The sequence below is a fragment of the Alteromonas sp. ABH4_454 genome, assembly GCF_056311775.1.
Map to the genome: position 1 here is coordinate 1,557,128 of NZ_CM149972.1, position 57,671 is coordinate 1,614,798.

Sequence of the window (57,671 nt, forward strand, 5' to 3'; positions counted from 1 at the left end):
ATTCTTTACCTAGAGCGTCCTGGATGTAACCTATGTATGGGTAACCAAGAAAAAGCTGAGCCGGGCGATACCGTAATTGCTACCTCTACACGTCTTTTCCAAGGTCGTGTTGTAGCTGACTCTGCTGAGAAGAAAGGTGAATCACTACTAGGCTCTACGCCGCTAGTAGTACTTTCAACGGTTCTTGGTCGTTTCCCAACGACAGAAGAGTACAAGCAAGCAGTTGCAGGCATTGACCTAACTAAGTTTGCTCCACCTTCTGAAGACTTGGCAGTTAAGCCTAAGTTCGAAGCAGATGTAGCCGTTAAGCGCGTATAAGCACTTACCGCTAAACAAGACATTAAAAAGCCCCAACCATGGTTGGGGCTTTTTTATACCCGAAATAATGGGGTCAAAGTACAAAATAATGGGGTCAGAGTACATAAACTAAGAAGATTGGGGTCAGAGTACATTTCTTTGAAACCTACTCTGCTTAAATGCCGAAAAATGTACTCTGACCCCATTTATTTGTTATTTGGGGTCGGTTGCTACGAGTTCGTCAAGTATGCCAAGTAGTAGTTTGGTGCCGGTACCAGAGGCTATTGCGTCAAATACATTCTCAACATTTTTACCGTGCTGACCGCCCGCTAAGTCGCTAATTGATCGGATAATTAACCAGTCTACGTCGTTAACAAAGCTCACCTGTGCGACGGTCGCTGATTCCATTTCCGCAACATCAGCCGTGTAAACGTCACGCAGCCACTCACGGTATTTAGCGTTGTCTACGAATACTGAACCTGTTACTCCATTTCCACCTATATCAACCAGTATTTCCTTACCTGATGGCATAGTGATAGGCGGGATCTTTGTGAGCGCGCGTTTTGCCATTTCCAATAACGTTTTGTCGGCAGTAAAATAGGGCATTCTTTGGCGGGTGTCCCATCCTTCTTTAACTACAGCCACTTCAGTAGGATGAATAAAGCCTAAGTTTTTATAGTTTGGCGAGTGTTTATCTGTCTCCCGCCGCGCTTTGTAATGTTCGAGTTGTTTAGCGTAATAGTCTGGTAGCTCATAGGTGTTAGCGTCACCTTTCTTTGGGTTGATATAGACAGATTCGTCGTGAAAATACCAACGTTCAGGTACTGCGATATCGCCAGGCGTGTATTTGGGGTTTATGGCCCCTGCAATACCCATCATAACCAGCTTATCAATAGGGAAGTAATCCAACGCCATCTGCACAGTCATTGCTGCGTTGGTAATACTGACACCCGTACTAAATACAACAATGGGCTCACCTTTGTAGGTGCCTAGCTGGTACTTAACCCCTTTAATATAAAGAGTTTGAGTGATCTGTGCGTCGTCCATGGTTGCAAATGCGGCGTCAATGGCTTCAATTTCTGGCTCGTAAGCAGCAACCACGGCTGTCCATTTGTTTGTAACATTGGAAAAATCTTTTGGACCGTACTGGCTAGTATCGTCATTTGCTAAAGACGATAGCGATATACACACGAATAAAACAAAACTACTTAAGCGCATAGTGACCTTATTTAATCTATTTATGCACCAAACAGGTGCGGACAATGAAAAAAGAACGAGTCTAAAAGCCTTGGAGTGCTATAGGCAAGGCTCAAGACCACAATATTAAATATGTTGGCAAGGTTCGGGCCAATAATAGGGTCAGAGTCGCGACTCTGACCCTATTATTGTTATGCAAAATCGCTGTTTAGTACTTATACTGTCTTATCAACTGTTTACTTATCTTTAGAACGCTAATGTCGCAGCAGTACACCACAGCAACTGAATCTTTTGGCGAAGTCACCATGACCTTGCGAAGCGCAGGGTTTAAAATTTTGCTGGTTTTTTCTCTACTGATACTCGTGGTTATTGCTATTAAACAACCCGATAACCTTTATGTGGCGTCGTTTTTTGGTCTCTCGTGGTGTGTCATATCTGTAGTAGGTCTCACCTTTCCTAAAAAACAGGAGCTATTAGCAAAGTTATGGGCCTTACTCACGATTCCAGTGGCCCCTTATTTGGTCATAAGCAATGGACTTATGCCCGCAGCCCTTGCACCTATTGCCACCATATTTCCTATTTTGTTGCTTTCAAATAGCTGGAGAGGTGTTGCCATGGTGGTGCTCGCAAGCTGCACTTTTCTGGTCCCTTTCTACGATAAACCCTACGATGAAGGTCTTTGGTTTAGGTTATGTCTAACAAACGTGATTGTTTCCCTAATCATCTATGTTTTAGCGAGCCAATTGGAGAAAGCTTTACTAGAAAGTAAAAAGAAAACCCTCGAGTTAAACCGAGCGCTCGAGAACGAAAAGCAAGCGTCGGCTGCACAATCACGATTTCTTGCCACCATGTCACACGAGATTCGCACGCCATTAAACGGTATTTTGGGATTAACCGATGTAGTGCTATCTCATGAGGTATCGGAAAGTGCACGGCCTAATCTGGAGAAGATTCAGCGTTCAGGGTTATCGCTTAACCGTATTTTGAACGACATATTAGATCTCTCTAAACTGAACGCAGGTAAGCTCGCGCTGGAGAACATTCCTTTTAATCTAAAAAGTACTGCGAAAGATTGTGTGGCGTTTTATGCGCAATTGGCGCAGAACAAAGGAATTTCATTGCGAATAAATGTAGACAAGGCATTGAATACCAATGTGGTGGGTGATGCTACTCGCCTCTCACAAGTGTTAAACAACTTAGTGAGTAACGCGATCAAGTTTACACATAAGGGCAGTGTAACCCTTGGCCTATCGAAAGGTGAAGCTTCGAAGACCCACCAATTTATAAGATTTTCGGTAAAAGACACGGGAGAGGGGATTGACGTTGATGAACAAGAGCGCGTATTCGACGCATTTACCCAAGCGAACAGCAGCATAAATCGGGTACACGGAGGTACTGGACTTGGATTACAGATAGTAAAAAGTTTAGTTGAAGCAATGGGCGGCACCGTGTATCTAAAAAGCGCTGTTGGCCAGGGGAGTGAGTTCTACTTCGAATTACCGTTTGAGATTACAGATAGTGTAATTGGCACTAAAGAACAGAACAGTAAACCGTCGTTTTCAAACCTTACTGTTTTGGTTGCAGAAGATAATGACATTAACCAGGTTGTCGCAAAATCCTTGTTAGAAGACACAGGATTAAAAGTCGTGATAGCAGATAACGGCAAAGAGGCAGTGGAAGTCGCACAAAAGCAGCATGTCGACCTGATTTTAATGGACCTACACATGCCTGAAATGAACGGCTCTGAAGCCGCTCTAGCGTTGCGACAAGCAAACATTACTATTCCTATTATAGCGTTCACTGCCGCGGTAGTTGCCGAAGAAATAGATAAAGCACTAGCATACGGGATGAATGGATATCTCACAAAACCCGTCAATAAAACGGAACTACACGCTGTACTGACAAAATATTTGGGCGGAGAAATGTCTACAGAAAGTTCCTATATTGCTAAAGAGGCTTATACAGAGTAACGTGTAGTTAAGGTGTCGATAATCCAAATAACCCCCTGTTTTAGAAAAATTAAAATTAAAACGCGCTTGATCCTATTAAGTGAATAGTATTACGTTGAAAAGAAAAACGTCTTATAAAAGGATTTAAGTTTGAACTCACAAATAGCGACTGTTATAGCCCTACTGCTTTTTGCTTTCTCGAGCGGATGCAGTACGGTTTCGACAGCGCAAACTGAACACTGTATTGAGCAAGCTAATCGCGCAGAAGTTTATGAAGTTAATACTGCTGATGAGCGGCTAAACGCATGTTTGGAGACCTACCAAAAGAGACGTGACGAAGAAAGAACGTTTGGTGAGGCATTAGCCGAGGATGTGCTTATCTCTGTTCTAGATATCATCACTGACTAAATTTTTTCAGCCAAGTAAAAACCTTCTTACGTACAGTTAAAAAAAGTCCAAAGGCAGAGTAGTTTACTCTGCCTTTGTCGTTTTAGTCTCTTTCTAATGGCTTTAACGGGCTCCGTTTAATAACTTTTGGAAAGAGCCAATGCGTTATGTTCTGACATCTGTCTGTATGTTTTTATTTACTGCACTTACTCACGTTTGTGCACAGAGCAAGCTTGATATTGTGAACGGTTTGCAGCTTGCCAAGCAGTATGAACACAGCCGCCAAGATATAAACATCACCGATTACTGGGTGAGCGAAAAGTTAGACGGTATTCGGGCACGATGGGATGGCACTGAACTTAGGACCCGAAACAAAAACAAAATATTTGCGCCAGCTTGGTTTACCGCCAATTGGCCTAAAGCGACTATCGACGGTGAACTTTGGATAGAAAGAGGGCAATTTGAACTTACTGCTTCCATCGTGCTTTCTAAGTTAACGGAAGGGAAGTCGCACCTTGTCGCTAATTTTTTGTCTGGGGTAGAAACTAGCGCCGAAAACAGCGCCGAAACTACATCCGACGACGTTGCAGCCGCGTCTATATCAGACACACGCTGGGCTAAGGTTAGGTTTATGGCCTTCGACATGCCTGTAGCAGGCCAGCGTTTTGACAGCCGACTGAACAAGCTTAATAGTCTTAGAAAGGCCACACCCAATCCTACATTTGCCGTGATCCCTCAGTTTAAGCTTTCGTCTCTAACCGCGCTAAAGGAAGAACTTAAACAAGTAACTAAAGACGGTGGTGAAGGGCTGATGCTTCATCACGGGAAGGCGTTTTACCAGACAGGGCGTAGTGACAACCTACTAAAGGTAAAACATTTTGAAGATGCTGAAGCGAAAGTATTGGCGCAACTTCCAGGGAAAGGAAAATTTAAAGGCATGATGGGTTCACTGCTGGTAGAAACATCTGCCGGCATTCGATTTAAATTGGGAACGGGATTTTCTAACAAAGACCGGCAAGCGCCTCCGGCGGTAGGTAGCTGGGTAACTTTCAAGTTTTACGGTGTAACGAAAAACGGCAAGCCAAAATTTGCCAGCTACCTTCGCACTAGACCCGGCTTTGACTTATCAAAATAGCTCGACTTATCAAAATAGTACGGTTATTAATAAGCGAAATAGCCTCAATATCGAACTTTTAATTAACTGTTATCTATCCTTTACGATGCGCTTCAGTTGAGCAAATCTCACATAAAGCTAAACCCTTGTCTTCACAATATTAAACCCTATAACTTAATTAACCAGTAATTGTTTTTGTCATTTTATAAGTTGTCTTATAATCGCTTTTAGCGTTCAAAAGTAATGTTATGAATAGTGATTATAAGCGGATTATAGAGGCTAAAAATTTCAAAATTTAGCCCGTGAAGTTATACTGTTGATGATTAATTAAACACTCCTTGCGTCAAGTGCGTACAAGACCGTTTACTCCCATTGCGCAAGCTAACTTAGAGGAAGAGACTGTGTTACAAGACTATCGCAATCACGTTGAAGAGCGTGCAGCCCAAAATATCCCCCCAAAACCTCTTAATGCAGAACAGGTAGCAGCCCTTGTCGATTTGTTAAAAAGCCCGCCAGCAGGTGAAGAAGAATTCTTACTAGAGTTGCTTTCAGAGCGTGTACCACCGGGGGTTGATGAAGCGGCGTACGTCAAAGCTGGTTTTTTAAGTGCTATTGCAAAAGGCGAAGACAGTTGTGAACTTATCTCAAAAGAGAAAGCTGTTGAATTGCTGGGAAATATGCATGGCGGTTATAACATTGCAACGTTAGTAGAGCTACTTGACGATGAAAACCTCGCGCCATTGGCTGCCAAGGAATTAAAACATACGTTGCTGATGTTTGATGCCTATCACGATGTGGAAGAGAAGCACAAAGCGGGTAATGAATACGCCACTGATATTATTAAATCTTGGGCTGAAGGCGAGTGGTTTACATCGCGCAAGCTAATGGACGATAAAATTACTTACACGGTGTTTAAGGTTACAGGTGAAACCAATACCGATGATTTGTCTCCCGCTCCAGATGCATGGTCTCGTCCAGATATACCGTTACACGCTCTTGCAGCTTACAAAATGCCTCGCGAAGGACTAGAGCCAGAAGAGCCAGGCGTTAAAGGTCCAATGGCGCAAATAGAAGAAGTCAAAAGCAAGGGCTACCCCGTTGCTTTTGTTGGTGATGTAGTAGGTACAGGCTCATCGCGTAAGTCGGCGACTAACTCTGTCTTGTGGTTCTTTGGTGAGGACTTGCCGGGTGTGCCTAACAAACGGGGTGGTGGCGTATGTATCGGTTCCAAAGTCGCACCTATTTTCTTTAACACTATGGAAGACGCTGGCGCATTAGTATTTGAAGCCGACGTTGAAAAAATGAATATGGGAGATGTGATTGATATCTACCCATTTGAAGGAAAAATTACTAATCACGAGACTGGTGAGTTACTTGCAGAATACAGCTATAAATCGAAAGTTATTTTAGATGAGGTTCGTGCCGGCGGACGTATTAACCTGATCATCGGGCGCGGTCTTACCGAGAAAGCGCGTGAGACACTAGGCTTAGGCCCAACGGATTTATTCCGTACGCCTGAGCAGCCAAAAGACAGCGGCGCGGGATTCTCGCTAGCGCAAAAAATGGTGGGCAAAGCGTGTGGCGTTGAAGGTATTCGCCCAGGCACCTACTGCGAACCTAAAATGACAACCGTGGGCTCGCAAGATACCACGGGGCCAATGACCCGCGATGAGCTTAAAGACTTAGCTTGCTTAGGTTTTACTGCCGATTTAACTATGCAGTCCTTCTGTCACACTGCTGCTTATCCAAAGCCGGTGGATATTGAAACCCAGCACACGCTACCTGATTTTATTAGGAATCGAGGTGGGGTATCGCTTCGTCCCGGAGACGGCATTATCCATAGCTGGTTAAACCGCATGCTGCTGCCTGACACAGTAGGGACTGGTGGTGATTCGCATACTCGTTTCCCATTAGGTATTTCGTTCCCTGCCGGCTCTGGCTTGGTGGCGTTTGCAGCAGCAACGGGCGTTATGCCACTGGATATGCCTGAGTCTATATTGGTGCGCTTTAAAGGCGAGATGCAGCCGGGCATTACCTTACGTGACCTTGTACATGCCATTCCGCTATATGGCATTAAACAAGGGCTATTAACGGTAGAGAAAAAAGGCAAAATCAATGCGTTCTCTGGCCGTATTTTAGAAATTGAAGGATTGGAAAACCTGACTGTAGAGCAGGCGTTTGAGTTATCGGATGCGTCGGCAGAACGTTCAGCTGCAGGTTGTACTATTAACCTTTCTGAAGAGTCGATAGCTGAATACCTGCGTTCAAATATTACCATGCTTCGCTGGATGATTAATGAAGGTTATGGCGACCCTCGTACGCTAGAGCGCCGCGCGCAGAAAATGGAAGAGTGGCTAGCTAACCCGGAATTAATGCGCGCCGATGCGGATGCTGAATATGCCGAGGTTATCGAAATTGACCTTAACGACATTAAAGAGCCTATCGTGTGCTGCCCGAATGATCCTGACGATGCGAAAACCCTATCAGACGTTGCAGGTGATAAGGTAGATGAAGTCTTTATTGGCTCGTGTATGACAAACATTGGCCACTTCCGTGCAGCCGGCAAATTGCTTGAGCAATACAATAAAACACTTCCAACCCGTTTATGGATGTCGCCACCAACTAAAATGGACAAAGCTCAGCTAATGGAGGAGGGGTATTACAACATATACGGTCGGGTGGGCGTACGTACAGAAATGCCCGGTTGCTCACTATGTATGGGTAACCAAGCAAGAGTTGATGCAGGCGCTACTGTGCTTTCAACGTCTACTCGTAACTTCCCTAACCGCTTGGGCGATGGGGCGAATGTTTATTTGACCTCAGCAGAGCTTGCCGCGGTGGGGGCTATTGTTGGGCGCATTCCAACTGCCGAAGAATACATGGAGTACGCCAGCAAAATTAACGCGATGTCGGGTGAAGTATTCCGCTACTTAAACTTCGACAAAATGCCTAGCTTTAAAAAGGCGGAAGAAGAAGCTAAGGCGCGCATTATTCCGACGTTGAATGTTGCTTAAAATAGTGTATAAACTACAAAGCCGGTTGCCTTAGTGGTGACCGGCTTTTTTTATGGCGAAAAGGAATGTCTAATGGGAAAATCTTTCTTTATTGTTGCTGCACTTGTATTAACCTTAGGGTGTGCAAAAGCGCAGGTTGACCCTGTATCGTCGCTGAATTCAGTGGACTTCGAATCCATTACACTGGAGATTGGCGGCAAGCACTATGAAGTTGAGTATGCCAAAACCTTTGAACAACGCGCGCAGGGCCTTATGTTTCGCAAAGCTTTGTGCGAAGACTGCGGTATGTTTTTTAAGTTTTCTAGCCCCAAATTTGCGGGCATGTGGATGAAAAACACCTTTGTACCCTTAGACGTAGCATTTATCGACAGAAATGGCGTAATAACGGATATAAAACCTCTCACTCCTCATAGTTTGGAGTCGGTCGGATCATCGAAAGAGGTACTTTACGCGTTGGAAATGAACCAAGGGTGGTTTGCCAAGAATAATATAAAAGTAGGCGACCAAATAACGATTGATTAACTGCGTACAGCGCGGTTGCTGCTAGCGAAAAGCTAGTTTTATTCTGGAGTTAAATATAGTGACAAATGCCTTATCGATAGCTAAGTTCGGTGGAACTAGCGTAGCGAATTACGAAGTAATGCAAAACTGCGCCCGAATTGTTGCCGGTAATGAAAAAACACGCATTGTGGTAGTGAGCGCTTCAGCTGGGGTAACAAATCACCTTGTTAGCCTAGCGCATACGCCAATGACGCAACAGCAAATTGAAGAAACCTGCAAAGCCATTGTGGATATAGAACAGGCTATTCTGAATAAGCTTGATGACAAAGATGCAGTAGAGCCTAAACTTAACGATTTGCTAGAAGAAATGCGCAGCTTAGCGTTTCACGAAGAAATACTTCACCGCGATGATTTAAAAGATCAGCTGCTATCTATGGGTGAGCGAATGTCATCATTGATGTTCTCATCAGTGCTTGCAGAGCAAGGCGTGAAAACCATGAACTTTGATGTTCGCAAAGTACTTCGTACTGACAGCGAATTCGGTGAAGGCGCGCCTCAAATAGAAGAAATTGAAAAACTTGCCAAACAGCTGCTCGCGCCAGAAATCAAAGACGCGATTGTAGTTACACAAGGTTTTGTTGGTGCAGATGAAGAAGGCCGCACTACAACGTTAGGTCGTGGTGGTTCTGATTTTACGGCTGCACTACTTGCAGAAGCGCTTGATGCCGAATCGTGCGAGATTTGGACTGATGTAACGGGTGTGTACACAACTGATCCGCGCATTACTCCTGCTGCCCATCCGCTGCCTGAACTGAGCTTTGAAGAAGCGGCGGAAATGGCCACCTTTGGTGCCAAGGTACTACACCCTGCTACTATGGAGCCTGCCCTGCGTAAAGACATTAAAGTGTTTGTAGGGTCAAGCAAAGAGCCTGAAAAGGGTGGTACATGGATTGTGCGTGATTGTGAGCACGAACCACCATACCGTGCTATTACTCGCCGTAAAGAGCAAGTAATGGTGACAGTGAAAACACCGAAAATGATGTACGCGCAAGGCTTCCTACAGCAGGTATTTGCTATCATCGCTAAGCATAAGCTGAGTGTTGATTTGGTAACAACATCGGAAATCTCGGTATCTTTTACTCTTGATAACCCCGCGAATTCTGTAGCCCAGCGTTTGAATAAAGAGACTATTGCCGAGCTTGAAACTATCTGTGACGTTAAAGTAGAAAAAGGTTATGACCTTGTCACCGTTGTAGGTAACAACATGCAAACGGCTATTGGAGTTTCAAGTAAGATTCTATCTGCGGTTTCTGATTTTAACCTGCGCATGATTTGCTTTGGAGCTAACCCACACAACCTATCGTTCTTGGTTAACGAGACCGACAGTGATGATGTGGTTCGCAAGCTGCATTCGGCATTGTTTGAATAAGTATTAGGTTTACGTAAAGCATAAGAAAACGGTCGCCCCAGGGCGGCCGTTTTTGTTTTGAGATAAGTACAAGTAGCTAGGGAGCTTCTACCGGAATAATAATTTCATGGCGCTTATTCCAAGGCAGGGTGAATGGAGAGTCGTAACCCATGTAGCTAGGTGAACCCGCCGTTTCGATATTGTTTTCTTCCAATACTTTGCGCAGTCTACGGGTATATTCCTCTTTATCACTATCGCTACTAAAGCCTGAATAGCGGATAGCCGCCACGGTTCTCTCAGGTACGGCAACAAGAGATACATTTTCGTTAGTGGGGGTAGGTGCACTTCGCATGTCATATTTACTGGGTAAGAAAAACATCATAGTTTCTGATGACGACACTTCAACAGGCGAAGTCATCGCAATTTCTTGTGAACCCTTACCAACTTCCACTGGGGAAGTCATAGAGATATCGCTATTCGTTTTGTTCTCACCAGAGATATAGTTAAAAAGTAGGTTGAATGCCCCTGTATCTTCGTTTCCCTTAGACATAACGCCAACAGCTTGGTTGTAATGTCTGATTTCTATATCATCAGCCAGTGTTTTGGTAACTGTATAGGGCAGTGTTTCTGTATCTTTGTAATATGTTGGTTCAGACTGGCTCATGGTGGATATCAGTATCGTAGCAATAAAAAGTGACAGACGGTAAAAGTTAGTAAGCATAGGGTTTTTAAAGTGTGTTATTTGTAAAGTTTCTACGTTGAAAAGCCTATTAATGCTCAGTTTAGTGTTGCTAAGTGTTTTCGGAACAGGCACAAAAAAAGGGGCGTGAGCCCCTTTCATAAATAGTGTGTAAGCAGTGTTTAAACTTTAAACTGCCTGATAGACTGCTGTAGCTCTTCGGCAAGACGTGCCACTTCATGGCTAGATTCAGACGTTTGCTGTGCACCCGCTGTCGTCTCTTCAGCAATGCCTACAATGGTTTCAAGCTTTTCACTAATTTCTTGCGATACGGTATTTTGTTCACGTGCTGACTGCTCAATTTGAGAGCTAACATCATGGGCTTTGTGAACCGCATCGGTAATGATATCTAGTGCATGCGTGGCTTTTTCGGTTTGTGCAACACAAGCCGCGGTCTGCTCTTTACCTTGGTCCATGACAGACACCGCTTTTTCAGCCCCAGCTTGAAGCACTTCAATCATGGCGTTGATTTCTTGCGTCGATTCTTGCGTACGGCTAGCAAGGGTTCTTACTTCATCTGCAACTACCGCAAAGCCTCGCCCTTGTTCACCGGCACGGGCAGCTTCAATAGCAGCATTTAATGCAAGTAAGTTAGTTTGGTCGGCAACACCGCGAATAACGTCAAGAATACCACCAATGCTTGCACTATCTTGGTGAAGCTTGTTAATCACGTCGGCTGCTTCCTGAACATCGCGAGACAAGATTTCAATAGTGTTTTTGTTCTCCAGCGATATCTGGCGAACATTTTCAGCTTCGGCATCTGCATGACGAATTTGGCTAAGCGTATCTTCGGCATTTTGCACAACAAGTTGCGACGTTGAGTGCATTTCTGTTGTCGCCGTTGCAACTTGGCCAATTTGTGATTTCTGATCCTGAATAGAGTGGGTGGTTTGTGCCGTCACTGCCGACGTTTGTTCCGACGCTGCAGCTAGCTGCTCTGCGCGAACGTTAATAGCAGTAATCAGCTCTTTCAGGTTGCCAATTAGCGTATTACAGTTTCTTGCTAGTAGCCCAAACTCGTCTTGCGCTGAATCGTCTAGGCGATGAGTAAGGTCACCTGATGACGCAACAGTAAGTAGTTCGTTTACGCGATAAAGCGGGCGTGTAATAGCGCGAACTGTGACGTAGCCAATAAAGGCTGCTACGGCAATAGAGATGAGAACAACAACAATAACAAAGGTGTTACCCGTTGTAATAGCACCGTTCACCTGATTTTCTATATGAGATGCTTTCTTATCAGCAAGATTCAGCAGGTTTTCAAGTGCGACAACACCCTGCGTAATATTTGAATCTGATGCGTTAAGTGCTTGTTCAGCGTCATTTCTGCGCTCTAGTCGGTCGACATGAAGCTGCACAACGCCGTCGTTAGCTTTTATGGCGTTGATGGCGTCATTAACTAAGTCGTTAATATCATCAAGTGTACCTGAGTCATCACGACCCCCCGCAGCTTCAACCATTTCGCTTAGCTGGGTAACTACTTTTTCAACTACAAGGTCGACCTCGTTACCGAGCGTCTGTGAACGCACCAGTGTTTCGGTTTTAATGTACTCGTATGAAACAGTAAGAAGAGAGAGAAGCGAAGTTTCAAGTTGACCACCGATCTCAGCAGCACGTCTGAGGTTGGGATCGCGTTGAACCGCGTCTAGGTCTGAAAAATCCAGAAGGTAAGTAGAGGCATCGTCTGCGTTATCTTCAGCATCACCTAGTTTGTCTTGTATATTGTTTCGCAAGTCGAGGTACATTTGGTGATTTTTGTACATAGCCTCAACATTGGTAATATACGCATCATAAGATTCACGAACACTGTTTAGCGTGTTTCTAAGCTCTGGCTCGTTACTAACGGCTTGTGCTAGCTTATTGTACTCATTTTCAAAGGTATCTTTGGCAGTGCTAAATGACGCTCTCTTGTCCTTAAGATCACTTAAATCTTCTTCGATATAGCTTTCGAAGGTAAGCCGACCCATATTTAGGAAGCTTGCTTTGAGTGCATTACTGCCTGCTACCGTGGGCAAGGCAACGTCGTTTACTTCTTCTGTTGCAGAGCCTATAGAATTGAGGTTATAAAGTGACACAACACTTATAACGATTAGAAGTGCGCTAATCGCTACAAACCCCCCGATTACGCGTGTGGCTACCGTTATTTTCATCGGAACTCCTGGATGAGTGTTTTTTATTTTTATCCCCAACGATATTACCCGCCTCAGCTAACAAAATATAGCACTTATAAAGTGATGCATGCTTGAATGCTGAGCAGGTAACGAAACATCATCGTTACTTTCACAAGTAAGTGTATCGGCTACAGTGACTTAATGTTTATTTTATTTAGCACTTAAGTCTAATTGTTATTACTGGTACAACCAGTAAGAGCAGGAAAAGCTGGCTCTTATTCGGACAAGTTTCATATCTGAAGACGTGAATACAACAATGATTCTACGCTGGTACGCTAACCAAAGTTGAGGTATCTAAATTCAATAGCGTCATACTTTGCCCCCATACATAGCCAGTATCTAACCCAACAAACTGCGAGTTGTTTGTCTGGCCTGAAAGGGCGGCCCAGTGTCCGAAAATAACTCGCTGGCTAGCTGTAAGCTTTGTATTGTCTACTTCAAACCAAGGCCTTAGGGTGCTAATAGCAGAATCAGAAACGGTACTGGGATGAGACTTGTTATCAAAGTCGAGGGTGCCATCGGTATGAACAAACCGCATGCGCGTACACGCATTCACAATAAAGCGCAGTCGCTCGTCATCCTCGAGTTTACCTGACCAGTTGTCAGGTGTATTACCGTACATCTTTGAAAGAAAAGTGGCGTAATCAGCGGACTTAAGGATGTTGCTAACTTCATCACTAAGTGAAACGCACTCATCAATAGACCATTTAGGATAAAGTCCCGCGTGGACCATCACAGAGTTTTCATCTAATTTCATCGCTAGAGGAAACTGCCGCAACCAATCAACCAGTTCGTTTAAATCCGAAGCGTTAAGAAGCGGGTCTAACTTATCTGACTTTTTGGCTTTGCGAATATCGTTTACAACGGCAAGTAAGTGCAGGTCGTGGTTACCTAAAACACTATTAAACTGGCTGCCAAGAGATTTCAGAAAGCGCAATGTGCTAAGCGAATCTTCTCCTCTTGCAACCAAGTCACCGACAGCAAACAGCTTGTCGTTTGTCTCGTCAAATTCTACTTTATCCAATACGCGACGAAGACCGTCATAACAGCCCTGAATATCGCCAATGACGTAGGTGTTACCTTTAGACATAGAAACCTTAATGAAGAATGCTTGGAATGGCTAGGCGAAATACGTTTATAGGAACGCGAAAACGCTCACCGCTTTCTAGTTCCATTACATAGTAGCCTTCCATATTGCCAACCGGTGTGTCAATGACTGCTCCACTGGTATAGTCAAAATGTTCACCAGCTTTCATTATAGGCTGTTTTCCTACCACTCCATCACCTTCTACTTCTGACGTTTTACCGTTAGCGTCGGTTATCTTCCAATAGCGACTAAGCAGCTGTACGGTATGTTCACTATTGTTTTCAATAGTAATGTGGTAGGCAAACGCGAACTGCTTGGAATCTGAGGGCAGGTGGTCAGGAAGGTGACGGGTTTTCACCCGCACCTTTATATCAAGTACATCCATAGAGGAACTTATTGCTCTTGTTGGTGCTCTTTCGCCGACACAGCATTAGCTATAGTGGCAAAGTCGTTAAGCGATAGCACTTCTGCGCGAGAAGTTGGGTCTATCCCTAACTCACGGATTTCTTCCTCACTTAAGCTGTCTTTCAGTGAGTTACGAATAGTTTTTCGGCGCTGATTAAAAGCCTGTGCGCAAACGCGCTCAAGGGTGTTTACCGATTCGACATCAACGGGTGGAGCTTGATGCGGAACTAGTTTTACAACGGCCGAATCTACCTTCGGAGGTGGCTTGAAGGCACCTGGCGGAACATTCAAAACAGGGATCACATGGCAATAGTACTGGGCCATTACTGAAAGTCTGCCGTAGTTCTTAGAGCCCGGTCCCGCAGCTAGTCGGTTCACCACCTCTTTTTGAAGCATAAAATGCATGTCTTCGATGCAATGAGCATGATCAAAAAGGTGGAACATTAGCGGCGTTGAAATGTTGTAAGGCAAGTTACCAAATACACGAAGCTTCTTGTCTTTTATTGGCATTTCTTTGCATAGTGCCCCGAAATCCATCGTCATCGCGTCTTGTTCAATAACGGTTAGTTTTTCGCCGTTAAATGGGTGATGTCGCAGACGTTTGGCAAGGTCGCGGTCGAGTTCAATAACCGTTAGTGCGTCAACTTCTTCACAAACAGGGTCTGTTAATGCGCCTAAACCGGGTCCAATTTCTACCAGGTTTTGTTCGTTTTTTGGCGCGATGGCTGCAACAATTTTACCTATCACGTAGTCATCGTGTAGGAAATTCTGCCCGAATCGCTTTCTGGCCGTATGGCCTAAATGTGTTTTACTCATTGTTGATGATGTGCAAGCTCAATGGCTTTTTCCAATGCTTTTCTGAAACTACCGGCGTCGGCTTCACCTGTACCTGCTAAATCTAATGCAGTACCGTGGTCGACTGAAGTGCGAACAAATGGTAATCCTAATGTGATATTCACTGACGCCCCAAAACCCTTGTATTTTAGCACGGGTAAGCCCTGGTCGTGATACATAGCTAGCACAACGTCGGCATTTTCTAGGTATTTAGGCTGAAATATGGTGTCAGCGGGCAGGGGGCCGGTGATCTTAAGGCCTTCGTCTCTTAGTTCATTCAGCGCTGGGATGATAGTGTGGATCTCTTCAGTACCAATATGGCCATCTTCACCCGCATGCGGGTTTAATCCGCATACATAAATGTGGGGCTCATTAATGCCAAACTTAAGTTTCAGGTCAGTATTAATAATATTAATAACTTTGTGTAGGCGCTCGCGGGTTATCGCTTTTGCAACATATTCAAGAGGAATGTGAGTCGTAGCTAGCGCTACATTTAAACCTTCTGTAGCCAACAGCATAACCACGTCAATGGTATTAGACTGGTAGGCGAAAAACTCAGTATGTCCGCTGAAGGACACCCCTGCTTTGTTAATAATACCTTTGTGTACCGGGCCAGTTACAACAGCATCAAAATCGCCGTCCATATTGGCCTGGCACGCTTGGCGTAAGGTTTCGACTACATAAAGCCCGTTCTCACTATCAAGGGTTCCGGGAATAACATCAGCGGTTTTGTCTATCTGCTTTATAAACAACGAACCCGCATCTTGTATCTGCGGGTTATTTGCATCGTAATCGATTAGTGTTAACGGAAGCCCTAAGGCGCTTGCTCGTGCTTTTAGCATGTCGCCATCGGCAAACACGACAAGCTGGGCTTGCCATGTTTCCTGGGCCAGTTTAATGATCAAATCTGGCCCGATACCGGCCGGTTCTCCCGGCGTTATTGCTATTTTAATTGGTGTGCTCATGAATAACTTATTATTAAGATTCGACAACTTCGACGTAAGCGGCATCACGCATCTCACGTAACCAGTTTTCGGTTTCTTCTGAAAATTTACGGTTAAAGATAAGCTGATATGCTTTATCTTCTTTACGTTTATCCGTTGCGTCATCCATGCGACGGTCGTTAAGTTGAATTAAGTGCCAGCCATGAACTGTGCGCACTGGGTCGCTGTATTCGCCAGGTTCAAGCTGTGATAATGCTTCTTTAAACTCAGGTACATAATTACCTGGGTCAGACCAACCTAGTTCGCCACCGCGAAGGGCCGAGCCAGGGTCTTCTGAATATTCTTTAGCTAACTCTGCAAAGTCCGCTTCACCGTTTTTCAATTCTTCTTTGAAGCGCACTAGCATCTCTTTTGCTTTTTCTTCGCTCAAAATAATTGATGGCTTAACCAAGATATGACGTGAGTTCACTTCTTCAACGGTAACTTTCTCAATACCGCGAGTATCTAGCACTTTAAGTATGTGAAAGCCTGCGCCGCTTCGGATAGGACCAACAAGCGCATCCTTATCCTTGTCCTGAATTGCTTCTGCGAAAAGCGTTGGCATAGCGTTAATATTAAGCCAGCCCATATCACCACCTTCTAACGCTTCGTTACCCGATGATGAGGCAATGGCGATTTTAGCAAAATCAGAGCCTGATTCTAACAAGGCTATTACTTTGTCCGCGCGCTCACGTGCTGCCTGAATGTCCTCGTCTGTTGGTTCAGGTGGGAAGCCAATAAGTATATGACCTAAACGGTATTCGGCCTGCGTTGCACCCTGTTGCTCCATAAGATCAATCAGCGTATCTATTTCTTGAGGCGTGATATAAACGCGGCGGCGTACGTTCGCGCGGCGCACTTCACCCATGATAACTTCTTCACGTATATCTTCGCGATAGTCATCATAAGCAATGCCTTCAGCGGCCAATTGAGCGCGAAGTTGTTCTACGGTCGCATTTTGATTGGCCGCGATATTACCAATGGTTTGCTCAAGTTGAGGGTCACTGATACGAATACCCATACGCTCAGCCATTTGTAGCTGAAGGCTCTTCGTAATTAAACGCTCAATAGCCTGTGTACGAAGCGCGCGGTCTGAAGGTAGCTGTTGGTTGTTAGCTTCAGCGTTGCGCTTAACGTCTTGTACAAGGGCTTTAATTTCACTCTCAAGTATAACGCCTTGATCAACAATCACAGCTACGCGGTCTAGCATCACTTCTTGTGCTAGACTGTTAAACGAGAGTAGGGCACCTAACATCAATGCACGGATAATGAACTTCATACACACTCTTTTATTATTGGTTAATGCTTTTAAGCGCTGCTAGGCGCTCAATTGCGGGTTAATTTAAACTATAAGGCTGGCGATAGCCAAACATACCGTCTTCAAGCATGCTTCTTTGGGTTCCAGATGAACCTATACCTTTGAAAATAAACTGTAGCGACACACCAGAGTCGAAATCATCCGTTGTCTGAACGCCACTGTCGTTGTAGCGGTTGTTCAAACTGCGCTGGGCGACAAGTCGAACTGCCCAGCAACAAGACTCATATTGAATACCTGCGTAGGTTTCTACACTTCGATGGCGCTCTAAATCACGGTAAGTACGGCCAACCCATTGCCAATTTTCAGAAATTGGCCAGCTTGCTGAAATACCTATTTGATTAATGGTTTCACCACTCAGATCGCGAACGTAGCGATGACTTAATTGAATAAAGCGCGCGTTATCTTTACGGTATTCAATACCCACGCTGCTTAGGTCAACTTTATCTGTGTCAGTGGTGACCTGCACATCAGAATGGAAAAACCAATTTTGGTTAAAGCGCCAATCTACCTCAGCGGCAAGGGCTGATCGATCTTGGTTTTTAGTTGCCGCGACCACTTTATTATCTTCAAGATAGAATATCTGACCCACACTAAGAACGAATTGTTCCCGATTGTTTTTATCTAACATGCGAGTGGTGGCACCAAGGGTAATCTGGTTGTTGTCGCTAATTCTATCAAGGCCAGTAAACTCTTGGCCTCGAAACAAGCCTTCAACATCGGTCAAAAGCGGTGTTGAGTCATAAAAGCCGATGGCAGTTTGATCTTCATAAGACGTGTAAAGATACTGAATTTTAGGTTCAAGGGTCATCGACATATCGTCACTAAACCAAGATGTATCTCTTTCGAAGTATAGAGCACCGTAAAGACGAGCCTGGCCGAGGGTACGCTCTACATCTTCTTCTAAATCGGTCCCTTCCACGTTGTCTTGCTGATATACAGTTTGAAAAACAGTGGTTTCGGCGACGACTTCACCCCATGCCGCGCGAAGCGGTACAGCAAGCGTTGGCGCAATGTGGAATCGCGTTGCGGTTGGCGCAGTATCTAACGTGTTGTCGAAATGAGCGACTTCTGAGTCAAGGTTAAACTCAAAGTATTCGCCTAGTGCTTTGTTGTAGTTAACTTTAATTTCTGGAACAGCGCGATAGCTGTCAGCAGTATCACCTAATACTTCGAAATCTTTAACCTGCATACTGACGGAAAGGTTCTGAGAGTAGTAACTCAACCCAATATTTCGGTATAGATGGGTATCAGAGCGGCTGTAGTAGTCTGACCCAAGGTCTACTATGTAGTTGTCGTCACTTAGGCCATTAAAATCAATATTGAGCAACCAGTTGTCGGCAATTAACCCTTGGTGTTCAAGGCGGTAAAAATATCGGTCTGGGTTACCTGAAATATCCGAATCGCTAGGTAAATATTCAACGTAGGCGGTCCCTTGACTGCGGTCTGTTAGATAACGAAACTCGGTATTTAGCTGAAGACCGCGCAATGACATCAACCGTGGGGAAATGGTCATGTCGTAGTTAGGCGCAATATTCCAGTAAAAAGGCTGAGTGTAGTCTACGCCAGTTCGACTAGAGCTTGTCAGCTCGGGAAATAATAAGCCGGTTTGTCGTTCATTGCTTACTGGAAACGCAAAATAAGGCAAATAAAATACTGGAACATCGGCAATATAGAAGCGGGTGTGTTTTGCTTGCCCCCATACTGTCCCTTTTTCTAAGCTGATTTCGCTCGCGCGAATCATCCAGTCTTCATCACCTTCAGGGCAAGTAGAGAAACTTACCTCTTTAAGTACTATGCCGGTATCGGTATCTAATACAATATCTTCGGCGGCGCCTTGCCCTACAAAACCAGTCAGCTTATAGCGGGTATTTTGCATCTCCAAGCGCTCTTCTTCAGAACGCAAGGTTACCGCATCGCTTTCCACTTTCAGCTGCGCATCTTGGTAGGTTACATCGCCTTTTGCTATAAGGTCGCGGCCACTACCGGTTCCATTAACTTGTGCCTGAGAGGCACTAATTATTGCGGTGTCTGACGTTATGTCTACATTGCCAGAAAACAAGGCTACAGTGTCTTGAATGATTTCTGTACGATTAGCTTCAACTTTAACATGGCCTTTAGGCATTAACGCCTGGCTACTAAAAGTAACAGGTTCGACTGAGCAAAATGCGAGAGGGGCTGCATCTGAGATTGATTGAGAATTTGAAGCTGTCGTTTCCTGTGCAAACGCGACCGTAGGCAAAAGAGTCGCGGAAACAAGCATGGCGCAGGTGTTTTTCATGCGTAAATGGGTGGCCTGTTTTGTTGTATGTTGCTTTTAAACCCAAGTAAGACGACGTGCGTCTCGGTTAGTTCGACATAACGATTAAAAAAACCAGTGATCGCGCCCTTTATTTCTTTCACTGTAATAAAGCGTCGAGCTCACTAGCTATTACTATTTTATTCAAGCGCTCAATTCTAAGCGCTTCTGTCGCAATTACCAACCATTCAGGTAAAAAAATGCACTTTTATATGGTCAACACATCAAAGACAGCGGCAGTAAGCTTGATTTCGTTCTGCTTAAGCCCTAGTTAATTAACTTATGTATTTGATATGATGATGTACTTAACGCGCAGTGCACGGCGTGAACTAACGACAGTAACATCAACTTTCTAAACAGTGCACCAACGGAGAATGACGCGATGTCAATTTGGGGAAAAGTCCTCGGCGCCTTGTTCGGCTTTATGTTTTTAAAAATACCAGGAGCGATCCTAGGGCTGATAGTCGGACACTTTTTTGATAAAGCCTACCGCCAAGACTTTAATCAGCTAGGTGGCTTTGGGCGCTTTTTTACTGATCAGGACAATTTGAAGCAGCAAGCCATTTTCTTCCATAGCTTGTTTAGCGCATTAGGTCATCTTGCTAAGTCTGACGGTAAAGTGACTGATAAAGAAATTCAAATTGCTACAGCGTTAATGGACGAAATGCGCCTTACAGGCGATGCCCGCCGCGAAGCGCAAGATGCATTCAGAGAGGGTAAAGCACGAGACTTCCCTTTAGTGGATACGTTAAAAGGCTTCTATGATGCCAGCCACGGTCGTCGGGATATTCTGCAAGTGTTCTTGGAAATTCTTATTCAAGCCGCGTTTGCCGACGGTCAGCTTTCTCAAGAAGAATACAATGTACTGGAAAAAGTGGCGAAACCATTGGGTTTCAGGCGTCGTGATTTAGATTATCTTATTTCAATGTATGAAGCTGAAATTCGATTCAGGCAGCGGGCAAACTCAGGTGCGGGGCAACGTGCTCACTCGGGATCAGGACAGCGGCACCGTGGACAGCAATCGGCCTACTCAGAACAGCAAAGCTTAGATGATGCCTATCGCATTCTGGGCGTAGCTGCATCTGACGATGAGAAAATAATAAAGCGTGCTTACAGAAAACGCATGGCTGAACATCATCCAGACAAACTGGTATCTAAAGGTCTACCAGAACAGGCGATGGAGATTGCCAAAAAGAAAGCGCAAGATATTCAGTCAGCTTACGAGTTGATTAAGCAAAAGCGTGGCTTCTAAATGGCAAAAAGTGAACGTGAGTTAACCTATGTGCCTGCGGCGAGTCAGGCACATATTGATGGTTTTATTGAAATGTTGTGGCTCGAAAAAGGGCTGTCAGAACATACTCAGCAAAGCTATCGCACCGACCTCACTAAGCTTGCCATTTACAGCAACAATCAAGGTGTTAAGGATATTGCTGTGCTGACTACTGAACAGCTCCAAGATTACCTTGCCTATCGCCATGATAAAGGCCTGTCTACTCGCAGTACGCAACGCGCGCTTAGCGCCATTCGCGCCTTTTTTGTGTTTCTTATAAGTAAACAAATTCGCGTAGATAGTCCTGTTTCTGCGTTGTCCAACCCCAAAACACCAAAGGCCTTACCCTCTTCTTTAAGCGAGCAGCAGGTTGAAGATTTACTTAATGCCCCTTTAACTGACGACCCAATTGAATGCCGAGACAAAAGCATGCTTGAAGTGCTTTATGCAACGGGCCTGCGTGTGAGTGAGTTAATAGGGTTAACGATGGACCAAGTTAGCCTTCAACAAGGCGTGGTAAGAGTGGTAGGTAAAGGAAACAAAGAGCGTTTAGTCCCTCTTGGGGAAGATGCAATTGAATGGTTATTAACTTATATAAAAACCGCGCGACCTATTCTTGCCACAAAAACCTCTGACGTGGTTTTTCTAAGCAAGCGCGGGCAAAAAATGACACGCCAAACATTTTGGCATCGCATTAAATACTATGCAGTGAAAGCAGGTATTGAACAGCATTTATCCCCTCACACACTGCGCCATGCATTTGCTACCCATCTGTTAAACCACGGAGCAGATTTACGTGTAGTACAAATGTTGCTAGGTCATAGCGATTTATCAACAACCCAAATTTACACCCATGTAGCGACAGAGCGGCTGCAGACGCTTATTCATAGTCATCACCCCCGAGGCTAACGAGTCAAAAAACACATTGAGTGAGAATGCTACAAACTGAGCCTTGTGTACGACGAGCCTCTGCTTATACATATATGAAATGAAAAGGGGTGTGATAGGATATAGCCGAAGAATTACTTTAGATTAGGCGTGGTAGGCTAGTACTAGGGGTGTTGTAGTTTATTAACCTCACGGTTACCTCGATGGCATTCTGTTACAGCGTAAAGTACAGATAAACAAAAAAATTAGCGTGAAAAGTGCAATTTTTTGCTAAGTTCGTCGGTCATGAAAGTAATGAGTATCAAAATGTTTAGTGGTTGCCTTAAGATGAAAGCACATATTTAGGCAGCTGCAATTTAGGCCAAGTGAGTACAAACAAGCTTAAATGGCAAAATGGAGAGTATTTAGTGAAAGCAGTAAAGAAAATTTTGTTAGCCAGCGTAGTAGCGGCAGGTTCTCTTTTAGGGTTGAGTGCGCAAGCTGCTGACGAAGCCGCTATCCGCGATAAGTTAACGTCAATGCTTGGGCTAGATGTAGAAACCATTGCCGATTCTCCAGTATCTGGCTTGGTTCAGGTATCTACAAACCGCGGCTTGTTTTATGTAAGTGAAAACGGACAATATTTGCTTCAGGCTCGCGTTTTTAACATTGATGAAGAAATGCGCAACGAAACAGAGTTGGCCCTTTCAGGCTTGCGTAAAGAGGGCGTAGCATCAATGGAATCGTCGTCTATCACGTTTAAAGCGGAAAACGAAAAGCACGAAATTAGCGTGTTTACAGACATCACCTGCGGATATTGCCGTAAATTCCATAACGAAATTGACGAGCTTAACGATGCCGGTATTACGGTTCATTACCTTGCGTTTCCACGTTCAGGTTTAAACAGTGAAAACTACAACGATATGGTGTCAGTATGGTGCGCTGAAAACCCGCAAAAAGCGTTAACTAAAGCGAAGGCAGGCAGTGATGTGGCAAGCGCAAGCTGCAAAAACAAAGTGGCAGAGCAATATATGCTAGGTCAAAAGCTAGGGGTGAACGGCACACCTAATATCGTTTTGCCCGACGGCTCATTGATTCCTGGTTACCAGCCAGCCGCATTGCTCGCAAAAGCGCTGGAAGGCGAAGAGTAGTCATTTAAACTTCCTAGTTTCTGACATGAAAAAAACGCACGCACTGTGCGTTTTTTTGTTTTCTGCGGTATGATTCATCGCGTTATTTTCTTACGTTCTTTCGTATGGTTTCACTTTGCAGTTAGCGCAGAACTTCTATTTGAAAATTTTCATTCTTTATCGAATATGTTCAATTTAAGTTCGCCTAAACTTGATTCGTATTAACTGTTTAAGACAACTGCAATCACAGTATTGGTTTAGTGGTATTTCATGATTTTGCCTATTGTTCGCCGTGAGGTCTCCGGCGCCTCGTTAAGTTCCGACTTACACCCTGTTATCGACAGAATTTATCGCGGTCGCAATATTGCGAATATGGATGACTTGGAGAATGGCCTTAAAGGGCTTACGCATTTCAACGTATTAAAAGGGATGCCTCAAGCCGCGCAAATCCTTGCTAATGCCGTTGTGCAAAATAAGCGCGTTATCATAGTGGGCGATTTTGATGCCGATGGCGCTACCAGTACGTCGGTATGTATACTGGCGCTTCGAGCCATGGGTTATCATAACGTTGATTTCCTGGTACCTAACCGCTTTGATTTTGGTTATGGGCTTAGTGTACCTATTGTCGATGAGGCAGCTAAACAAGGCGCAGACATTATAGTAACCGTGGATAACGGCATATCCTGTATTGACGGTGTGACCCATGCAAAATCCTTAGGAATGCAGGTTGTTGTAACCGATCACCACTTGCCGGGTAATACATTACCGCCAGCTGATGCGATAGTGAACCCTAACCAACCTGGCTGTGAATTCCCTTCTAAAAATTTAGCTGGCGTGGGTGTGGCATTTTATATCATGCTCGCGCTCAAAGCTGAGCTACAGCAACAAGGGTATTTTGAGAAAGTAGGTATTGCACCACCTAACTTAGCGTCTCTGTTAGATATTGTTGCTGTTGGCACCGTGGCCGATGTGGTGGTTTTAGATAAAAATAACCGAATTCTAGTTCATCAAGGGCTTCAACGTATTCGGGCTGGTAAGTGTCGACCTGGTATCAAGGCACTAGTTGAAGTGGCAAACCGCGATTGCGCCCATCTAACTTCGACCGACTTGGGTTTTGTAGTAGGCCCAAGACTTAATGCCGCTGGTCGCTTAGACGATATGTCGCAAGGCATTGCTTGTTTATTAGAAGATGAAACCATTCAAGCGCGAATGATAGCGGCAGAGCTCGACGCACTTAACAAGGAGCGCCGTGAAATTGAAACCGGCATGAAAGCGCAAGCCGAAACTGTACTAGAGCAAATGGCGCTGGATGAAGGCGATATGCCAAGCGCGCTGGTGGTTTATCGCGAAGACTTTCACCAAGGCGTGATTGGGATTGTGGCAGGGCGTTTAAAAGAGAAGTATCTTAAACCTGTTATCGCTTTCGCTCATCAAGACGATATTGTTATTAAAGGCTCAGCGCGCTCCATTCCTGGTGTGCACATCCGCGATGTACTTGATGAAGTAAACACACGCTATCCCGGCGTTATCGAGAAATTTGGTGGTCACGCCATGGCCGCTGGATTGAGTTTGCCTGTCGCAAAGCTTCCAGATTTTGAACGAGCTTTTGTTGATGTTGCTCGTACCCATATGGAAAAGCTTGATGGCAATCATGCATTGCTCTCTGATGGTGATTTATCTTCAGAAGAATTGTGTTTGCCTTTTGCGCATTTATTGCGCCAGGCCGGTCCGTTTGGGCAGGGCTTTGAATCACCGTTATTTGATGGAGAATTTACGCTTCTCGATCAGCGCCTAGTGGGACAAAAGCACCTTAAGATGGTGTTGAAAAGTGACGGCGCCAATGAAGTAGACGCTATTGCGTTTAACGTTGATTTAAAAGCATGGCCTAATGCCATGGTAAAGCGTGTACATATCGCTTACCGCCTGGATATCAATGTTTTCAGAGGGCAAGAAACTGTACAGCTTATTATTGAGCAAATAGAAGCGGTTTAAGCGAAGTTGATTTAGGTACAACATTGAGTCTCAGAAAACCTAGCTAGTCAAAAAGCGATACGTGCTAAAGAACTAAAAAATAAGAAAAAAGAGGCAAGGGTGAAAAGCGAACGACAGAAGCTGGTGGAAAAGCATAGTCAGCTTAATCAAACCGATAACGTTAAAGTAATTTCTCACGTTCAGCGTGAAGAAAAAGACAGCGATTGGATACGCCATACCATTATGCTTGAAGGCATTGATGTCCCTTTTATTTACCGGCGAAAGCAGCAATATCAAAGCTTAAAAGGGGCAAGAGTAAACGTAACCTATTATCGCCATGTAGAAGAAGTGGCCGGCATTGAATTTGAAACCATGAAAGTGGTAAGAATTAAACGCAGCTAATAAGTCACTGCCCTTGACGCTAAAATAAACTTTTTTTGACTTACACCTTTTAACTTGCACCTAAATAGCTACCGATTCGGTGCTAAACCATAGTGAACAACAATGAATAATGAATGGTTAAATGCCTATGTACTGCATAGACGCCCTTACAGGGAGACCAGCTATATTGTTGACTTTTTCACCCTGGAAGAGGGGCGTGTTAGCGCGGTAGCTAAAGGCGTGAAAAACAGTAAGTCAGATAAAAAGAGCCTGCTTCAACCTTTCCAGCATCTTCGCCTACAGTTAAGTGGAAAGTCAGAGTTAAAAAACCTACGTCACGTTGAAAGCGTCGCCCCGTCCATCAATCTTGTAGGCACAGCGTTGTTTTGTGCCATGTATGTAAACGAGCTAACCAACCGCGTTATGCCCGCCGGCCTTGCCAGCGATGGCGTACACAACGCTTATGAAAATGCATTACTGTCCCTTCGTGATAATAGCGACATAGAAGTGACCTTGCGACAGTTCGAATTTGCACTACTTGATGAAATGGGGTTACTTCCCGATTTCACTACTGACGTAGAATACGAAATGCCAATAGAAGAAACAGGTAGCTATAACTTTCAAATAGATGCGGGCTTTGTGCCTATTCCCGAAGATATGGCTGGCACGAGGGGTATGCGAGGCTTTCCCGGGCGAGCATTGCTTAGTTTGTCACAGGGAGAATTTACCCCGCTTAGCAAGAAGGTTGCTAAAGTGCTTTGTCGCGACTTGCTTAAACCACTCATTGGCGACAAGCCGCTTAAAAGCCGCGAACTATTTATGCCGAAGCCCCGCTAGGGCATAAAAAAGTTAAAATCGCTAACACCCTAACGCATTTGAGCACTTACCCCTAAACACTTTATTTTATGAGAACTTATGTGATTGAGTAAACCTGCTGTCACTGTCAGTTTCTTTAAATTATTTTCTCTTAACTCAAATGCTTAAACAGCACCTTCTATAAAAAAATTTGCTACAATCTCCACTTTCTAAAGAAGGGTGTTTGCGCCCTTTAAATAATGTATTAAACATGAAGAGCAGGCATCTTCTTTCGCTCTTACAGGTTAGGTGGTGAAATGAGCACGATTCTATTAGGCGTTAACATCGACCATATCGCAACGCTTCGCAATGCGCGCGGTACACATTATCCAGATCCAGTGCACGCTGCGGACATTGCTGAGCGTGCAGGTGCAGACGGCATTACCGTTCACTTACGTGAAGATCGCCGTCATATCAAAGATCGCGACGTACGTATTTTAGCGCAAACCATTAACACCCGACTTAATCTGGAAATGGCAGTAACCGATGAAATGCTGGCCATTGCAGAAGAAGTAAAACCTGTTTTTTGCTGTCTAGTACCAGAAAAGCGCGAAGAGCTGACTACCGAAGGTGGACTCGATGTAGCGGGCAATTTCGAGAATATTAAAGCAGCGTGCGAGCGTCTTGCGAATGCAAACATCCTAGTGTCTTTGTTTATCGACGCAGATAAAGCGCAAATTGATGCAGCGGCAGCATGTAACGCGCCTTATATTGAAATTCACACCGGACAATACGCAGAAGCTACCAGTGAAGATGAGCAGCAAAAAGAGCTGGCTCGCTTAGTTGAAGGTATTGAGTATGCTGACAGTTTAGGGCTTAAAGTGAATGCGGGTCACGGCTTGCACTATCACAACGTTAAACCAATTGCCGCTATTCCTCAGCTAATCGAACTTAATATTGGTCATGCTATCATCGCTCGCGCTGCTTTCGACGGACTTCACACAGCAGTGGCTGATATGCGTAAGCTGATGCTTGAAGCTCGCGCGGGCATTTAAGCTTAGATTCAAAAGGGTGTAGATAACGTGGCGATTGCAGGGCTAGGTACTGACATTGTAGAAATTGCTCGCCTTGGTAAAGGCGAGAGCGCTAACGAACGTTTGGCCAAGCGTGTACTTACGCCTGCCGAGTGGCAGACGTTTAGTGAGCACGCTACACCAGTACGCTTTTTAGCAAAACGTTTTGCCGCTAAAGAGGCCGCGGTGAAAGCCCTCGGTACGGGTATTGGAAATGGAATAAGTTGGCAACACATAGAAGTGCGTAACAACGACCTAGGGGCGCCCGAACTTTATTTTTCTGGTGAATTTGCTGCTATGTGTGAGGCACGGGGCATTACTCGAAGCGTGATCAGTATTTCAGACGAGCAGCATTATGCCGTCGCCACCGTTATACTAGAGTCCTAATCGTTTACTAAAGCGGGCGTTAACTAAAACGCGCACTACGAAAACGCAGACTCAATGAAGCCCAGGTAGATGACATCTATCTGGTCTGCGTTTGCAAGAAACGCAACAAATATCAAACTACGCAAAGCAAGTTACCGGAGTCACACTTGGCAAACCTTTTTAAACAATCACGCAGCAAGCAAAAAGACACAGCGTCTTCCCGCCTAAGGGGCAATGCAAAGAAAGGTAATGCTAGCGCCAACGCGCAAGTCGCAGGACTTCGATTTGGAAAAGCTAATAAAGCCTCACAAGGCAATAAAAGCCAAAGGTCCAATACAGTTACCATCGAAGATATCGACTGGATGGGCCATGGGGTAGTGCGCGGCAACCCTATGATGTTTGTTGAAGGTGCCCTTGTTGGGGAAACCTGTGACATAGAGGTGCTATCTAGCAAAAAGAAAGTGATTAACGCGAAGGCGACAAATATTCAATTACCAAGTGAGGCAAGACAAGCACCTTTCTGCCCTGTGTTTGATGCGTGTGGTGGGTGTCAGCTACAGCACATAAAGCCAGATGCTGCCCTTAAGCAAAGAGACAACGCCATTAAAGTAATGATGGAACGTCAATTGGCAATGAAGCCAAATGTTTGGCAAGCACCGTTAGTGGGGCCTCGACCTCAATATCGCCGAAAAGCAAGGCTGGCTATCGATGCCCGCAACCCGAATCAAATTAAACTAGGCTTTCGTGAAGCGAATAGCAACAACGTCGTTAATATAGAAAGTTGCCCAATACTGGTCGACCATTTATCTAATATCATTGGCCCTTTACAAAACGTGCTTACAGGCTTCGAGTCAGCTCGACACATTGGGCATATCAGCCTTATCGCCGGTGATAATATCTCGCACCTTGTTATTAAACACACCAAAGCCCTTGAAGCTGAGCTTATTGATGCAGTGAGCGAATTGGTGAACGCGAGTTCATCGGTTGGCGACCACGGTATTGAGTTAAAGCTTGAAAATAAGCAAGGGAAAATAAGCAGTGTGGGGCGTGGTAATGATTTGGTTATGTCTACGATAAATGACTGTTCTATTTCCCCCAGTGCTAATGACTTTATTCAAATAAATAAAGTGGTTAACGAAAAAATGATTAACCAAGCAATGGACTGGCTAAACCCACAGCCCAACGAACGTATTGCCGATTGGTTTAGCGGGCTGGGCAATTTTACCTTACCTATTGCTAAGTCAGGTGCACGGGTACAAGCGGTAGAGGGTGTGGCAGAAATGGTGCGCCGCGCAAAAGACAATGCACAGCGACAGGGCATTAAAAATGTCGAGTGGCTGCATTTAGATTTGGCAGATAAGACCAACGTCGAGGCTTCATTACAGCAGGGTTTTGATAAGGTACTGCTTGACCCTTCAAGAGAAGGGGCATTGACCGTTTGTCATGCGCTTGTAAAAGCACTACCAAAAACGATAGTGTATGTTTCTTGCAATCCAAGTACGTTTTCTAGAGACGCAAAAGTGTTGATAGACGGAGGTTATGAAATGGAAAAAGCGGGCATAGCAGAAATGTTCCCCTTCACCCATCACATGGAAATGATGGCCTTGTTTACGCGAAAGCAGCAGTAACGAGTAAAGGATATGGTATCAACAAGAAAGGTCCACGAAGCAGACCGGCCCCCCTTTGAAGCCTGGCTAGACAGTCTTGAGCTGAGTGCAGAAACAAAAGATAAGCTAAGTGCTGTGTCCTCCATTCCTGAGCGACTATTGGTGGGTCAGGAAATGGTTGAGATTTTGTGTCAGCTTAATATGGATGATGCAACGCTTCAGGCAGCCCTGGTGTTTCCTTATTGCGAACAGCACGCTTTAAGTGAAGAAGATATTGTTGATGAATTTGGTGGGGAGATTCGAGACCTTATCGTTGGCGTGCGTCGAATGGATGCCATCAAGTCGTTACATGCCCGCAAAGTGAACGGCTCTGGCTTTGCTGAAAGATCAGACGAGCAGCACATAGACAGCATTCGTCGTATGCTCCTAGCGATGGTAGAAGACGTACGTGCCGTTGTTATTAAGATGGCTGAGCGTATTTGTGCACTACAACAGGTTAAAAAAGCTGACGAAGAAACCCGTGTTATGGTGGCACGAGAGTGCGCCAGTATCTATGCGCCACTGGCAAACCGCTTAGGTATCGGACAGTTAAAGTGGGAACTTGAAGATCTCGCGTTTCGTTATTTACACCCCATTACCTACAAACAAATTGCTAAACAGTTAGATGGTAAGCGCAGAGAACGTGCCGAGTATATAGAAACTATTGTAGGCGACTTGCAAGGCTTACTTGATGGTGAAGAGATCCGCGCTGAAGTTTATGGCCGTCCTAAACATATTTTCAGCATTTGGAAAAAAATGCAGAAAAAGCGCCTTACGTTTGAGCAGCTTTTTGATATTCGTGCAGTGCGTATTATTGCCGAGCGACTACAAGATTGCTACGCAGCGCTAGGTACCGTTCACGCAAGCTATAAGCATTTACCTAACGAATTCGACGATTATATCGCAACCCCTAAACCCAATGGATATCAGTCAATTCATACGGTTATTGTGGGGCCTGAAGGGAAGTCGGTTGAGATTCAAATTCGTACCCAGAAAATGCATCAAGACGCCGAACTTGGTGTGGCTGCGCACTGGAAATATAAAGAGGGTAGTACGGGTAAACAGTCTGGCTATGACGAGCGTATAAACTGGCTTCGCCGCATACTTGCATGGCAAGAAGAAGTGGCAGAATCGGGCGATTTGGTTGAAGAGCTTCGTAGCCAAGTGTTTGACGATAGAGTGTACGTGTTCACCCCGAAAGGCGACGTTATTGACCTTCCCCAAGGCGCTACGCCACTTGATTTTGCCTACTACATTCACAGCAACGTAGGCCATCGCTGTATTGGCGCAAAAGTGAATGGACGAATAGTGCCTTTCACTTATTTACTGCAAAGTGGCGATCAGATAGAAGTACTCACCGGAAAAGAGCCAAATCCGAGTCGGGACTGGATGCATCCGGGCCTTGGCTATGTGCATTCATCGCGGGCCCGTGCCACTATCCATTCTTTCTTTAAAAAGCAGGACAGAGACAAAAACCTTGCTGCCGGTAAAGAGCTGCTAGAACGTGAACTTCAGCGTGCTCATTTGCCCGCCAAAGTGCCTAACGAGGCGTTTGAGAAGTTTAACTTACAAACCCTTGATGACTTGTACACTGCGGTAGGTGCCGGTGATGTGCGCGTTATGCAGGTGATTAACTTTATTCATCACTTGCAAGAACCGCCAGCCCCTGAGCCTGAAATTAGTCCTAAGGTGAAAACACGCAAGACTGCGGCAGGCACGGGCAAAAAAGATGCAGTAGTCGTGCAGGGCGTGGGGCACTTAATGAGTCAGCTGGCTAACTGCTGTAAGCCAGTTCCCGGCGAAGCTATTTTAGGCTATATCACACAAGGCCGTGGCGTAAGCGTTCACAAAGAAAGTTGCAGTCAGCTGCAGCACTTGTTGTCACAGCACCCTGAGCGTCAGATCGAAGTGAATTGGTCACATGAGCTTAAAGTGGGTTTTGAGACGGGCATTGATATATTTTGCCACGATAGAAATGGCCTGTTGCGCGACATTACTACTGTGTTGGCAAATGAAAACGTACCGCTTTTAGGCGTAAACAGCTTAAGTGATAAAAACAGGCAGACGGCACTAATTACCATATCTATCGAAGTTAATGACCTTGAAAGAGTGTCAAAAGTGTTAACCCAATTGCGACAGCTAAAGGGCGTGACAGATGCAAAACGCAAGCAAAGCTAGCCTTGGCGAAATGCAGCGGCTGCTCGAAATTATGACGCAGCTGCGCGACCCGCAATCTGGATGTCCGTGGGATGTGAAACAAACCATGGAAAGCCTAACTCGCTACACCATAGAAGAAGCCTATGAAGTGGCAGATGCTATCGCCACTGGTGATATGCACGATATCAAAGATGAGCTCGGTGATTTGCTGTTTCAAGTGGTGTTTTACGCGCAAATCGCCAATGAATCGAGTGCATTTTCTTTTGACGATGTGGCACAAAGCATTAGCGAAAAACTCGTGCGTCGTCATCCTCATGTGTTTGCTAATCAGCTTGCATCTGAGAGCGCTTGCGATACAACTGAAAACGTCACGGGCGAACGTACCCAGTTGAACGACAGCGCTTTAAACGCGCAGTGGGATGCAATTAAAGCTCAAGAAAAGCGGCTTAAAAAGCAGCGCTTAAAGCAAGACGGCGAAGCAGTAGAAACCAGTATTTTAGATAGCGTACCCAAAGGTATGCCGGCACTTATGTACGCGCAAAAGCTGCAGAAAGCCTGTGCAAAGGTAGGTTTTGATTGGCCTGATGCCGCACCTGTCATAGATAAAGTGCGTGAGGAAGTAGAAGAGATTCAGCAAGAGCTTGATACGAAGCAACGCCTTCTATCTGCAAACAGTGTAGTCGAAAAGCCTTCAAGCAATGGTATGCCTGATAACCAGCAGGCTATCGAAGAAGAAATTGGCGATGCACTTTTTGCCATGGTTAACTTGGCAAGACATTGCAAGGTAGATGCTGATACCGCACTTAGAAACGCCAGTAACAAGTTCGCTAACCGTTTTAAAGGCGTAGAGCGCTTAGCGGCTGAACAGGGCGACAAGCTCGACGCATTGACGCTTGGTGAAATGGAAGCACTGTGGCAGCAGGTTAAACAATCTTCTAATGCTAAGTGAATTGCTTTAGTTACGCTCTAAAAACACAGTAACAGGTTATTCAACGTCTAGTTTGTCTCAAAGATGTTGGGCTACTTGTGTATAAATACATCACGCATAAAGGCCAAAAAATTAGACCAATGTAGATGGAAACTTTGCCATTGTGTTATATGTTTAATAAGTAGGTTTGATTTACGACAAGGGCATATAGATCCATTTTGTCTAAAATCTGTGTACTAAACTAGCACGTTGGAATGGTGCTTAGCCGGTGTTAACAGACAACACTGACCAAGGAGTTGGACTGAATTGGGCGTAACCGTTTTATGAAAAAAGTACTGTATTTATCGTTAGGGTTGTTTTTAACGTGTTTGGGTATTATTGGTGCCTTCTTACCCGTAATGCCGACAACGGTATTTTTGATAGGCGCGCTTTTCTGTTTCACTAAATCTTCACCGCGCCTTGAAAGTTGGCTTATTCAGCATCCCAAATACGGCCCAAGTCTGGTTGCCTGGCGTAAACACGGTGCAATATCTAAAAAGGTAAAATGCATAGCGTGTTGCAGTATGCTGATAAGTTTTATTCTTATTTGTCTATTTGCATCAATGCCGATCCCCGCTTACATAGGCATCGCAATGTTTATGGGAATAGGCGCATATTTCGTAGTTACGCGCCCTAGTATCCCAGCGATCTAGAGCTGTACCGAAGCTCAATAAACCTTCACAAGTTAGTTTCCCGTCATTGGTGAAATCGAATTGTGACAACCCGTTAGCTCTAACGGTTCCTACCTAGTCTCTCGTGACTGCTCACCCATTCATCCGCTACCACAGCAGAACCCAGAGACAGATCTCCACATAGCACGGTCGCCGCAACAATTTCCGCAAACTTGTTAACGCTACCTCTTTCTGTACAGCCAAGTACGCTTAAACATTCGTTTTGTGTAGCTAAGCCGGTTCCACCACCGTACGTAGCAACAATTAACGATGGAATCGTAACAGAGAAGTAGTAATCTCCATTTGGCGTAATCTCAGCGTAGGTAAACCCGGCCGACGATTCAGCTACATTAGCCACATCTTGCCCGCAAGCGATGAACATAGCGGTGATGCCGTTGGCGAAGTGGGCACCATTGTTAACGCTACCGGCCATCAACGCCCCCATATTTGAATATTGACGCTGTTTAAACAAAGCCTCAGGCGGGCAATGCATAATATCCGTCATAAGTTGCTTTGGTAGGGTGACTTCTGCGACAACGCGCTTACCGCGGGTATGCAGCGAGTTTAAGTGCGAGTGCTTTTTATCAGTATCAAGGTTTGCTGCCAGCACAAAGTGCTCAATGGGCCCCGAATAGTTTGCCTGTATCCACTCGCAGCCTGCCTTAGTGGCTTTGCTTACCATGTTTTGCCCAGCAGCATCGCCACAGGTAAAGTTGAACCTAAGCCAGCGAAGCTTAGAGGCGGCATATTGCTCGATATCCCTCAGTTTACCTACGCTGGTGGTGTCATCACAGGCGCGTTTGATGTCTTCAAAGTTTTGCTCGACCCACTTGCCAAATTCGAGGGCTTCTCTTGCGTTAGAAAACGCAAACATGGGCGCTCGCTGCATAGCGTCATCTATAACTGTGGTGGTTATGCCGCCTGCTTCTCTCGTTAAGCGCATACCTCTGCTGTAGCTGGCTGTTAGCGTACCTTCTGTTGTGGCCATTGGAACGTAGAACTCGCCTTTGGCATGCTCTCCATTGACTAGCATTGGCCCTGCAAAGCCGATAGGCACCTGTGCAACACCTGCAAAATTTTCAATGTTTCCCGACAAGGTTTCGGGGGGGATTGAATAGTGTCCTAAGTGGTTTAACTCAGTGCCAGTTTCGCGAGCAATAAATTCGCGGCGGGTCTGGCTCATATCATGGGTATAGTCGTTATCTGATGAACGCGGGATCTTAGGCATACGGGCACTCCTTTTTCTTCATAATAGGAGTGCTGATGTCAGAAAAATACTGTTTACGATTTATACATGTAAATAAGCGTAGCCTATGAAGAATAGCTCACAAATTCCACGGTATGTAAATTTTGATTGAGCGCCGTCTATGTTCACTATACATGCTTTGAACGTATGATTTCACAAGGCGGAATGGTGTGAGCCTGACAACCGATTATGATGTAATGCGCGCTCTGTATAATGGACTTATGGATAATCATGCCAAAGACACTTTTTAAGCCATCACTTTTCATCATGGCATTGTCAGCATTCAATTTACCTATACTTGCGCCTAACGCTTATGCTCATGAAGATGAACACGATGAGCACCATGAAGAAAAAGTCGAAAAAATAGTGGTTCAAGCAACGCGCTCAGGTCGTATAGCCGATGATCAGCCTGTTCGGGTTGAATTGATTAACCGAGAAGAAATTCAGGAAAAGGCAGCCATGCGACCGGGTAACATTTCTATGTTGGTCGCCGAAACCGGTGGTGTGAGAATGCAAACCACATCTCCAGCTATTGGCAGTGCTAATATTCGCCTTCAAGGTCTGTATGGCCGTTATACCCAGCTTTTATCTGACGGACTGCCGCTTTACGGTAACCAATCAGCGTCCATTGGCTTACTTCAAATTCCTCCTACAGACTTAGGGCGTGTTGAAATTATCAAAGGTTCAGCATCATCGCTGTATGGTGGCTCAGCGCTAGGTGGTGTTATCAACCTTGTCTCTCGTCGCCCAAAAGATGAGTTTGAAGGGGAGGCTTTGATGAATTTTACAACCCGTGACGGCCAAGATTTTACAACCTACATGGCAACGCCTTTCAGCGACAGCCTAAGTGGCTCTGTGACTGCCGGCGCGCATCATCAAAGTGAGAAAGATCTTGATAACGATGGCTGGGCCGACTTGGCCGGCTATGAACGCTACACGGTAAGACCGCGTATTTTCTGGGAAGGAGATGAGGGCGAGCGCCTTTATTTTACAACCGGATATATGACGGAAAACCGACAAGGCGGGACTGTAGGAGATGCGACTGTAGGCATTGGAGAAACGGCTGTTCCTTTTATTCGTGGGCTTGAGTCAGAGCGCATTGACAGTGGTCTTGTGTTTGAAAAGCCTCTTGGCGATACACTTACCCTTAATTCACGCTTTTCAGCGATGTCACAAGAACATACGCATCAATTCGGCAATGAGTTATCAGGCTTAGAAAGTGATCAGCACGAAAGTTACCTCGCTGAAACTAGTTTGGCTGGGTACACGGAAAAGAGTGATTGGTTGGTGGGAGTTGCCTATCAATCTAATACTTACGATTCGGATACCTTTGGGTCTTTTGATTACAGCTACGAGGTTCCGGGTATCTTCACCCAGGTGGACTATCAAATAAGCGATGAATTCACTACATCAGCGAGTGCGAGGCTAGACGATCACAGTGAATATGGTACTCAATTTAGCCCACGAGTATCGTTTTTATATCGCCCCGGCGACGTCACGATAAGAGGTTCTTATGGAGAGGGCTATTTTGCCCCCACGCCTTTTGTTGAAGAAATCGAAGCTGCCGGACTGTCGCGCTTATTACCAATAGATGGCCTTCAAGAAGAGCAAGCGCAGACCGCGTCTTTAGATGTTACCTATCGTTTTGACGATATTGAAACCAGTCTTACCCTATTCGGCTCTAACGTTGATAACGTGACTCGCTTAGAAACTGTAGAAACAAGTGATGGGACACCACCCACAAACGTACGCTTGGTAAACGCAGAAGGTGAATCAAAAATTAGGGGTTCTGAAGTCTTACTTCGCTACTATTGGAAAGACCTAAAGTTAACCGCAAGCTATCTTTACTTAGACGCGACAGAAGAGGTTCCCAATGCTAGCGGCAGGAGAGAGCTCGCGCTAACACCTCAGCATTCGGCTGGCTTTGTAGCGATGTGGGAGCAACACGGCAAGTTTATGCTAGGGTTCGAGGCGTACTATACCGGTGTTCAGCGAGTAGACGACAACCCTTACATTACTGAAACTAAACCTTATTGGCATCTAGGTTTACTCGGACAAATAACCACAGGCCGCTACAGCTGGTTCTTAAACCTAGAAAACTTACTTGATGTTCAGCAAACCGATGAGCACCCGTTATTATTGCAGTCACAGGCACCAAGTGGACGTTGGACAACCGACATCTGGTCACGCAATGATGGCTTTATTGCCAATGCTGGTGTACGCATTAAGTTTGGTGGATAGGAAGTAAACAAGACACTGGCAGTCGGTGATGATTGCAGAAAAAGCGACTAAGCCTAGGCTGTAAAGCGGTATTGAATAAACAGCATTGATTAAGAGGCGTTGATAGAGCGAAGGTGGAAAGTTAGTGAAACGTCCACCTTTACTTATCAAGCCACTATGTGAACTAAGCTTTAGTATCTAATTTTGCTTGAAGTGCAGCAATCTCTTCTCTACGCTTTTTATCAGCCAAAGGTCGGTTTGCCTTTTCCGGTGCATTGTTAGCGCGGGTTAAAAAGGTTTGGGCTTCTTTGTATTCTCCTTCGTCGAACAGATACTCGGCATAAAAGAAGTTTTGGTCCATCCCTTGAGGATTGATTTCCAGTGCACGCTTAAATAGCTTTTCAGCTTTTTTGTCACTACCAAAGCTCACAGGCCAGCCCGGCACTTTGTGATAAAGCGCGGCTAATACGGTTAATGCCGTTCCGTCTAGAACTGATTCTTCTTTTTCAATGGCGCGCTCTAAATTTTCTTTCGCACTTTTAGCAAAGTCTAAGGCGCCCAATCCTCCTTTGGCACTTGCTGTGCTGGATTGAGTAATAGCCAGCCAAGTAAGTGACTCTGCACTATTCTCAGATTGCTCTACGAATTTTGTAGCTTGTTCGATAAGTTCTGAAAAGGCGCTAACTTGCGCGTCGCCCTCTAATTTATAGTTCACGGATGCCCACTGTTGTTGAAGCTTAAGCAGTTCGTCGGCTGACGCCGCTACCGGAGTGATAAGTGCCGCTGATGCTAATCCTGCGATAACAAGTGAGGAAAGTCGTTTTTTTATTGTCATGAAAATACCAGATAAAAGAGTTTAATTAGATAAATAATATGGCCATTAGTGCGTGGCCACTAAAGGTGAAGAAAGGCTGCATTTAATACTGAAGTTGGTTCAACCCATTGTTAACAATATCGGTTTGCTTGTCCCGTTTTCTAGAGGGGAGGGAATAACTGATCGATAGGTTCGTTAGTGTGAGCAGCATAAAAACTGAAGCTACAAAGTGGGGTCTTTTCATTAGAGTTATTAGAAGAATTGAATGCAACGGGCGTACAGTACATTAACTCAGTTTCTGTGTCATCGGCTGATGATGGAATTTTATCCATGTTTTTTGTTGTTGGGGGTTCGCATTTCCTTCAATTCCTGTATAATTCGCGCCCTGCCCAGTTACGCCCACCTTTGGGAAGGTGGAAGAATCAGCCGGCTCGAAGGGGTCTTTGTGTTGATTTTAAGGTGATTTCTGGTGTTCAGAAATCAGTAACGACGATATTATTCGGGTGAATTTGAAAATGAAAACTTTTGTTGCTAAGCCAGAAACGGTACAACGTGACTGGTATGTGGTAGACGCCACAGACAAAACTCTAGGCCGTTTGGCTTCTGAAATCGCACTACGCCTTCGTGGTAAGCATAAGCCAGAGTACACTCCTCACGTGGACACTGGTGATTACATCATCGTAATCAACGCTGAAAAAGTTGCGGTTACAGGCCGTAAAGCGCAAGACAAAATGTACTATGCGCACTCTGGTTACCCAGGTGGTCTTAAAGAGACAAACTTTGAAAAACTAATTGCTCACAAGCCAGAAATGGTTCTTGAAAAAGCAGTTAAAGGCATGTTGCCAAAAGGCCCTCTAGGCCGCGCAATGTTCCGTAAAATGAAAGTTTACGCTGGTGCAGAACACTCTCACGCAGCACAGCAACCACAAGTTTTGGACATTTAAGGAGCTATTAACATGGCAGATACTCAATACTACGGCACAGGCCGCCGCAAAAGTTCTACTGCTCGTGTGTTCCTACGTCCAGGCACAGGTAGCATTAAAGTAAACCAACGCGCTCTTGACGAGTACTTTGGTCGTGAAACAGAGTGCATGGTTGTTCGTCAGCCACTTGAACTTGTTGAAATGACTGAAAAGTTTGACGTATACATCACTGTTAAAGGTGGTGGTTCTAACGGTCAAGCGGGTGCAATCCGTCACGGTCTTACTCGTGCTCTTATGGAGTATGATGAAGCACTACGTCCAGCACTTCGTAAATCTGGCTTCGTTACTCGTGACGCACGTCGCGTTGAACGTAAGAAAGTTGGTCTACACAAAGCGCGTAAGCGTCCACAATTCTCAAAGCGTTAATTTTTACGTTTTTTGTATTGCAAAAACCCGGCTTATGCCGGGTTTTTTATTTTCTGGCTAGAAATAAAATGAAAAAAGGTGGAGGGATTTATGCTTCACTGCGTATTAATAAGTAGGCCAGAAATGAATGAAGAATCAGTGTGAAAGTTGTTTATTTAAATACTCAATCAGCTATAGCGCAATCTCAAAGCGACAACGCTACGCTCTACCACCTCATTTCTGAGCATGAACCGGCACTTCGTCGGTTTATTCGAGTAAGGGCACGAGCTAATTCCTCGGAAGTGGAAGATATTCTTCAAGAAATGTACGCCAAACTGTTTTCACTAGATGGAATGGCTCAAAAGATTGAAGCGCGCCAAGATACGTTTAGAAGTTTTTTGTTTACCGTTGTCACCAATTTAATCATCGATAGAGAACGGCGAGCAAAGGTACGTGCTCATGAAGCGCATGAACCATTTTCTGATACCCTATACTCTACGTGGAGCAATGAACCCGAGAAGCACGCAGGGATAGCTGAGAAACTCATTGAAATTGAAAGTGTGCTTGAAAATATTAATCCTCATCACAAATCTGCGTTTGTACTTTGCCGTGTTGAAGGTAAAGCTTATCGGGAAATCAGCGATATATTAGGCGTTTCTGTTAGTACAGTAGAAAAATACATTTCGGCCGCATTGACGGCTATTCGAAATAAGGTGCAAGATTAATGGCTACGGCTTTGAACCAGCATTCAATCAATAAACGTGCAAGTGATTACGTTGTGCGTCTTTACTCTGGTGAACTGACAGCTAAAGAAGAAAGTGAGATCCTTGCATGGTGCGATGCAAAAGCCGCCCATCAAGCAGCTTTTGACGATGCGCTTTTAGTATGGGAGAGCTCTGCTCACATTGCGCCTCATATAGGGTGGCGCCAAAAGTTGGAAAAACGTTTCTATCGCATGCGCTATCTAGCCGCATCTATTGTTGTAGCATCATTCTGCTTTTTACTCATCACGCATTATGATGCGCCTGACCAACGTATTGCTAACAGTGACCTTGCCAATAGTTATTCCACTGCCATAGGCGAGGTGAGCAATGTTGGATTACCAGATGGCTCTACCATTACGTTAAATACAGATACCCGCATTAATATAAAGTTTAGCGAAGCGCACAGAGAGCTCTGGCTAGAACACGGTGAGGCATTTTTTGATATTGCTAAAGATCGCTCCCGTCCATTTTTAATTCATACCGTAAATAAAACAGTGAGAGTCGTAGGGACGAAGTTTAATATTAAGCTGTCACAGTCTGGGTTTGATATAGCCGTAGAAGAAGGTATCGTCGCCATTGAAGAAAAGGCAGAGTCGAACACCGACAAACCAGCTAAAGGTGATACCCAAGTGTTATTGGAAGCCGGCGCAGTTGCATCATTCAATGATACCAGTGCACTTATCGCAAAAGAAAATGTGGACAGTGTAGTAAAAGCGCAAAGTTGGCGTACGGGTTACTTACGTTTTGATGAAGAACGGTTAGATAAAGTTATTGCCAGTTTTAACCGCTATAGAAGCAAAAAAATAGTGATTAGTCAGGATGTAGCCGATTTGCGTATTAGTGGCGTTTTTAAGCTGTCAGATGGCGATGCGATTTTAACGGCACTTGAAGCAACCTTGCCGATAGAAGCGAAAAGAGATGAAGAAAATATAAAACTAGTGAAGAAATAGCGGAGGGTTTTGTTTTTGGCTGCGTATTAACTAAAAGGGAACACATTAAAATACTATAGGAGCAGCCATGAAGTTGCCAAAAACCACAACAAGTACGTTAGCCCTGTGTGTCGCATTATCACTAAGCTCAGGCTTAAAAGCACAGCAAATAGATAACCTTTCAATTCAAGCTACTACACTTGATAACGCATTACTCTCACTGGCACAGCACAGTGAAATTCAAATCTTGTTTTCAGACGCTAGAATAAAGCAAAAACTAGCCCCTAAGCTAGAAGGTAGTATGGATGTGCAAGATGCACTTTCTACCTTGCTTGAAGGCACTGGCTTCACCTACAAGCAAACCTCTAAAAGTATCTATATTGTTACACCGATTGGTAGCGAAGAGAAAAACCAACCACAAAACCCTTCTGCCATTCCCGTTACTGCTGACGTTCAGAAACAAGAAGCAAGTGTAGAGCGTATTCAGGTTACTGGCTCAAACATCCGTGGGATGCAAGATACTGGCGCATTGCCCGTCACCATGATGTCATCTGAAGATATTGACGGTTTAGGCTTAAGCAGTGGCGCTGAAATTTTAGCGGAGTTACCGCAACAAGGTGCTGTAAATTTTAATAGCGAGCGTGTAGTTGGTGGTGTTAACGACGCACGTGGCGATGTCTCATCAGTAAACCTACGTGGTATAGGCACAGGTTATACGCTTACGCTGTTGAACGGTCGCCGATTAGTGCTACACCCAGGTACGCAAGCCGAAAACTTAGTACCTGTTACTACCGTGAATTCAAATACGCTTCCAGTTAAAGGACTAAAACGCGTTGAAGTGTTACGCGATGGCGCTGCGGCTATTTACGGTACTGATGCCATATCAGGTGTAGTAAATTATGTTTTAGACGACAAGTATACGGGCGGTGAGCTTCAAGCCCACTATGGCAGTAGTCAGGGTACAGGTCGTGACCAAATCAATTTATCAGGCGCTGGTGGTTGGTTATTTAACAATGATAAAACCCACGTTACTTTTAGTGGTGGGTACTATCATCGCGATATGGTTATGGCGAGTGAGCGGGATTATTCTGCCAGTTCTGACTTACGTAACTACAGCGAAGTGCCTGCTGATTTTGTTGGCGATACACAACTAGATAATCGCTCAACGGTAACGCCATGGGGTGAATTTTCCTCAGACAGTCTAGGCACCTTTCACCTTGAGCCAGCGTCATACGACGATTGTGTTGCGGAAGTTAATGGCGATGTGTGCGCGTCTTCTGGATCAACGCCTCGAGATATGCGCTTCGACTCAAACTCACAGCGTAGCTTGAGCTCGGAAGTCGATAGGCTCAATCTATACACCTTGGTGAATCACCAAATTAATGATGATGTTGAGATATACGGTGAAGCCCTTTACTACTCAGCAACAGCAAAACGTATTCGTGAACAATCGGGCAATTTAACAGCACAGCGTTTTACAGTTTCTGCTGATGCATTTTACAACCCTTTTGGTGAAGACGTGACTGTTCGTCGCTATCGTCCCATTGATACAGGCCCTCGAAATATCGAAGTCGATGATTACAGCTATCGTTTATTAGCAGGCTCTCGTGGTTATATCGGCGATTGGGACTTCGATTCCGCCGTGTTGTATTCAAAAGCCAATACTATAGATACCGCAAATCGAATTAACACCACCTTGTTCCAACAAGCGGTTAATAGTACTGACGAAAGCACGGCTTACAATATTTTTAGCGGCGCCAGTGTAACTAACCCAAATACGGTCGATGATACGCCGGTATCTCAAAGTGTTATCGACAGCTTTATGGTGGATGTTGAGCGGGAGTCAGAAACAGAACTTGCTTCAATTGATGCCAAAGTATCTCGACCAGATTTATTTAGTCTACCCGCCGGTGATGTAGGTTTTGCCGCAGGTATTGAATATCGCTATGAAAGCTTTTTTGACAAACGTACCGATGATTTGAATGGCACATTGTTTTTCAGTGACTTAGTGGGTGGCACTTCGTCCGAAATTGCTAGCCAAGTATTAGGAAGTAGCCCTACGCCAGATGCTAGCGGAAGTCGTAATGTGGTATCTGCGTACGCGGAATTTGCTATTCCATTGTTGGCCGATAAACCGTTTGTTGAAAATTTAAATTTACAGGTAGCCGGGCGTTACGAAGATTTCTCTGACGTAGGCAGTGTATTTAAGCCTAAATTTGCCCTTGCATGGACGGTAAATGAAAACGCATTAATTCGTGGTGCATATTCAGGGGGCTTTAAAGCGCCAGGATTGCCACAAACCACAGCAGTAGATGTTGCCCGTTCTAATACCAGAACCGATCCGTTGACACAAACGAATCGTGGTACGCTAGAACTTCGAAATGGTAGCGATACCTTAAGCCCCGAAGAAAGTGAAAATTACTCGTTTGGCGTAGTACTTACCCCTACCAAAGCGTTAACCCTCACAGTCGATTGGTGGCAAATCAAACAAGAGAATACGGTGGGTATTTTAAATAGCCAAACACAAATCTTGTATGATGCGCTATTACGTAGCCAGGGTAGCTCGAATGAAAATGTGGTTCGTGATGAAAATGACGAAATTATATATATTCGAAATGATTACACTAACTTACTACCAAGAGACATTTCTGGTATCGATTACAGTGCTGATTACCGTTTTGAAACTGAAATAGGTGATTTTTCCATTAAGCTCAGTGCCGCCAACTTGAGAAAGTTCGATCAAGGGTCAGACGATATCACAGACCTAGTGGTTACAGCGCAAAAAGCTGGAAATGAAGCGTTATTGTACGAAGGTGAGCAAGTTGCCATATTTGGTAGCGATGGCGACCTTATTCGTCAAAACGAACGCCCAGAATGGCGGGCTAATTTATCGCTAACCTATTCTCGAGATGCATGGCGTGCCGGTCTTAAATATCGTTACGTTAGTGATGTTGAAGACACTAGCTTAAATTATACCGACGATTCAGGTGATTTAGTGACTTACGTCATTGATGATTGGTCAACGTTAGATGCGTACGTAAGTTACCGCTTTAGTAAAGATGCATTGTTTAGCGGAAAAACGAAAGTGACCGTAGGCATGCGTAACCTGACTAACGAAGAACCGCCGTTTGCCGATGAAACTTTTGGTTTCAGCAGTAGCCTTCATTCATCAATTGGCCGTTATACCTACGTAACTCTAAATCATAAATTCTAAGTTAAACACTTAATCTATTTTCACATCATAAAAAGGCGCTTACCATTAGGTGGGCGCTTATTTCATGGAGATATCATGTTCCGATTACTTTTCATTGCACTGGCATTTGCTTCCCCTTTTACATTGGCGTGTGAATTCGAAGGCGTTACTTTTTCTGCAGATTTTGAAGCCGGTAAGTTAGATTCCTGTGAAGTCGACGAAAACGGCACCTATGTATTGAGACTTCTTACCAGAAGATAAGCCCATAAATCCTAGCCCTTGGTATTACTTTAGTGTTACCGCAGCAGGTGATTCATCGTCAAAACAAGCTGAAAAAGTAGACGTAGTGCTGACCTTTGACGGTTATACGCCAAGGTATTTACCTAAAGTGAGTTACGATCGAAAAAGCTGGAAGATAACCGCGTTTGATACCACAGAGCAGGGCATGACACTAACTTTGCCGGTATCAAAGCAGCCACTGTATGTGGCAGCCCAGCGTCCTATTCCAAATTCTGTTTACACAAACTGGCTAAAACAAGCTGAGCAAGACTTTGCCATTAAGCCGTTTACGATTGGTAAATCTACCGAAGGCCGCACGCTTTCTGCATTTGCTCTTGAAAAGCCTGAAAACACAGAGTGGGTTATTTTCGTTGGTCGTCAACACCCACCGGAAGTAACAGGCGCGGTAGCCATGTTCTCTTTTCTAAATCAATTCTTAACCATTACATCTGAAAACAATGCGTTTTTGTCGCGCTTTAATGTGCTGGTTGTCCCGAACATAAACCCTGATGGTGTAGCCAATGGTCATTGGCGACATAGTGTTGGGCATAAAGATCTAAACCGCGATTGGAATGTATTCTCTCAACCAGAGACCAAGGCCGTGAAAACATATCTAGATAAAATAACGAATGCTGGCGGGAAAATTGTAATGGGTATGGACTTTCACTCTACCCATAACAATGTTTTTTATACCATTCCGGTAGATGAAAATATCGCCCCTAGGGACATGGTTGTAGGTTGGTTGGCCGACTTGCAAACGCAAACCAAAGGCGTATTTAAAGTCGTAGATAAACCTGGCACTTCGCCAGGGAAAGGCGTTTTTAAACAGTTTTTTGCTGATGTTTATCACGTGCATGGTGTTACCTATGAAGTCGGTGATAATGAGCCGAATGAGAAAACTCGCTACGTTGCTAAACATGCTGCCAATACGCTTATCGATACGTTAATTGCCACCCCTGCTGAAGAATTTTATATTAAAGCGTGTGCAGACGAAGCAGCAAGTTGTGAGCAATGATTATGCATTTACGCACAAATAAACCCAAAGCGCTTCGCCATAAACTTGCTATCGCAGTACTCATGTCCTTGATTAGTGTTGCAGGCACTGTTAAGGCTCAAAGTATAGAGCAAACTGATGTTTCGGCGATAGACTCTAAAGCCGCGCTTACTTTTGCTCATCAAAGCACAATGAAGCATATTGCTAAAACTATGTGGGAAAAACCTGAACTGGGTTTTCTAGAGTACAACAGCAGCGCATTAATGCAACAGACGCTGATTGAGCGTGGCTTCAAAGTAACGGCCGGTGTTGCGGGAATGCCCACTGCATTCATTGCGCAATACAACCCAGTGGGCCAGACAGAAGAAGGTGAGCATAAACCTGTTATCGGCTTGCTTGCCGAAATGGATGCCTTACCCAGCATGGGGGTCTTAAATACGTCTGATAGACAGCCGATTAGCACTAACGGACATGTTCACGCAGGTCATGCTTGTGGACACAACTTGTTTGCCGGCGGGGTAATAGGCGCTGCGCTTAGCTTGGCTGACTACCTCGATTCCCATCCAAATCAAGGCTCTCTGAAGGTTTTTGGCGCACCCGCTGAAGAAGGGGGCTCAGGGAAAGTTTATTTGGTGAAAGCTGGCGTATTTGAAGACGTAGATGTTGCCCTTCATTGGCATCCATCGGATAGCACGACTTCTTCACCCTCATCTTCGTTGGCCAACAAAAGTGGTAAGTTTCGCTTTTATGGGATCGCAGCGCATGCTGCTGCGGCGCCAGATAAAGGGCGTTCGGCATTAGATGGCGTAGAAGCTATGAACATGATGGTAAATTTAATGCGTGAGCATGTACCGGATGGCACGAGAATTCACTATGTCATCACTAACGGCGGAACAGCGCCCAACGTAGTGCCAGATTTCGCCGAAGTGTATTATTACGTACGTTCAGCACAGCCAGCTGTTGTGCTTTCACTGTGGGATAGGTTGGAAAAAGCGGCGGAGGGAGCGGCACTTGGCACTGAAACCCGTGTTAATTGGGAAGTCACTGGTGGTGTGTGGAATGTATTACCTAATGTGACCTTATCAAAATTAATGCACAAGCACATTAACGCCGCACCTCCGATTATTTTGACTAAAAGCGAGCAACAGTTTGCTAGCGAAATAAGTCGAACCCGCGAGCAGGTCTTTAACCACAATACTCACAGCACTCCAGAGCCCTTCGATGAAAAGATTACTGTTTGGTCTGCATCAACTGATGTTGGTGATGTGAGTTGGCAAGTGCCTACCGTGGGAGTATCTAGCGCAACTTGGGTAAAAGGAACGCCACCCCATACTTGGCAGGCTTCAGCAATGAGTGGTACTGATATTGGTTACAAAGGTATGTACTTGGCCAGTGAGGTCATCACGCAAACTGCAATATCCCTTTTCTCTAAACCTGAAATTATCAGTAAAGCGAAGCAAGAGTTTCAGCAACGGAAAAGTACGTTGAACTATGAATCCATGCTTGGGCAGAGAGCACCAGCACTTGATTATCGTAAGTAGAATATTCTCGTACTACTGCGTCAGAGGTTTATAACAATCTTGTAATGTAACTAAGAGGTTTGGCCGAATCTCGGTCAAATTCTTGATTCTATTCCGATCACTCGCTTATTTTTAACGATGACCCCAGATTAAATTATCGCTTAAATATCAGTAAAACCTTGTGTTTATAAGGGCTTTTCTTTTATCATTTGCGGTCGAAAATTTTGAAAACTTTCGTGACCTCGTAAACCAGTAAATTTTTGCTGTTACGTTGCTGTCATGACAAGCCATATGATGCATGACACAAGCGTGATAAAACCAGTATAAGCTTGGGTTACACATCATAATTATCCAAACCTGGAGAAATGTGGATGAGCAATGTATCTGTAGATGCAACAGAGTCTGCACACAATGAAAACCAGCCAGAAAACAACACTCGTCGTCGGTTCTTGACCGTTGCCACGTCGGTAGTTGGTGGTGTAGGTGTCGTTGGTGCTGCTGTGCCTTTTATTGCGTCCTGGAATCCAAGCGCCAAAGCGAAAGCGGCCGGTGCAGACGTTGAAGTAGATATCAGCGGGATTGAGCCTGGACAATTAGTACGTGTAATGTGGCGAAGCAAGCCTGTATGGATTGTACGTCGTACGCCTGAGATTCTTGAAGAACTAGGCACACACGAAGATAAGCTGAAAGATCCTAACTCTGAAGCTGAGCAGCAACCTACTTTTGCTCAAAATCGTTTCCGTTCGATGAAAGAAGAATACCTGATTCTAGTGGGTATCTGTACGCACCTAGGTTGCTCTCCACAGCACCTTAAAGACGGCGCTTTCGAAGAAGTGGTTGAGGGTGTGCCAGATGGTTTCTTCTGCCCATGCCACGGTTCTAAGTTTGATATGGCAGGACGTGTATTCCAAAACGTACCGGCACCATTAAACCTAGTTGTACCGCCATATCAATTCGTTGATGACAATAACATCATCATCGGTTCAGAAGCGGAGGCTTAATTATTATGAATGCTTTCCTAGGTTGGATTGAAGAACGCATCCCAATGATGCGCGTTGCGAATATGCACGCTCTTCAATATCCTGCTCCAAAGAACATGAACTTTTGGTATGTGTTCGGTTTTCTAGCTACCATCGTTTTGGTAAACCAAATTGTTACTGGTATTTGGTTAACCATGAATTTCGTTCCATCTTCAGAAGGCGCGTTTGCTTCTGTTGAATACATCATGCGTGAGATCGACTACGGTTGGATCATTCGTTACATGCACAGTACTGGCGCATCGGCGTTCTTTATTGTGGTATATCTACACATGTTCCGCGGCATGATTTACGGTTCTTACCAGAAGCCTCGTGAGCTTCTGTGGGTGTTTGGTATGTTTATTTACCTAGCACTTATGGCTGAAGCATTCATGGGTTATGTACTACCTTGGGGACAAATGTCTTACTGGGGTGCACAGGTAATTGTATCGCTATTTGGTGCTATTCCTGTTGTTGGTCCTGACTTGGTAATCTGGCTACAGGGTGACTACGTTATCTCTGGCGCGACACTAAACCGTTTCTTCGCATTACACGTTATTGCGTTGCCATTGGTTATCGTTATTCTTGTGTTCCTTCACATTATCGCACTTCACGAAGTGGGTTCTAACAACCCTGATGGTATTGCTATCAAGCACAAGAAAGGTTCACTGCCTGAGTCTGAAAAGACTAAATATGAAATTCATGAATACTACACAAGCAAGTACGACATTGCTGATGACGTATTGCCGTTCTTCCCACACATCGTACTTAAAGACCTTGTGGCATTCTGTATTTTCTTAGCGCTATTTACTTATGTGCTGTTCTTTGCCCCTGAAATGGGCGGTAAATTCCTAGAGCACCCTAACTTTGAAATTGCTAACCCGTTGAAAACACCTGAGCACATCTTCCCTGTGTGGTACTTCACGCCGTTCTACGCAATTTTGAAAGCGGTACCTGATAAGTTGTTCGGTGTACTAGCTATGTTCGGTGCAATTGCTGCGCTATTCGCTCTGCCTTGGTTAGACCGTGGTCGCGTTAAGTCATGGCGCTATCGCTGTGGTCTACACAAAGTAAACCTTATTGTGTTTGCAATTGTGTTTATCTTCCTGGGTTACCTAGGTGGTACGCCACAAGAAAACTGGAAAATCATTGCGTCGCAAGTTGCTACAGTAATGTACTTCGGTTTCTTCATTGCATTGTTCTTGTACAGCAAAAACGAAAACACTAAACCTGTGCCAGAGAGGATTTCTAAATGAAAAAAATGATGTGCTTTTTAGCCTTCTTCCTACCTGGCGTAGCGCTTGCGGCAGGCGGGAACGTACACCTGGATAAAGCGCCTATCGATTTAAGCGATAAGGCGTCTTTACAGCGCGGTGCACAATTGTTCATGAACTACTGTTTGGGCTGTCACTCGATGAAGTACCAGCGCTATCAGCGTTCATTCCAAGATTTAGGTATTCCTGACGAACTAGGTCAAGAATACCTGCAATTCACGGGTGAAAAAGTGTCTGACTATATCACTCGTGCAATGCCTGAAGAAGCCGCTGCAGGATGGTTCGGTGCTGCTCCACCAGATCTAACCCTAGTGGCGCGTGTTCGTGGTGAAGACTGGATTTACACTTACTTGCGTTCTTTCTATGTAGACGAGAGCCGCCCGTTTGGTGTGAACAACACAGTATTCCCAGAAGTGGGTATGCCACACGTACTTCAACCACTTCAAGGTACGCCAACCCGTACTTATGAAGAGCAAATGGTTGATGGAGAGATGGTTAAGCGTTATGTAGGCATTAAGTCAGATGGTACTGGCGCAATGTCTCCTGACGAGTACGACCAAGCTGTTGCCGATATAGTGAACTTCCTAGAGTACACGGGTGAGCCTTCAAAACTTGAATCTCACAAAATCGGTAAGTGGGTACTTATCTTTATCGCAGTATTGTTTGTATTTGTTTACTTACTGAAGAAAGAATACTGGCGAGAAGTGCACTAATCGCACAGATTTATGTATAATATGAAAAGGGGGCTTCTCGCCCCCTTTTTTGGTATTTACTCGTGCTACCTGAAAACCCTTTTGTATAGAGTGTTCAGGTAGCACGAGTTATCGTAATAAGCTTACCGTTTGTAAGCGTAAACTTGTTTCTCGACGGAGGAAATTGAATGGCCGTAGCCGCGAATAAACGTTCTATTATGACGTTGTTCTCTGACACAATTGATATTTATAGCCACCAGGTGCGCATTGTGTTGGCAGAAAAAGGTGTGGGTGTTGAAATCAGCTACACAGATCCTAGCAACCTGTCTGAAGATCTGTTGGAGCTTAACCCTTACGGTACTGTTCCAACTCTAGTTGATCGCGAACTTGTACTTTACAAGTCGCATATCATCATGGAATACCTTGATGAGCGTTTCCCTCATCCACCACTAATGCCGGTTTACCCTGTATCACGTGGCCAAAGTCGTCTTATGATGCACCGCATTGAGCAAGACTGGTACTCGCTAGCAGCTCGAATCTTCCGTGGCGAAGGTGACGTAGAAGCAGCACGTAATGAGCTGCGTGAAGCCTTGCTTTCACTTGCTCCTGTATTTGGTGAGATGCCTTACTTTATGAGCGAAGAGTTCAGCTTAGTTGATTGCTATCTTGCTCCGCTATTATGGCGTTTACCTGCACTAGGTATCGAACTAAACGGTGCCGGCAGCAAAGAAATTAACGCTTACATGAATCGCATTTTCTCTCGCAGTTCATTTAAAGCGTCTTTGACTGACCAAGAGCGTGAGATCCACAACCCGCTATGACATCTATGACGTCAAACCAGCCCTATTTGCTTAGGGCGTTCTATGAGTGGATTGTTGATAACGACTTAACGCCGTATATTGTGGTCGATGCAACCAACGAACTGGTAGAAGTACCACAAGAGTTCGTTAAAGATGGTCAAATCGTCTTGAATGTATCGCCAAGCGCATGTGTGAACTTCTCTCTTGATTTAGACGGCTTGTCTTTTCAAGCACGTTTTTCTGGGCAGCCCAGAAGATTGAGTATGCCTTGTGAAGCTGTGATGGCTATATACGCAAGGGAAAACGGTGCAGGTACTGTATTTGCCACCGAAGAAGATGTGGCTCGTGCGCAGCAAGAGCGTACTGAAACATCTGAAGATGTGTCTCAACCGAGCGGACCAACGCCGATAGAAGATGCTGACTCAGGCGACATTCAAGATGCGCCGGTTCCGCCTAAAAAAGGCAAGCCGAGCCTAAAGGTTATTAAATAGCTACTTAAGTAGCTAACTGGGCCATTTTCATGGCCGCTATTTAAAAACTTTCAGTGTATTGACGTAGTCTGGCTTTGCAAAGCTATTCGCTTAAGCAGAGCCAGCTATTATCTTCACACTCGCCTTATCTAGTATTTTACTCCTACTTCGAAGCTTGTATTTGAAGCCTCGCAACTAAGTGCTCAACTAAAAAAATTGCGTTCTAATAAAAACGAAAGCACCCCATAACTTATAAGTAATAGGGCGCTAAAGTGGCTGATTCGCTATAAATCTATTAACGAGTTCGCGTTATCACTACACGACTTGTCGGAAAATCAAAGCGATGGGCTTCGGTTAGTACGGACGTTGACAAACCTTCACGGCTTGGGTCATTCGCGTTTGCACTAGTTACCACACCTTGATGAAGCCTTACTGCATCGGCAAGGTCGTCCCTTACTACGTCATAACCTGCGGCTTCTCCACCACCACCTGCTGCTCCTGCGGCAGGGCCAGGCATAGTTGCTGCTGTTTCTGTGTTGGCCTCTGTACCGGCGTCCCAGGTCACTGTCATGAATGTTTTCGCATCACCTACTGCCATGTTACTTATGTTAGCTGCATTTAAGCCAGTAAATGCATCGTTGGTATTAACCAACATGGTCGTTACTGTAAGACGCAGGTCGTCAGCGTCAAGTTCTGGAACCACAAGGGTTAATTCTGTACCCATTGAGCGTGGGCCCAGTATTCCCCCAGAGTTTTGCGCATCCAAAAACTCCGTGGAGTCCATGGCTTCAGTAATGACCATAGACGGATCACCGCCCTCAGCCATAATTTCAATGCCCATGCTAGCTGGCTCGCCCTCACTAAATGAATGGAAGCCTGACTCATGCAAGATGACGGCGGCAGGTGCAAAGGGCTGGGAATACGTCAAATTAGTAATTTGAACAGTGTAAACCGCTGAATTACCATTGATACCATCTTGCCCGTCCGAACCGTCTTGGCCGTCTGCGCCATCCTGTCCGTCAGTACCTGCTTCCCCCTGTGGGCCAGCGGGTCCTTGAGGGCCAGTATCACCATCGTCGCCGCAGGCAGCAAGAAGCGCTGAAAGCATCAATAATGTACTGAGTTTAATTATTGGATTATTCATTGTATTGGCTCCTTAAGATGCAGGAACAGTAATAACTACACGTGCTACTGGGTTCAACCAACGGTGTACGGTAGAGTCCAGATCACTGGCACCAGCGGCGCTATCAGTATCGCCAAGCGCATTGCGGTGAATGTGTACCGGGCCATCTTCACCATCTTCTATTTCACCATTAACTACCTGTGCCCCCACACCAGTGCCACCTGTACCTAAATCAACGATACGAGTAGGTGCACCACCACCGGCAACACCCGGTACGCCATATCCACCAAGCGCATTTCCTGTCCCAGCTTCAACAACGTCAGTACGAGCACTATTTAGCTCATCGTTTAACTCAGTACCGGCATCGTAAGCATTTAAATAATACGTATAGGTGCCAGGTTCAGTAGGGATTTCAATACTGTCCATACCTATAAAGGCATCATTGGTCGGTATCAGCATAGACAGCAGTGAAAGATAAGGCTTGTCCATTGTGTCGAAGGGATAACTTAATGTTGCTTTCGGGGCTAGAAGACCGCCAAAACGATGCCATGTGTTTGAGCCATTGTCTGTATCGACAGGGCCTAAAAGCGCTTCAAAGTTAGCGCCGCTTGAATCAGCGTTTTGCTCATCATCAATAACCCCCGCTTCCGCAAGCCAGGCTAACGCCGATGAAGCTGGCTGGCCCACTTCAAAAGCGTCAACGGTGTCATCGTGCGCAATAACTAGGCGCGGCGTAAAGCTTTGCGCTTGGGTTAAATTAGTAATTTCAACATCTAAGGTAACGGCTTGGCTTACTGAAATTGTTGCTAGCGACAGTAGGGTAGCGCTAGCAAGTTTAGTGAATTTCATCTTATTGTCCTTGTTTATGGCTTAAATCGCATAAAAATTTAGGGCAGTAAAATTTTTAATTCATCACAGAACTATCACAAAAAACGCACAGATTTGTATCGATGAATAACAATATTGTTAGAAATTTTTAGTGCTTTTTTATCAATCAAAAAAATTGTTATTAATGTGAAATAAAAACACGGAGGGTCGGGTCTTGTTTTTTATCGGCGAATTAGGAGCGAGTTATGATCCTTATCATCTACAGCGGGAATAAGTTTCAACAAAACATATCGCAATGTTTGAGCAAGCATAGTTTTCTTTATGACGCAGTCTCTAATTTTCAATCAGCAGAATCCTTGCTAAAAGCACAACATTATTCACTTATAATCGTTGAATCGGTACGAAACGAGATGTGCCTGCAGCGGATTAAAACTCTCGTAGACGCTAACTCCGAAAGCTGGGTAGTGGCTGTCGAAAGTGAGATGTCGACAACAAATACGGCCTGCTCGGAGGTAGATGAAGCAAATTATTATGAAGCGGGTGTTGATGACTACCTTACTGGTGCGTTTGACGAACGCATGTTTTCGGCACGTATTCGCTCTCATATGCGTAGAAGTATGCCTAACCATGAAAACACGAGAGCTTTCGGTGGTAGTGACGAGCGTATCGAGATAGGCCCGCTTAGCGTCGACTTGCGTTATCACAGCGTGACGATTAATGGGCAATTGCTGACACTAACAGCACGAGAATTTACCTTGTTGAATTATTTCTGTCGTCATCCCAATCAAGTTTTTTCTCGCAACCAACTACTTAGCGAGGTGTGGGGCTATAATCACGAAGGGTACGAACATACGGTAAACACCCATATTAATCGTCTACGCAGTAAACTCGATAAGGTTAACAGTATTGAAAATGGCGGACAGCTAGTACAAACCGTATGGGGTGTCGGATACAAACTGAATATTAATGGGTATACAGCCAATTCGTTAATTGCCTGAGCGCATAATATCAAAAATCGCTAGATCCTAATTAAGGATGATTGTTTTTTAGGCTTAAATTAAAAACAGCGTTGCCGTACCTAAAAAGGCAAAGATACCAACTACATCTGTTATCGTAGTTAGAATAACGCTTCCAGCAAGCGCTGGGTCTATTTTAAGGCGCTTCATGATCATGGGTAAAGTTGCGCCGGCAAGCGCTGCCGCAATCATGTTTACCATCATCGCAAAGGCGATAATAACGCCCAGCATGTAATCTTGCTTCCAAAGTGCGATAACAGAGGCAATAAGCACTGCCCAAATTGCCCCATTTAAAAAGCCAATCGAGATTTCTTTACTGATAAGCCAACGCGAGTTACTGGCATTTACATGACCGAGCGCCATACCCCGAATAACAAGGGTTAGTGTCTGGTTACCAGCCACGCCGCCCATGCTCGGTACGATAGTATTTAATATAGCTAATACGGCAAGCTGGCTAAGCGTGGCTTCAAATAAGTCACTTACCATTGCTGCCATTAATGCAGTCACTAAATTAACTGCTAGCCAAACGGAACGGCGTTTAGTACTTTGCATAACCGGCGCAAAGGTATCTTCATCATCATCAAGACCCGCCATACTCATCATTGAGTGTTCAGCATCTTCACGAATGATATCAACTACGTCATCAATGGTAATTCGCCCCACTAAGCGATGATTTTCATCAACTACCGGCGCTGAAAGCCAGTTATAACGCTCAAACAGGCTTGCCACTTCATCGTCGGGCATGTTTACCGGAATGGCCTCTGATTCTTCGTCCATGACATCAGACACTTTGTCGTCGGTATCTGCGGTGAGAAGACGGGCAACAGGAATAATACCGACCAGATTATCGGTTCTATTGACCACATAGAAGGTGTCTGTATTTTCCGGTAACTCACCTTTTAAGCGAATGTAGCGAAGAACCACATCAATGGTTACATCAGGACGTAAGGTAATGGTATCGGTGTTCATGATGAAACCAGCGGTTTCTTCACCGTAAGACAGCGCTTGCTCTGCACGTACGCGGTCTTGTGCATCCATTGAATCGAGAATGTCTGCCAGCACAGGTTCAGGAAGGCTACTCAGCGTTTCTGCCAAGTCATCGGTATCCATTTCTTCAAGTGCATCAACCACATTGGCGGGGAGCATCTTTGTGATAATACCGTTTCGAACATCATCAGAGAGTTCTTCTAAAATATCACCGTGAAAGTCGCTATCAATTAGCTCCCACAACTCATCACGGGTCCTGCTTGGGCTAGATTCGAGAATATGCGCAACGTCTGAAGGGGGAAGTTCAAGCAGAAGCTTACGTACAGATACAAATTGACCGTTTATCAACGCTGCGTTAAGTGCGCGTAATTGGGTTTGTACGTATTTAGAAACAAGCGCTTCTGCCATAAGGCGTTATTCCTACTAAGCTGATATGGAAAATAAAGGCTGTGTAGCCTAAGTGTGCGTAGAATATCGCAATTATATTAAGTCTGTCATGATAATTGCGTGGCTTTTACGCAAGAATTTGGAATTACTAAGCTAGCTGTTGGTTAATGCATCAAAAGATATTCGGGTTGAGACTATTCGTCTTCGTTAAATCTGCCCTCAATCAGCTCTTCAATGGCAGCAAGTGCATCGACCGCGTCATCACCATCGACAATAACATCTACCTGTTCACCCTGGTGACTTTCCAGCATCATCAAGCCTAAGACGCTGCTTGCATCGGCTTCTTTATCGCCTTTTTTCAAAATGATTTTGGCATCAAACTGATTAGCAAGCTGAACCAATTGCGTGGCTGCTCTGGCGTGTAAGCCGAGTTTATTGACGATTGTAAGCGTTTTTTGAATAGTCATTACTGGTTCAACTCTCTGTGACGAATTTGAACATCAGGGTGTATTTCGCTGAACGTTTTCGACAAGGTTTGGGCAATATAGACAGAGCGGTGTTGGCCGCCAGTGCAACCGATAGCCACAGTCACATAGCTTCTATTGTTGCGCTCCAAGTGGGGAAGCCATGTGGTCATCAAGTTTTGAATCTGCCAAATAAATTTGGTTACTACGGGTTGTGAGCCTAAAAATACTTCCACGGGAGCATCTAACCCAGTTAAGTGTTTAAGGTCTGGCTCCCAATGGGGGTTAGGTAAAAAACGCGCGTCAAAAACGTAGTCAGCATCTTTAGGTATGCCATGTTTAAAGCCAAACGACTCAAAGACAAGAACAAGGCGTGAACTTTTCTTACCCAATATACGTTCACGGATCAATTCGGCGAGTTGATGTATTGTTAGCTTGTCTGTATCTAGGTATAAATCAGCGCGTTCAGTAATTGGCGCAAGAAGCGCAGACTCCGCCCTAATAGCCTCTGATAGAGACTTATTTAGTTTAGCTAAAGGATGAAGGCGGCGAGTTTCGCTAAACCGCTTGACCAGCACATCATCGCTTGCGTCAATGTACACTATAGTCATCGACCAAGAAGAAGGCAGGTAATCTAGAATCTCTACCAAGTCGTCAGGGTTTTTGGGGAGATTCCTAACGTCAATACTTACTGCAACTTGGTCGTATTCATCAACAACAGTATGGGTGAGGGTGGGAAGCAAATTTACTGGAATATTATCAACACAGTAATAACCTAAGTCTTCCAAAGCGCGAAGTGCGACAGACTTACCAGACCCCGAACGACCACTGATTATGATCAGCTTCACCTAAACTCTCCCTTATATTCTGGTTTCATCACATACGCGTTGTTGAATAAGCGCCTATCTATGAGTATAGGCACTTATTGTTTAACTTAATGCAGAAATAATTTCGTCGCTGGTTGTTGCACGACGTATTGTTTTAATCGTTTCTTTGTCGCTTAGCTTACCGGCTACGGTAGCCAGTGTCTGAAGGTGTCCTTCGGTTTGCTCTTCGGGAACGAGAAGAGCAAAGAATATGTCTACGGGCTTTTCGTCTAGGGCATCAAAGTTGATAGCTGGTGTACTTGTTACAACGATTGCTATTACCTTCTCAAGGCCGGCCAAGCGACCGTGAGGCAGTGCTATGCCGTTACCAATACCCGTGCTACCCATACGTTCTCGAGCCATCAAGCTATTTAAAACCGTTGCCTGGTCGATGTTATCGTTATGCTTGGCAGCGATATCAGCGATGATCTCAAGAATTCGCTTTTTACTATTACACTGAACCGCACATTCGGTGCGGTCCAGACTTACGATGGCTTGTATATCCATGCTCAATTAACTACTAATGTTTTTTCAGTTTTTCCTTATGCTTGATTACCTGCCGGTCGAGTTTATCAACCATGCTGTCAATCGCCGCATACATGTCGGTATTTTCTGAGGATGCGAATACTTCAGCGCCACTTAAATGAACAGTCGCTTCAGCTTTTTGATTTAATTTTTCAACGTTCAGGATGACATGCACATTAGAAATGTGATCAAAGTGACGTTCAAGTTTGCTGAACTTCGTATCGACATAATTACGCAAAGAGTCGGTGATTTCGACATGATGACCAGTAAGGTTGATTTGCATATTTCGTCTTCCTTATATTATTAAGCCCGTTTAAATAAGGCTTTTGCGTTGGTTCGACGGCGGGATCGACAACGATTCCCGGTATTTTGCTATTGTTCGCCGAGCGACTTTTATGCCTTGCTCGGCCAACAATGAAGCAATCTTGCTATCACTTAGCGGCTTGCTAGGATTCTCCGCAGCCACTAACTTCTTGATCAATGCACGAATCGCTGTAGATGAACATTCACCACCTGACTCGGTTGCTACGTGGCTTGAGAAGAAATACTTCAATTCGAAGATGCCACGGGGCGTATGCATATACTTCTGCGTCGTCACACGTGAAATAGTCGATTCGTGCATATCTACCATTTCTGCGACATCATTTAGCACCATTGGTTTCATCATTTCCGGGCCGTGCTCAAAAAAGCCCATTTGCTGCTGCACAATGCAATTTGCAACCTTCATTAAAGTATCGTTGCGAGATTCAAGGCTCTTTATGAACCACTTGGCCTCTTGCATGTGTGAGCGGATGAATTGTGAATCGCTGCTGTTCTTGGCACGACGACTCATCGCTGCGTACTGTTGGTTTACGCTTAATTTAGGCAGACTGTCGGGGTTCAGACTCAACCACCCAACGGCCATTTTTCTTGGTTACTGAGACATCAGGAATAACGTACTCAGGC

General features: G+C 44.9%; 51 protein-coding genes and 2 pseudogenes (2 of these 53 running past the window's edge). 34 read left to right on the top strand and 19 right to left on the bottom strand.

Going from position 1 to position 57,671, the window contains the following annotated elements:
• On the top strand, positions 1-318 hold the 3' portion of the coding sequence (locus ACYX4W_RS06830) for a bifunctional aconitate hydratase 2/2-methylisocitrate dehydratase (protein ID WP_474808671.1). The gene continues 2,493 nt to the left of window position 1, outside the view; the window shows 318 of its 2,811 coding nt (coding positions 2,494-2,811); its start codon lies beyond the left edge, outside the window; the stop codon is at positions 316-318.
• A gap of 192 nt (positions 319-510) precedes the next feature.
• On the opposite strand, the gene ACYX4W_RS06835 is transcribed toward ACYX4W_RS06830, so the two are convergent.
• Positions 511-1,515, bottom strand: a complete 1,005-nt coding sequence (locus tag ACYX4W_RS06835) for a 5'-methylthioadenosine/S-adenosylhomocysteine nucleosidase family protein (protein WP_476075067.1) — start codon at positions 1,513-1,515, stop codon at positions 511-513.
• A 236-nt stretch (positions 1,516-1,751) separates the two neighbouring features.
• On the opposite strand from ACYX4W_RS06835, the gene ACYX4W_RS06840 reads away from it, so the two are divergent.
• The 6 genes from ACYX4W_RS06840 (at position 1,752) to lysC (ending at position 9,888) form a co-directional block, all read left to right on the top strand.
• Entirely contained in the window at positions 1,752-3,464 is a 1,713-nt protein-coding gene (locus ACYX4W_RS06840; RefSeq protein ID WP_476075068.1) for an ATP-binding protein, read from the top strand.
• Positions 3,465-3,593: 129 nt separating this feature from the next.
• Complete coding sequence (locus tag ACYX4W_RS06845; RefSeq protein ID WP_476075069.1) at positions 3,594-3,851, top strand: DNA ligase; 258 nt, start codon at positions 3,594-3,596, stop codon at positions 3,849-3,851.
• A 139-nt stretch (positions 3,852-3,990) separates the two neighbouring features.
• Positions 3,991-4,965 carry a DNA ligase gene (locus ACYX4W_RS06850; protein WP_476075070.1) on the top strand — a complete coding sequence of 325 codons (975 nt, stop codon included), beginning with the start codon at positions 3,991-3,993 and terminating at the stop codon, positions 4,963-4,965.
• 380 nt (positions 4,966-5,345) lie between these two features.
• Entirely contained in the window at positions 5,346-7,958 is a 2,613-nt protein-coding gene (gene acnB / locus ACYX4W_RS06855; RefSeq protein ID WP_476075450.1) for a bifunctional aconitate hydratase 2/2-methylisocitrate dehydratase, read from the top strand.
• Positions 7,959-8,030: 72 nt separating this feature from the next.
• Positions 8,031-8,480 (top strand): DUF192 domain-containing protein, encoded by a 450-nt coding sequence (locus ACYX4W_RS06860; protein WP_476075071.1) that lies wholly within the window; start codon positions 8,031-8,033, stop codon positions 8,478-8,480.
• A 58-nt stretch (positions 8,481-8,538) separates the two neighbouring features.
• Complete coding sequence (gene lysC, locus ACYX4W_RS06865) at positions 8,539-9,888, top strand: lysine-sensitive aspartokinase 3 (RefSeq protein ID WP_476075072.1); 1,350 nt, start codon at positions 8,539-8,541, stop codon at positions 9,886-9,888.
• A gap of 76 nt (positions 9,889-9,964) precedes the next feature.
• Here the strand turns inward: lysC and ACYX4W_RS06870 are convergent, their stop codons facing one another.
• The 8 genes and pseudogenes from ACYX4W_RS06870 to lptD all read right to left on the bottom strand — a co-directional run bounded on the left by ACYX4W_RS06870 (position 9,965) and on the right by lptD (position 19,679).
• Complete coding sequence (locus tag ACYX4W_RS06870; RefSeq protein WP_476075073.1) at positions 9,965-10,531, bottom strand: SOUL family heme-binding protein; 567 nt, start codon at positions 10,529-10,531, stop codon at positions 9,965-9,967.
• A 197-nt stretch (positions 10,532-10,728) separates the two neighbouring features.
• Positions 10,729-12,753 carry a HAMP domain-containing methyl-accepting chemotaxis protein gene (locus ACYX4W_RS06875; protein ID WP_476075074.1) on the bottom strand — a complete coding sequence of 675 codons (2,025 nt, stop codon included), beginning with the start codon at positions 12,751-12,753 and terminating at the stop codon, positions 10,729-10,731.
• 283 nt (positions 12,754-13,036) lie between these two features.
• Positions 13,037-13,864, bottom strand: coding sequence for a symmetrical bis(5'-nucleosyl)-tetraphosphatase (locus ACYX4W_RS06880; protein WP_476075075.1), 828 nt, complete (start codon positions 13,862-13,864; stop codon positions 13,037-13,039).
• A 7-nt stretch (positions 13,865-13,871) separates the two neighbouring features.
• Entirely contained in the window at positions 13,872-14,246 is a 375-nt protein-coding gene (apaG, locus tag ACYX4W_RS06885; RefSeq protein ID WP_118490240.1) for a Co2+/Mg2+ efflux protein ApaG, read from the bottom strand.
• 8 nt (positions 14,247-14,254) lie between these two features.
• Complete coding sequence (gene rsmA, locus ACYX4W_RS06890; RefSeq protein WP_118490239.1) at positions 14,255-15,082, bottom strand: 16S rRNA (adenine(1518)-N(6)/adenine(1519)-N(6))-dimethyltransferase RsmA; 828 nt, start codon at positions 15,080-15,082, stop codon at positions 14,255-14,257.
• Entirely contained in the window at positions 15,079-16,065 is a 987-nt protein-coding gene (gene pdxA, locus ACYX4W_RS06895) for a 4-hydroxythreonine-4-phosphate dehydrogenase PdxA (protein WP_476075076.1), read from the bottom strand. Before pdxA ends, rsmA begins: the two co-directional genes overlap by 4 nt.
• A 13-nt stretch (positions 16,066-16,078) precedes the next feature.
• Positions 16,079-17,371: pseudogene (gene surA, locus ACYX4W_RS06900) on the bottom strand (peptidylprolyl isomerase SurA); the annotation flags it as partial.
• A gap of 49 nt (positions 17,372-17,420) precedes the next feature.
• Positions 17,421-19,679: an LPS assembly protein LptD gene (lptD, locus tag ACYX4W_RS06905; protein ID WP_476075077.1), complete on the bottom strand. Its 2,259-nt coding sequence runs from the start codon at positions 19,677-19,679 to the stop codon at positions 17,421-17,423.
• Positions 19,680-20,079: 400 nt separating this feature from the next.
• On the opposite strand from lptD, the gene djlA reads away from it, so the two are divergent.
• The 12 genes from djlA to ACYX4W_RS06965 all read left to right on the top strand — a co-directional run bounded on the left by djlA (position 20,080) and on the right by ACYX4W_RS06965 (position 32,973).
• The gene (gene djlA, locus ACYX4W_RS06910; RefSeq protein ID WP_476075078.1) at positions 20,080-20,949 is read left to right on the top strand and encodes a co-chaperone DjlA; all 870 of its coding nucleotides are present in this window, start codon (positions 20,080-20,082) and stop codon (positions 20,947-20,949) included.
• Positions 20,950-21,876, top strand: coding sequence for a site-specific tyrosine recombinase XerD (gene xerD / locus ACYX4W_RS06915; protein WP_476075079.1), 927 nt, complete (start codon positions 20,950-20,952; stop codon positions 21,874-21,876).
• A gap of 386 nt (positions 21,877-22,262) precedes the next feature.
• On the top strand, positions 22,263-22,985 hold the full coding sequence (gene dsbC, locus ACYX4W_RS06920; protein ID WP_474853700.1) for a bifunctional protein-disulfide isomerase/oxidoreductase DsbC: 723 nt from the start codon (positions 22,263-22,265) through the stop codon (positions 22,983-22,985).
• A gap of 249 nt (positions 22,986-23,234) precedes the next feature.
• A complete protein-coding gene (gene recJ, locus ACYX4W_RS06925; RefSeq protein WP_476075080.1) occupies positions 23,235-24,956 on the top strand; it encodes a single-stranded-DNA-specific exonuclease RecJ in 1,722 nt (573 codons plus the stop codon).
• Between the two features lie 99 nt (positions 24,957-25,055).
• On the top strand, positions 25,056-25,337 hold the full coding sequence (locus ACYX4W_RS06930; RefSeq protein ID WP_474808637.1) for a hypothetical protein: 282 nt from the start codon (positions 25,056-25,058) through the stop codon (positions 25,335-25,337).
• Positions 25,338-25,439: 102 nt separating this feature from the next.
• Entirely contained in the window at positions 25,440-26,153 is a 714-nt protein-coding gene (gene recO, locus ACYX4W_RS06935; protein ID WP_476075081.1) for a DNA repair protein RecO, read from the top strand.
• A 275-nt stretch (positions 26,154-26,428) separates the two neighbouring features.
• Complete coding sequence (pdxJ, locus tag ACYX4W_RS06940; RefSeq protein ID WP_474808633.1) at positions 26,429-27,166, top strand: pyridoxine 5'-phosphate synthase; 738 nt, start codon at positions 26,429-26,431, stop codon at positions 27,164-27,166.
• A gap of 27 nt (positions 27,167-27,193) precedes the next feature.
• A complete protein-coding gene (gene acpS, locus ACYX4W_RS06945; protein ID WP_476075082.1) occupies positions 27,194-27,571 on the top strand; it encodes a holo-ACP synthase in 378 nt (125 codons plus the stop codon).
• A 146-nt stretch (positions 27,572-27,717) separates the two neighbouring features.
• Entirely contained in the window at positions 27,718-29,178 is a 1,461-nt protein-coding gene (rlmD, locus tag ACYX4W_RS06950; protein ID WP_476075083.1) for a 23S rRNA (uracil(1939)-C(5))-methyltransferase RlmD, read from the top strand.
• 12 nt (positions 29,179-29,190) lie between these two features.
• Positions 29,191-31,374 (top strand): GTP diphosphokinase, encoded by a 2,184-nt coding sequence (gene relA, locus ACYX4W_RS06955; RefSeq protein ID WP_476054951.1) that lies wholly within the window; start codon positions 29,191-29,193, stop codon positions 31,372-31,374.
• Entirely contained in the window at positions 31,352-32,302 is a 951-nt protein-coding gene (gene mazG / locus ACYX4W_RS06960; RefSeq protein WP_476075084.1) for a nucleoside triphosphate pyrophosphohydrolase, read from the top strand. The genes relA and mazG overlap by 23 nt, the downstream gene beginning before the upstream one ends.
• 302 nt (positions 32,303-32,604) lie before the next feature.
• Positions 32,605-32,973, top strand: coding sequence for a YbaN family protein (locus ACYX4W_RS06965; protein ID WP_476075085.1), 369 nt, complete (start codon positions 32,605-32,607; stop codon positions 32,971-32,973).
• Positions 32,974-33,052: 79 nt separating this feature from the next.
• Here the strand turns inward: ACYX4W_RS06965 and ACYX4W_RS06970 are convergent, their stop codons facing one another.
• Positions 33,053-34,219: a hydroxymethylglutaryl-CoA reductase gene (locus ACYX4W_RS06970; RefSeq protein ID WP_476075086.1), complete on the bottom strand. Its 1,167-nt coding sequence runs from the start codon at positions 34,217-34,219 to the stop codon at positions 33,053-33,055.
• A gap of 249 nt (positions 34,220-34,468) precedes the next feature.
• Here ACYX4W_RS06970 and ACYX4W_RS06975 point away from each other — a divergent pair, with 249 nt between their 5' ends.
• Positions 34,469-36,478 carry a TonB-dependent receptor plug domain-containing protein gene (locus ACYX4W_RS06975; protein ID WP_476075087.1) on the top strand — a complete coding sequence of 670 codons (2,010 nt, stop codon included), beginning with the start codon at positions 34,469-34,471 and terminating at the stop codon, positions 36,476-36,478.
• Positions 36,479-36,641: 163 nt separating this feature from the next.
• Here the strand turns inward: ACYX4W_RS06975 and ACYX4W_RS06980 are convergent, their stop codons facing one another.
• A complete protein-coding gene (locus tag ACYX4W_RS06980; protein WP_476075088.1) occupies positions 36,642-37,292 on the bottom strand; it encodes a tetratricopeptide repeat protein in 651 nt (216 codons plus the stop codon).
• Between the two features lie 494 nt (positions 37,293-37,786).
• On the opposite strand from ACYX4W_RS06980, the gene rplM reads away from it, so the two are divergent.
• From rplM to ACYX4W_RS07045, 13 genes are all read left to right on the top strand, one after another.
• A complete protein-coding gene (rplM, locus tag ACYX4W_RS06985; RefSeq protein WP_012517329.1) occupies positions 37,787-38,215 on the top strand; it encodes a 50S ribosomal protein L13 in 429 nt (142 codons plus the stop codon).
• Between the two features lie 12 nt (positions 38,216-38,227).
• Complete coding sequence (gene rpsI / locus ACYX4W_RS06990) at positions 38,228-38,620, top strand: 30S ribosomal protein S9 (protein WP_476075089.1); 393 nt, start codon at positions 38,228-38,230, stop codon at positions 38,618-38,620.
• Positions 38,621-38,760: 140 nt separating this feature from the next.
• Positions 38,761-39,324: an RNA polymerase sigma factor gene (locus ACYX4W_RS06995; protein WP_025256472.1), complete on the top strand. Its 564-nt coding sequence runs from the start codon at positions 38,761-38,763 to the stop codon at positions 39,322-39,324.
• Complete coding sequence (locus tag ACYX4W_RS07000) at positions 39,324-40,313, top strand: FecR family protein (RefSeq protein WP_476075090.1); 990 nt, start codon at positions 39,324-39,326, stop codon at positions 40,311-40,313. Before ACYX4W_RS06995 ends, ACYX4W_RS07000 begins: the two co-directional genes overlap by 1 nt.
• A gap of 67 nt (positions 40,314-40,380) precedes the next feature.
• Entirely contained in the window at positions 40,381-43,506 is a 3,126-nt protein-coding gene (locus ACYX4W_RS07005) for a TonB-dependent receptor (protein ID WP_476075091.1), read from the top strand.
• A gap of 75 nt (positions 43,507-43,581) precedes the next feature.
• Positions 43,582-43,746: a hypothetical protein gene (locus ACYX4W_RS07010; RefSeq protein ID WP_476075092.1), complete on the top strand. Its 165-nt coding sequence runs from the start codon at positions 43,582-43,584 to the stop codon at positions 43,744-43,746.
• A gap of 127 nt (positions 43,747-43,873) precedes the next feature.
• Positions 43,874-44,779, top strand: a complete 906-nt coding sequence (locus ACYX4W_RS07015) for a M14 family metallopeptidase (RefSeq protein ID WP_476075093.1) — start codon at positions 43,874-43,876, stop codon at positions 44,777-44,779.
• A 2-nt stretch (positions 44,780-44,781) separates the two neighbouring features.
• A complete protein-coding gene (locus tag ACYX4W_RS07020; protein ID WP_476075094.1) occupies positions 44,782-46,299 on the top strand; it encodes an amidohydrolase in 1,518 nt (505 codons plus the stop codon).
• Between the two features lie 350 nt (positions 46,300-46,649).
• Entirely contained in the window at positions 46,650-47,279 is a 630-nt protein-coding gene (petA, locus tag ACYX4W_RS07025; protein WP_118490220.1) for a ubiquinol-cytochrome c reductase iron-sulfur subunit, read from the top strand.
• Between the two features lie 5 nt (positions 47,280-47,284).
• The gene (locus ACYX4W_RS07030) at positions 47,285-48,550 is read left to right on the top strand and encodes a cytochrome b (RefSeq protein ID WP_110288466.1); all 1,266 of its coding nucleotides are present in this window, start codon (positions 47,285-47,287) and stop codon (positions 48,548-48,550) included.
• Positions 48,547-49,281, top strand: a complete 735-nt coding sequence (locus tag ACYX4W_RS07035) for a cytochrome c1 (RefSeq protein WP_110288465.1) — start codon at positions 48,547-48,549, stop codon at positions 49,279-49,281. Before ACYX4W_RS07030 ends, ACYX4W_RS07035 begins: the two co-directional genes overlap by 4 nt.
• Positions 49,282-49,448: 167 nt before the next feature.
• Positions 49,449-50,081: a stringent starvation protein SspA gene (gene sspA, locus ACYX4W_RS07040; RefSeq protein ID WP_012517332.1), complete on the top strand. Its 633-nt coding sequence runs from the start codon at positions 49,449-49,451 to the stop codon at positions 50,079-50,081.
• Positions 50,078-50,551 carry a ClpXP protease specificity-enhancing factor gene (locus tag ACYX4W_RS07045; protein WP_476075095.1) on the top strand — a complete coding sequence of 158 codons (474 nt, stop codon included), beginning with the start codon at positions 50,078-50,080 and terminating at the stop codon, positions 50,549-50,551. The genes sspA and ACYX4W_RS07045 overlap by 4 nt, the downstream gene beginning before the upstream one ends.
• Positions 50,552-50,825: 274 nt before the next feature.
• On the opposite strand, the gene ACYX4W_RS07050 is transcribed toward ACYX4W_RS07045, so the two are convergent.
• Together ACYX4W_RS07050 and ACYX4W_RS07055 are read right to left on the bottom strand one after the other, a co-directional pair.
• Positions 50,826-51,674, bottom strand: coding sequence for a spondin domain-containing protein (locus ACYX4W_RS07050; protein ID WP_476075096.1), 849 nt, complete (start codon positions 51,672-51,674; stop codon positions 50,826-50,828).
• A gap of 12 nt (positions 51,675-51,686) precedes the next feature.
• Positions 51,687-52,502: a spondin domain-containing protein gene (locus ACYX4W_RS07055; protein ID WP_476075097.1), complete on the bottom strand. Its 816-nt coding sequence runs from the start codon at positions 52,500-52,502 to the stop codon at positions 51,687-51,689.
• A 224-nt stretch (positions 52,503-52,726) separates the two neighbouring features.
• Here ACYX4W_RS07055 and ACYX4W_RS07060 point away from each other — a divergent pair, with 224 nt between their 5' ends.
• Positions 52,727-53,479, top strand: a complete 753-nt coding sequence (locus ACYX4W_RS07060) for a response regulator transcription factor (protein WP_476075098.1) — start codon at positions 52,727-52,729, stop codon at positions 53,477-53,479.
• A 54-nt stretch (positions 53,480-53,533) separates the two neighbouring features.
• Here the strand turns inward: ACYX4W_RS07060 and mgtE are convergent, their stop codons facing one another.
• The 6 genes and pseudogenes from mgtE to ACYX4W_RS07090 form a co-directional block, all read right to left on the bottom strand.
• Entirely contained in the window at positions 53,534-54,892 is a 1,359-nt protein-coding gene (mgtE, locus tag ACYX4W_RS07065; RefSeq protein WP_474808602.1) for a magnesium transporter, read from the bottom strand.
• Positions 54,893-55,065: 173 nt separating this feature from the next.
• Positions 55,066-55,338 carry an HPr family phosphocarrier protein gene (locus ACYX4W_RS07070; RefSeq protein WP_474827697.1) on the bottom strand — a complete coding sequence of 91 codons (273 nt, stop codon included), beginning with the start codon at positions 55,336-55,338 and terminating at the stop codon, positions 55,066-55,068.
• A complete protein-coding gene (gene rapZ, locus ACYX4W_RS07075) occupies positions 55,338-56,183 on the bottom strand; it encodes an RNase adapter RapZ (protein WP_474808598.1) in 846 nt (281 codons plus the stop codon). Before rapZ ends, ACYX4W_RS07070 begins: the two co-directional genes overlap by 1 nt.
• An 81-nt stretch (positions 56,184-56,264) precedes the next feature.
• Positions 56,265-56,708: a PTS IIA-like nitrogen regulatory protein PtsN gene (gene ptsN, locus ACYX4W_RS07080; protein ID WP_474808596.1), complete on the bottom strand. Its 444-nt coding sequence runs from the start codon at positions 56,706-56,708 to the stop codon at positions 56,265-56,267.
• A gap of 13 nt (positions 56,709-56,721) precedes the next feature.
• On the bottom strand, positions 56,722-57,009 hold the full coding sequence (gene hpf / locus ACYX4W_RS07085) for a ribosome hibernation promoting factor (protein ID WP_012517338.1): 288 nt from the start codon (positions 57,007-57,009) through the stop codon (positions 56,722-56,724).
• 30 nt (positions 57,010-57,039) lie between these two features.
• Positions 57,040-57,671 (bottom strand): annotated as a pseudogene (locus ACYX4W_RS07090) (RNA polymerase factor sigma-54); it runs 851 nt beyond the window's last position.

Coding starts and splice junctions, on each gene's coding strand:
- ACYX4W_RS06835 (WP_476075067.1), bottom strand. CDS start 1,515: ATGCGCTTAAGTAGTTTTGTTTTATTCGTGTGTATATCGCTATCGTCT.
- ACYX4W_RS06840 (WP_476075068.1), top strand. CDS start 1,752: ATGTCGCAGCAGTACACCACAGCAACTGAATCTTTTGGCGAAGTCACC.
- ACYX4W_RS06850 (WP_476075070.1), top strand. CDS start 3,991: ATGCGTTATGTTCTGACATCTGTCTGTATGTTTTTATTTACTGCACTT.
- ACYX4W_RS06860 (WP_476075071.1), top strand. CDS start 8,031: ATGGGAAAATCTTTCTTTATTGTTGCTGCACTTGTATTAACCTTAGGG.
- ACYX4W_RS06870 (WP_476075073.1), bottom strand. CDS start 10,531: ATGAGCCAGTCTGAACCAACATATTACAAAGATACAGAAACACTGCCC.
- ACYX4W_RS06875 (WP_476075074.1), bottom strand. CDS start 12,753: ATGAAAATAACGGTAGCCACACGCGTAATCGGGGGGTTTGTAGCGATT.
- ACYX4W_RS06880 (WP_476075075.1), bottom strand. CDS start 13,864: ATGTCTAAAGGTAACACCTACGTCATTGGCGATATTCAGGGCTGTTAT.
- apaG (WP_118490240.1), bottom strand. CDS start 14,246: ATGGATGTACTTGATATAAAGGTGCGGGTGAAAACCCGTCACCTTCCT.
- rsmA (WP_118490239.1), bottom strand. CDS start 15,082: ATGAGTAAAACACATTTAGGCCATACGGCCAGAAAGCGATTCGGGCAG.
- pdxA (WP_476075076.1), bottom strand. CDS start 16,065: ATGAGCACACCAATTAAAATAGCAATAACGCCGGGAGAACCGGCCGGT.
- lptD (WP_476075077.1), bottom strand. CDS start 19,679: ATGAAAAACACCTGCGCCATGCTTGTTTCCGCGACTCTTTTGCCTACG.
- djlA (WP_476075078.1), top strand. CDS start 20,080: ATGTCAATTTGGGGAAAAGTCCTCGGCGCCTTGTTCGGCTTTATGTTT.
- xerD (WP_476075079.1), top strand. CDS start 20,950: ATGGCAAAAAGTGAACGTGAGTTAACCTATGTGCCTGCGGCGAGTCAG.
- recJ (WP_476075080.1), top strand. CDS start 23,235: ATGATTTTGCCTATTGTTCGCCGTGAGGTCTCCGGCGCCTCGTTAAGT.
- recO (WP_476075081.1), top strand. CDS start 25,440: ATGAATAATGAATGGTTAAATGCCTATGTACTGCATAGACGCCCTTAC.
- pdxJ (WP_474808633.1), top strand. CDS start 26,429: ATGAGCACGATTCTATTAGGCGTTAACATCGACCATATCGCAACGCTT.
- relA (WP_476054951.1), top strand. CDS start 29,191: ATGGTATCAACAAGAAAGGTCCACGAAGCAGACCGGCCCCCCTTTGAA.
- mazG (WP_476075084.1), top strand. CDS start 31,352: ATGCAAAACGCAAGCAAAGCTAGCCTTGGCGAAATGCAGCGGCTGCTC.
- ACYX4W_RS06965 (WP_476075085.1), top strand. CDS start 32,605: ATGAAAAAAGTACTGTATTTATCGTTAGGGTTGTTTTTAACGTGTTTG.
- ACYX4W_RS06970 (WP_476075086.1), bottom strand. CDS start 34,219: ATGCCTAAGATCCCGCGTTCATCAGATAACGACTATACCCATGATATG.
- ACYX4W_RS06975 (WP_476075087.1), top strand. CDS start 34,469: ATGCCAAAGACACTTTTTAAGCCATCACTTTTCATCATGGCATTGTCA.
- ACYX4W_RS06980 (WP_476075088.1), bottom strand. CDS start 37,292: ATGACAATAAAAAAACGACTTTCCTCACTTGTTATCGCAGGATTAGCA.
- rplM (WP_012517329.1), top strand. CDS start 37,787: ATGAAAACTTTTGTTGCTAAGCCAGAAACGGTACAACGTGACTGGTAT.
- rpsI (WP_476075089.1), top strand. CDS start 38,228: ATGGCAGATACTCAATACTACGGCACAGGCCGCCGCAAAAGTTCTACT.
- ACYX4W_RS07000 (WP_476075090.1), top strand. CDS start 39,324: ATGGCTACGGCTTTGAACCAGCATTCAATCAATAAACGTGCAAGTGAT.
- ACYX4W_RS07005 (WP_476075091.1), top strand. CDS start 40,381: ATGAAGTTGCCAAAAACCACAACAAGTACGTTAGCCCTGTGTGTCGCA.
- ACYX4W_RS07010 (WP_476075092.1), top strand. CDS start 43,582: ATGTTCCGATTACTTTTCATTGCACTGGCATTTGCTTCCCCTTTTACA.
- ACYX4W_RS07020 (WP_476075094.1), top strand. CDS start 44,782: ATGCATTTACGCACAAATAAACCCAAAGCGCTTCGCCATAAACTTGCT.
- petA (WP_118490220.1), top strand. CDS start 46,650: ATGAGCAATGTATCTGTAGATGCAACAGAGTCTGCACACAATGAAAAC.
- ACYX4W_RS07030 (WP_110288466.1), top strand. CDS start 47,285: ATGAATGCTTTCCTAGGTTGGATTGAAGAACGCATCCCAATGATGCGC.
- ACYX4W_RS07035 (WP_110288465.1), top strand. CDS start 48,547: ATGAAAAAAATGATGTGCTTTTTAGCCTTCTTCCTACCTGGCGTAGCG.
- sspA (WP_012517332.1), top strand. CDS start 49,449: ATGGCCGTAGCCGCGAATAAACGTTCTATTATGACGTTGTTCTCTGAC.
- ACYX4W_RS07045 (WP_476075095.1), top strand. CDS start 50,078: ATGACATCTATGACGTCAAACCAGCCCTATTTGCTTAGGGCGTTCTAT.
- ACYX4W_RS07050 (WP_476075096.1), bottom strand. CDS start 51,674: ATGAATAATCCAATAATTAAACTCAGTACATTATTGATGCTTTCAGCG.
- ACYX4W_RS07055 (WP_476075097.1), bottom strand. CDS start 52,502: ATGAAATTCACTAAACTTGCTAGCGCTACCCTACTGTCGCTAGCAACA.
- ACYX4W_RS07060 (WP_476075098.1), top strand. CDS start 52,727: ATGATCCTTATCATCTACAGCGGGAATAAGTTTCAACAAAACATATCG.
- mgtE (WP_474808602.1), bottom strand. CDS start 54,892: ATGGCAGAAGCGCTTGTTTCTAAATACGTACAAACCCAATTACGCGCA.
- ACYX4W_RS07070 (WP_474827697.1), bottom strand. CDS start 55,338: ATGACTATTCAAAAAACGCTTACAATCGTCAATAAACTCGGCTTACAC.
- ptsN (WP_474808596.1), bottom strand. CDS start 56,708: ATGGATATACAAGCCATCGTAAGTCTGGACCGCACCGAATGTGCGGTT.
- hpf (WP_012517338.1), bottom strand. CDS start 57,009: ATGCAAATCAACCTTACTGGTCATCATGTCGAAATCACCGACTCTTTG.